This is a genomic window from Myroides sp. DF42-4-2, assembly GCF_030326445.1.
Taxonomy (GTDB): Bacteria; Bacteroidota; Bacteroidia; order Flavobacteriales; family Flavobacteriaceae; genus Flavobacterium.
This window is the reverse complement of record NZ_JACAKI010000002.1, coordinates 226874-270115: the sequence shown is the minus strand read 5'-3', so window position 1 is coordinate 270115 and position 43242 is coordinate 226874. Positions and strand designations below refer to the sequence as shown.

At 39.0% G+C, this 43242-nt stretch carries 33 protein-coding genes (1 of these 33 running past the window's edge); 19 read left to right on the top strand and 14 right to left on the bottom strand.

What is annotated here, in order from left to right; translation table 11 throughout:
- Positions 1-59: 59 nt before the first annotated feature.
- The 11 genes from HX062_RS03905 to HX062_RS03855 form a co-directional block, all read right to left on the bottom strand.
- The gene (locus HX062_RS03905) at positions 60-422 is read right to left on the bottom strand and encodes a hypothetical protein (protein ID WP_286466481.1); all 363 of its coding nucleotides are present in this window, start codon (positions 420-422) and stop codon (positions 60-62) included.
- 118 nt (positions 423-540) lie between these two features.
- Positions 541-1029 carry a hypothetical protein gene (locus HX062_RS03900; RefSeq protein ID WP_286466480.1) on the bottom strand — a complete coding sequence of 163 codons (489 nt, stop codon included), beginning with the start codon at positions 1027-1029 and terminating at the stop codon, positions 541-543.
- Entirely contained in the window at positions 1001-1786 is a 786-nt protein-coding gene (locus tag HX062_RS03895; RefSeq protein ID WP_430530289.1) for an RHS repeat-associated core domain-containing protein, read from the bottom strand. The genes HX062_RS03900 and HX062_RS03895 overlap by 29 nt, the downstream gene beginning before the upstream one ends.
- Positions 1787-2069: 283 nt before the next feature.
- On the bottom strand, positions 2070-2318 hold the full coding sequence (locus HX062_RS03890; protein ID WP_286466479.1) for a hypothetical protein: 249 nt from the start codon (positions 2316-2318) through the stop codon (positions 2070-2072).
- Between the two features lie 230 nt (positions 2319-2548).
- Positions 2549-2932: a hypothetical protein gene (locus HX062_RS03885; RefSeq protein WP_286466478.1), complete on the bottom strand. Its 384-nt coding sequence runs from the start codon at positions 2930-2932 to the stop codon at positions 2549-2551.
- Positions 2933-2943: 11 nt separating this feature from the next.
- Entirely contained in the window at positions 2944-3723 is a 780-nt protein-coding gene (locus tag HX062_RS03880) for an RHS repeat-associated core domain-containing protein (protein WP_286466477.1), read from the bottom strand.
- A 292-nt stretch (positions 3724-4015) separates the two neighbouring features.
- On the bottom strand, positions 4016-4561 hold the full coding sequence (locus tag HX062_RS03875) for a hypothetical protein (protein ID WP_286466476.1): 546 nt from the start codon (positions 4559-4561) through the stop codon (positions 4016-4018).
- 13 nt (positions 4562-4574) lie between these two features.
- Complete coding sequence (locus tag HX062_RS03870) at positions 4575-15473, bottom strand: RHS repeat-associated core domain-containing protein (RefSeq protein WP_286466475.1); 10899 nt, start codon at positions 15471-15473, stop codon at positions 4575-4577.
- A gap of 12 nt (positions 15474-15485) precedes the next feature.
- Positions 15486-17252 carry a DUF8202 domain-containing protein gene (locus HX062_RS03865; RefSeq protein WP_286466474.1) on the bottom strand — a complete coding sequence of 589 codons (1767 nt, stop codon included), beginning with the start codon at positions 17250-17252 and terminating at the stop codon, positions 15486-15488.
- 351 nt (positions 17253-17603) lie between these two features.
- Entirely contained in the window at positions 17604-18230 is a 627-nt protein-coding gene (locus HX062_RS03860) for a 2OG-Fe(II) oxygenase (protein ID WP_286466473.1), read from the bottom strand.
- A 193-nt stretch (positions 18231-18423) separates the two neighbouring features.
- Complete coding sequence (locus HX062_RS03855; protein WP_182626100.1) at positions 18424-19350, bottom strand: bestrophin family protein; 927 nt, start codon at positions 19348-19350, stop codon at positions 18424-18426.
- 264 nt (positions 19351-19614) lie between these two features.
- Between HX062_RS03855 and HX062_RS03850 the strand changes: the two genes are divergently transcribed.
- The 6 genes from HX062_RS03850 to HX062_RS03825 all read left to right on the top strand — a co-directional run bounded on the left by HX062_RS03850 (position 19615) and on the right by HX062_RS03825 (position 26892).
- Entirely contained in the window at positions 19615-20211 is a 597-nt protein-coding gene (locus HX062_RS03850; protein ID WP_220497648.1) for a superoxide dismutase, read from the top strand.
- Between the two features lies 1 nt (position 20212).
- A complete protein-coding gene (locus HX062_RS03845) occupies positions 20213-20659 on the top strand; it encodes a DUF2753 family protein (RefSeq protein ID WP_182626101.1) in 447 nt (148 codons plus the stop codon).
- Between the two features lie 15 nt (positions 20660-20674).
- Entirely contained in the window at positions 20675-21646 is a 972-nt protein-coding gene (locus HX062_RS03840) for a ribonucleotide-diphosphate reductase subunit beta (RefSeq protein WP_182626102.1), read from the top strand.
- Between the two features lie 27 nt (positions 21647-21673).
- Entirely contained in the window at positions 21674-24007 is a 2334-nt protein-coding gene (locus HX062_RS03835; protein WP_286466472.1) for a ribonucleoside-diphosphate reductase subunit alpha, read from the top strand.
- A gap of 395 nt (positions 24008-24402) precedes the next feature.
- Positions 24403-25848 carry a Na+/H+ antiporter NhaC gene (gene nhaC, locus HX062_RS03830; RefSeq protein ID WP_182626105.1) on the top strand — a complete coding sequence of 482 codons (1446 nt, stop codon included), beginning with the start codon at positions 24403-24405 and terminating at the stop codon, positions 25846-25848.
- Between the two features lie 138 nt (positions 25849-25986).
- Positions 25987-26892, top strand: coding sequence for a DUF4822 domain-containing protein (locus HX062_RS03825; RefSeq protein WP_286466471.1), 906 nt, complete (start codon positions 25987-25989; stop codon positions 26890-26892).
- A 53-nt stretch (positions 26893-26945) separates the two neighbouring features.
- On the opposite strand, the gene HX062_RS03820 is transcribed toward HX062_RS03825, so the two are convergent.
- Complete coding sequence (locus HX062_RS03820) at positions 26946-27845, bottom strand: helix-turn-helix domain-containing protein (protein ID WP_286466470.1); 900 nt, start codon at positions 27843-27845, stop codon at positions 26946-26948.
- A gap of 142 nt (positions 27846-27987) precedes the next feature.
- On the opposite strand from HX062_RS03820, the gene HX062_RS03815 reads away from it, so the two are divergent.
- The 8 genes from HX062_RS03815 (at position 27988) to HX062_RS03780 (ending at position 34796) form a co-directional block, all read left to right on the top strand.
- Complete coding sequence (locus HX062_RS03815; protein ID WP_182626108.1) at positions 27988-28611, top strand: urease subunit beta; 624 nt, start codon at positions 27988-27990, stop codon at positions 28609-28611.
- Positions 28612-28631: 20 nt separating this feature from the next.
- Entirely contained in the window at positions 28632-30338 is a 1707-nt protein-coding gene (ureC, locus tag HX062_RS03810; RefSeq protein ID WP_182626109.1) for an urease subunit alpha, read from the top strand.
- A gap of 804 nt (positions 30339-31142) precedes the next feature.
- Positions 31143-31781, top strand: coding sequence for a peroxiredoxin (locus HX062_RS03805; protein ID WP_002985718.1), 639 nt, complete (start codon positions 31143-31145; stop codon positions 31779-31781).
- Positions 31782-31809: 28 nt separating this feature from the next.
- On the top strand, positions 31810-32118 hold the full coding sequence (locus tag HX062_RS03800) for a thioredoxin family protein (protein WP_182626110.1): 309 nt from the start codon (positions 31810-31812) through the stop codon (positions 32116-32118).
- 18 nt (positions 32119-32136) lie between these two features.
- Positions 32137-32394, top strand: a complete 258-nt coding sequence (locus HX062_RS03795; RefSeq protein ID WP_158963096.1) for a DUF6952 family protein — start codon at positions 32137-32139, stop codon at positions 32392-32394.
- A 144-nt stretch (positions 32395-32538) separates the two neighbouring features.
- The gene (locus HX062_RS03790; RefSeq protein ID WP_182626111.1) at positions 32539-33072 is read left to right on the top strand and encodes an NADPH-dependent FMN reductase; all 534 of its coding nucleotides are present in this window, start codon (positions 32539-32541) and stop codon (positions 33070-33072) included.
- Between the two features lie 231 nt (positions 33073-33303).
- The gene (locus HX062_RS03785) at positions 33304-34413 is read left to right on the top strand and encodes an FUSC family protein (protein ID WP_182626112.1); all 1110 of its coding nucleotides are present in this window, start codon (positions 33304-33306) and stop codon (positions 34411-34413) included.
- A gap of 44 nt (positions 34414-34457) precedes the next feature.
- Entirely contained in the window at positions 34458-34796 is a 339-nt protein-coding gene (locus tag HX062_RS03780; protein WP_255492358.1) for a hypothetical protein, read from the top strand.
- A 19-nt stretch (positions 34797-34815) separates the two neighbouring features.
- Here HX062_RS03780 and HX062_RS03775 read toward each other — a convergent pair whose 3' ends face one another.
- The gene (locus tag HX062_RS03775; RefSeq protein WP_286466483.1) at positions 34816-36204 is read right to left on the bottom strand and encodes an aminopeptidase P family protein; all 1389 of its coding nucleotides are present in this window, start codon (positions 36202-36204) and stop codon (positions 34816-34818) included.
- Between the two features lie 55 nt (positions 36205-36259).
- Entirely contained in the window at positions 36260-36973 is a 714-nt protein-coding gene (locus tag HX062_RS03770) for an SDR family NAD(P)-dependent oxidoreductase (protein WP_286466467.1), read from the bottom strand.
- Positions 36974-37134: 161 nt separating this feature from the next.
- Between HX062_RS03770 and HX062_RS03765 the strand changes: the two genes are divergently transcribed.
- The 5 genes from HX062_RS03765 to HX062_RS03745 form a co-directional block, all read left to right on the top strand.
- Positions 37135-38469: a metal-dependent hydrolase family protein gene (locus HX062_RS03765; RefSeq protein ID WP_182626114.1), complete on the top strand. Its 1335-nt coding sequence runs from the start codon at positions 37135-37137 to the stop codon at positions 38467-38469.
- A 423-nt stretch (positions 38470-38892) separates the two neighbouring features.
- Entirely contained in the window at positions 38893-39708 is an 816-nt protein-coding gene (locus HX062_RS03760; protein ID WP_286466465.1) for a 2,3,4,5-tetrahydropyridine-2,6-dicarboxylate N-succinyltransferase, read from the top strand.
- Positions 39709-39787: 79 nt separating this feature from the next.
- The gene (locus HX062_RS03755) at positions 39788-41653 is read left to right on the top strand and encodes an LTA synthase family protein (protein WP_286466464.1); all 1866 of its coding nucleotides are present in this window, start codon (positions 39788-39790) and stop codon (positions 41651-41653) included.
- 74 nt (positions 41654-41727) lie between these two features.
- Positions 41728-42477 carry a glycosyltransferase family 2 protein gene (locus HX062_RS03750; protein ID WP_286466463.1) on the top strand — a complete coding sequence of 250 codons (750 nt, stop codon included), beginning with the start codon at positions 41728-41730 and terminating at the stop codon, positions 42475-42477.
- A gap of 40 nt (positions 42478-42517) precedes the next feature.
- On the top strand, positions 42518-43242 hold the 5' portion of the coding sequence (locus HX062_RS03745; RefSeq protein WP_286466462.1) for a glycosyltransferase family 2 protein. Its footprint extends 40 nt past the window's final position; only the first 725 of its 765 coding nucleotides appear in the window; it begins with the start codon at positions 42518-42520; its stop codon lies off the right edge, out of view.

Sequence of the window (43242 nt, the reverse complement as noted above, 5' to 3'; positions counted from 1 at the left end):
AATAGTAATAACCCGTTTACCTCACCTAGCTTATATTTTGTTTTGGTGTTCGATGAATCTCAGCTTCGCTTCGATTTCCCCTCACGAAGTGCACCGAATACCAAAGCAAATAGAATTATCAATGAGGTAAACGGTAAATACTCAATGTATTGAACCGGTTTTCCGAAGATATCTGTAATATAGGACGTGCTGCCTAGATGGTCACTATGATACCACCAAACCGGACCGTGTTCTTCCATTGGATTAGCTACAATAGGAACCTGTGTTGGTGGTTCATCTCTCCATTGGTCGTTTATGCCCGGGGGTAATACAATAGGCGGAAATTCTGGTTCTATCTCTTCTTCTGGTTCTTCTCGCGGTTTGGACGGTATCTCTAAATCACAAAATTGGATGTAAAACCCTCCTTCTATACATTGAAACAAATATTTTACCACACAATTAAAAATCCGCGCGATTGGGCTTAACAGTTAACGCACGGACTGCAACTCCGCGCGATCGGGGGTAGTTTATTGTAGTACAAAACTTCAATCTCCTATCACTTTAATATCCTTTTAATGTTTCTAATATATTAAATTTGTTAAATTCCACATCTGAATCTTCTATTAAGTAATGATAAGCTTCTATCTCCATCTTTTTTCCTACTAATTCCTGCTTCAAATTATATTTTTTTAGCAAAAGTGCTTTTTTTATTGTAAAATCTACATAGCACAAATAGTAAATTAACTCATTATTTGGGTTACCTCCATTAAGTTTTTTTATACTATCAATATACTTCATCAACTCGGAATTACTATCATCAGTAAGAATAATAGTCTTAATCTTTTGTATTTGCTCTATATTTTGATCAAATGATTTTGTCTTAGAATATTGATCCATCAAATAAATATTTATTTTTGAACCTCCTCCCTCACTATCATAAATTTGTACAAAAGCATAACCACAATATGATTCCTCATATTTATTACATCCAACTATTGTTAAAAACAATAAGAAAAAAACCTTAGTTCCTAGCCTGTTTAGAATGCTCATGATAAAAAGTTTCTTTATTTTTTCCATTTTTAAGTGTGCCAAAGTGAGTCCTATCAATATAATCATCATTAATATTAAAGTATTGAAACCCATTAGAATTTGATTTACCTGAACTACCTTTTTCGTTAGCAAAATTCAAAATATTCTCAAAATGAACATCCTGTAATATTAAACTAGCTGCATTCCCCATAATATCGTTACTAAACCCAGCATGAGGTTGTTTTTGTGGTCCAAGATTTAAATTAAATCCTTCAAAATCATCATATCTATCACTTAAACCTAAAAAATGTAAGGTTTCATGTATCCCTGCATTTACAACATTATCTTTATTAGCATTTAGCTCCCCATAATTAGCAATTATAGGGGTGTTTTCTTGCCTTGATCCTTTTACATGAGATGATGTATTACCCATGTCATTTCTAACATTCAAAATATTATTTCCTGCTCCTATGTTATCCGCATTTCTATTATTATCATAAACATAAGTAACATTAATGCTAACTTTTACACCATTTATCGTTCTGCTACCAATTCTATTTGCAAACTCTGTATTTAAAGTATTAGCTAATTCTTGTGATGCTCCATTTCCTTGTAAATAAACTGTTGTATGTAAAGAAACACTGATTATCTTTCCACTACTATTTCTCTGTGTTACCATTCTAAAATCTCTTCCATCGGGATCTATTGCATTAATAGGATTATTAGCCACATACACATAAGGGTTAATATTCGGATATTTCTCCGCCAACGGGTCCACACTCAAAAATATACTCGCTCCCGGATCGTAATAACGTGCTCCGTAATAGTAATAACCCGTTTACCTCACCTAGCTTATATTTTGTTTTGGTGCTCGATGAATCTCAGCTTCGCTTCGATTTGCGCATCCAACAGCACTACGTGCGGTTCGTTCGCCTAAAGTTCATCACTTTAGGCTCCGAAAGGCATTAAACTTATACACATTCTCCAATATGTTGTTGGTGCTCTGTTCCACCATGACCTATCTCACCTAGCTTATATTTTGTTTTGGTGTTCGATGAATCTCAGCTTCGCTTCGATTTCCCCTCACGAAGTGCACCGAATACCAAAGCAAATAGAATTATCAATGAGGTAAACGGTAAATACTCAATGTATTGAACCGGTTTTCCGAAGATATCTGTAATATAGGACGTGCTGCCTAGATGGTCACTATGATACCACCAAACCGGACCGTGTTCTTCTATTGGATTAGCTACAATAGGAACCTGTGTTGGTGGTTCATCTCTCCATTGGTCGTTTATGCCTGGGGGCAATACAATAGGCGGAAATTCTGGTTCTACTTCTTCTTCTGGTTCTTCTCGCGGTTTGGACGGTATCTCTAAATCACAAAATTGAATGGAATACTCTCCTTCTATAGTTCGAAACTAATATTTTACCACACAATTAAAAATCCGCGGGATTGGGCTTAACAGCTAACACCTGAACAGCTAACGCACGGACTGCAAATCCGCGCAATCGGGTTTTGTTAATTTTTTCTATGAAATCACTCTTTAGAGTAAAAAATAAGTGATAGTACAAATAAAACTGTTGAAAAAACATCATATAAATCATATACTAATCGCCTATATTGTGGTTTTCTATTTAATATATTTTCTTTTTTTTGAATACTAAATTTAATGTAAAATAAATAAGAATTAATTAAAATCAATACTACAATAGGCAAAAATAAAACTATAAAACTAAGTTCTACAGTAAAAAAAAGATGCAAAACAATAACCAACACTGTATTAAAATTAACTGCTTGTGTAAAAGATGTGTGCATTATTATACTTAAAGGAGTTTCATATTTTGCGTTTTTTATTAAACGTTGATAATTAGCAGCAAAAAAATCTAACCAAAAATTTTGGATATACTTTATTAACTTCATTTATTATTAGATTAAGGTTCAAATTTTGATTTTGTCCAATGATATCTTCGTGCATAGTATGTAGGCGAATTAGTACCAAAAACTACTCTATTATATAATTCACTTTTTGGAAGAGTATTTTCAAAAGTTGTATACGATGCACTATACAATAATCCGTACCCCCAACCAAACACAGTCCCTATTTTGATGCCTAAATAATTATTCCCAATGGAATGAGCTCCTGATACATAATCTCCTTGAGAAATTTTTAGTCCACCATCTATATAGCCTGCATAATTTAATACTTTTGAAGTTACATTTAATCCTGCATTCAGGTTTTTTATACTATTCATAGATTCTTTATACCCTTTAGAATAAGCATTAACACCTACATTACCGTCAATTCGGCCATAAAAATCAATAGAGTTCGAATAATGAGATGTTCCTATTAAATAAGAAGATTTATCCATAAATTTCTGGCTCATATCTCCCATTATTCCAGTGGCAGCACCTCCAAACATTTGTCCAGCGGATACAGCATCACTCAAATTAGAATTATTACCTGGAACCGTAAAGTTTATACCTTCAAGAAAATCATTGCCACCTCCCGAGTTATCATGCCATATTCCATTATTATAAGTCCAACTTCCATCATTATCTGTATGAACGTATCCATTTTCAAATTCCCCTTCTGTGGGTGGATCAGCTCGCATCCCCGTAGGATCAATCAGATTAATCGGATTATTGTGTACATAATGGTATGGATTCCATCCTGGGAACTGTTCCGCCAACGGGTCCACACTCATCCACATCTACTTCTTCTTTTTCTCGCGCGAACTCAACCTTTGTTTTCAAAGACCAACTGTCCATATAAAAATAAAGTTTATTTGATAGTAAAGACCTACTAAACAAAATTACGGATATTCAAAAACTACCAAACGATAAAGAACATGTAGTCATGGAACTGCTCGACTCCTTCCTTAAACAAACGAAACTGAAAAGTATTATGTAAATATAAAATCCGCTAATCAAGGACTAGCGGGTTTCATTTTTATTTATCCAAAATCTCTCGTCATCTAAAAAAATGAATAATAGATGCTTAATCTAATTTTTAATTTCTTGCTTAGCCCAATACTCTAATAATCCAAAGAGATATTTTCCCAATGCTCCTTTGGATTCTAAATCCATAATAACAGCAGGTACGGACAAGGCATTTTTAGAATATAGAATTATGATTTTTTTATTACTTAATTCACACATATCTAAATCAATATAATTAGCCCATTTATAAAGAATATTATTTGGTTCCAATTCAGAAGCTTTTTTCATCATACTATGGGCTTTTTCAATATCTATATCAAAATACCATTCAGACATACAAGCTATTTGTCCTATATAAAAAAGATATTCTGCTTCATCAAAAAATTTAGAATATGATTCAATAAAATATTTCTTCAACAACTCAGCATAATAATCATGTTCTTTTGAATCATATTGTTCTTCAACTAATAAATTCATCAATAAATAATTCATACTTAAATATGCTTCTATACTATTACTATCTTGTTTAATTGTTTCTTCCAATAAATTAATAGCCGTTTTCCAATCTTTACTTTGTTCAAGTCTTAACAACTGTGTTTTCCAATTCATATTTTTATATTATTTAAGGAATAAACATTGTTCCTATTTTTGGAACTCCATTAACAACATTACCTCTAAGTAAAACATTATAACCTCCAACATTTACGGAAAGATCTTTAAATACTCCACTTGTTGGAAATTTTCCATTTGCTGCATTTAAAACAGCTCTAAAAGTATTTTCGTATCCACCAAGTTTTGTTACTAATGGATCTAGATTATGAGCTGCCTTACCGAAAATATGAGGGACTTTATTTTTCATTGCGTAACTCACCGCATCATCAATAATACCACTTGAAAATTTATTTATTAATTTAGCCCCTCCTTTAGCAGTATTACCCAATAGTAATCCTTCAACAGGTATAACTGATGAAACAATACCTCCAATGTAATTCAACATTGTTTCCTTAGCTCTTGCAGTCTCTCCTGTTGGATTAACCCAACCATCATAAGCCATTCGGAAATTGCCCATGAAACTCTTATCATTTTTTCGCTGATAATTTACATTTGTTATTCCGGCTTTATTAAGATCTTTTATACTATTATATATATCAATAGATCCGTCATTATTATGGACGGAGAAAACATCAGTTGGGTCTCCTTCCCAATCAGTACTGGTTACTTCATAAGCATTATATCTCCCTTTTTTGTTATTATCTGGATAAACAGTCCATACTGTTATTCGACCTCCTTCACCTCCTGTTTCCTCTGCTCGCATCCCCGTAGGATCAATCAGATTAATCGGATTATTGTGTACATAATGGTATGGATTCCAGGCAGGAAATTGTTCCGCCAACGGGTCCACACTCAAAAATATACTCGTTCCCGGATCGTAATAACGCGCTCCATAATAGTAATAGCCCGTTTGTGCGTCTAATTCCTTACTATTGAATTTATACACATTCTCCAGAATGTTATTGGTGCTCTGTTCCACCATCACTTCCCCAAACGGTAGGTACTCAATGTATTGAACCGGTTTTCCGAAGATGTCTGTAATATAGGACGTGCTGCCTAGATGGTCACTATGATACCACCAAACCGGACCGTGTTCTTCCATTGGATTAGCTACAATAGGAACCTGTGTTGGTGGTTCATCTCTCCATTGGTCGTTTATGCCCGGGGGTAATACAATAGGCGGAAATTCTGGTTCTTCTTCTTCTTCTTCTTCTGGTTCTTCTCGCGGTTTGGACGGTATCTCTAAATCACAAAATTGAATGTAAAACCCTCCTTCTGTGCGGATCCAACTTATATCTTCTCCTCCATCTTCTCCCGCAAAAACAATACCTGGTAAATCATAACACTTTTTACAATCCGCATCTTTACAAATCAAACACAAATAGTACTTGAATAATAAATCGTATATCTCTGGTTTATCTTCGCGATCTTTATAGTATTCTATGAAATTAAGAAATTGATTGTAACAATCCAACTCGAGGCGATTAAAATCTACAACTGTTCCTAAATCAATTGGATCACGCGTGATGGGATCAAGTGGAATTCCGGTAATCGGATCATAGACATAGCCCGTTTCTGGGTCAATTACTAAACCATCTGCTGTTAGTTCTACGCAACCTTCAGCGTTGATTTGCTCTAGTGCCGCACAATAATCAGTTCTTCCCACTATAGTTTCATAACTCACGCAATTTCCTTGTGAATCCCATAAATTACACCTCTCTCGATACAGTATATGTTGTTCCAAAATAGCTAAAATCTGCTGTCTACAATACAATTTCTCTGGCGTATTATAAAGTGAATGCAATAAAAATTCAACTTGATTTTTACAGATAGCCTCCGAAATTTGGGTTGTATTAAAAATCTCATAATTTCTAACTCCTCTTGTTAGCTGTGCAGTTGCACTACGCATCTGCCCCCTCATAAACGTAGGAGGAGACACCTCTACAGTATTGTAATCTTCTCGGCTAAAATCTTCCACATCTTCCGCTTTTCCTATACGAGAAGCAATGCGCTTTGCATTGGCATAATAGTGTTTGGTGTAGGTCCCCTTAGTATACACTAAATAACCATTAGGATACAGCACTTCTCCTGCATTATAGGATCCATGTAAGTTCATTCGGCCATTGATATTCAAATTGGAAGATACTGTAATTCGCTTGCCTACACGTTCTCCTTTTCCATCATATAAGTAAATGCTCGATAGATTTCCATCATCTGTAATATCTGTTATATTATTATTGGCATCCCAGTTAAAACTGCGATTTTGATATGCTACAGCACTCGAAGTATTACCCGATGTTTCTATAACATCTATATTTCCAGTTGCTGTATAGCTAAAACGTTGTTCAAACCCATTACCATTATCACTCATACCCTCAATACGAGTAAGTTGAGGGGATCTTGAATCTTCATAGATATAATTCCTTTTTATCGAATTTTCTGTATAGGTTATTTGTCTCGTATTTTTATCTATTACAGCATGCAGCTGTGTTTTCTTACTGATCGCATGGTCTTTGGTGTAGTGCATGTCCAACATATAATTGTGTTCTTCTAACAAGCCATCCCATTTTCCTGCTGCCGTCTTCAGTCGATTAAATGCATCATACTCAAACTTTTTACGATACGTTCCTCCGATATTTAATCGCCGATGCTGGCTAAAATTATTGTAAATCCCTTTCACATTATTATTTCGGTCATATCGATAGACATTGCGTAAAAACACACTGAAACTGTTCGAATTATTTGCTTGTGGTGCAGCGAATTGAGCAGCACGCAAACGCTCCGTTAGATCAAATTCCTGCTTCATTTCCACCTTATTTCCATATTGAATATAGTAGGGTTGATCAAAGTAATTGTACTTCACTTGACTGAGGTATTCGACACCTTCATCATTGATCATACTCGTCAATTGTCCCACACTGTTGTAGTGGTAGTTGACCTTTTCTTTATCGGGATACACTAGCTCCAAGATTCTACCCCAAGAATCGTATTTATACTTGGTTTTAAAGTAATGTGGTCTGCCATGTTCATCAGAAATGAATTTGGTCTCTTCTACGACTTCCCCTAATTTTCCATACTTAAATTGATGAGTACCGCTTCGATCGGTCATTAATTTTAAGCGTCCTTGTGGTTCATAGACAAAATCGGCATCAATCTGATTCCCTACTATTTTTGTCAAACGATTAAAGTCATACGTATAGTTAATCGTTTGACCCGTTGCGTCTACTTTGGTCTTAATTTGTCCTAAATCATCATAGGTAAACGCAGTAATACCTGAGGCAGACGACCACTTTTCTATGACCCTGCCCAGCCAATCATAGTCGTATTTCGTAAAGTGATCCATGGCATTGGTCACTTGTCTAACTTGCCCCAACGCATCGTAAACAAATTCGGTAGAAAGTGTTTGTCTATCGCCCAATTGACTTTGTATGACCGTTTGCCCTAGTTTATCAAAATAGTTTATCGTCGTATTTCCTTCAGGTAAAATAACTTTTTGAAACATTAGATTCCCTTCAAATCCATAGCTGTATTTCGTAATCGCATCGATTCCATAGATCAGCTGATCCAAGACGCGATCTTGATCGTCATAGGTTGTCAAAATCTTGCGTTCATCTATATCCGTTGTGGGATAATACCTCGTTAAAAGTCTTTGAAAAACTTCCGCTTCAGCTAAGCCTTCCAAGCCCAATTCTTCTAGATCTAATGGCTCACAATACAGCTCTTCTTCGGATAAATAGTTTTCAACTGCACGTCCAAATTCGTCGTACTTTGTTTTACCTGATACGGCAAAGCGAAGTTTTGGTGTTCCTCCCTCACAACCGATATACTCCTCGTCATTGGCCAGTTGTTTTTTCACTTGAATGACACGTCCCAACCCATCGGTTAACATACTGGTATGCAAAATATGGCCATCACCCAAATTGTGTTGCGTCATCGATGTGCGATTAGTCCCATAGGTGTTGCGAATAGTCCATTCGGCTTCATACGGTCCTTTTACCTGTAATAACCGATTAAAAGGATCATAATCGCAATGTATTTCTTCTCCATATACATCCCTGACCAAAACCGGTTGTCCAAATACATTAACTAATTGTCTAGTCACATTGCCAAAAGGATCCGTAATTCGCGCTGGCACAACTTTAAAATAATCGCCATGATACTCTCGATTTCCCATTTGCGGACTAAACGGACCATAATCGTAAGTATAACTAAAGCCTCCTGGTAGCGTTCTTTTGCTAATATTACCTAAAATATCGTATTCATACTTTGTTATTGTGAAATCAGCATCTGTTACATAATGATTTACTTGAGCATACTTCATCGCATCGGGTGTAACAGTGGCAGTGGTTAATCTCAACTGTTGATTGTTTGTAGTTACACTCACTCGATGGCTAATCGGCAAGGTCTTTACGCCTAAATTATAAGCAATATCAACAGTTAACCCTCGATCAATATCCATATACCTCTTGACATTTCCCATTGTATCATACAACTGAAAGTCTTGTTGGGTTTGGTTAACCAAAGCATTGCTTCCCGTTTCGTCTTGATAGGTCCAATTTTTCGTTTGTATACTTGTAACTATAGGCAATACAGCTAATTTTTCTGTAAACACGCTTACTTCGGCACTGGAGGTTGTAGCCGTATGTATATCATCAACAAGCAAGCGACTATCGTAAAACTTATAGGTATACGTGGTTTCAGTCAACGGTCGTTTTCTCTTGTCTAAGGTATAGGTTCTCTTCGGCAATCCTTTTTTGTAGAGGTATTGTTTTAGGCTAGAACTAGTTCCGGGTTGATATAGCTCATTCTCTGTCATAGCATCCAATAGATACGCTGTTACTGTGGTACGGAACGGGATGCCTTCCCTATTTAACAAGTGGGCTTTTGTTTGACCAAACCCCAAGAAATTGCGCTCTTTTCTGTCTTTATAGCCATTAAAATATTCATAAGCATAGCGGGTGGTATTTTCTCCATCTCCTTCAAAGCCATCAAATACATTTACTTTAGTTAATGCCCATTTTTTATACGGCATCTTATAGGTTGATCCGATAACCGATTGGTCGATTGGATTGACTACATCATAATCTAAATCAATTTTTGCTCCTGTGCTTTGGGTCACTGTTTTCAGCAAATTCGTACGTCTAATACGCGATTTATAAACCGTTATGCTTTCATTGCGAGTAGAAGTGACATAATCGATAAATCCATCCCCGTCAAAATCCATATACCGGCTTTCTTCTGTAGAAATATTGCGCCCTGAAGCTGCTCCTACAGATACACAAAATTTAGGTCCTGTCAATATAATGGGAATGGGGAAATAAACACAGATCGTTAAATTTCCATTAAGTCCTGCATCTATAGATTTCTGTGTTTGACTCCCTGGTAGACTGCGTCCTGAAGACTCAAATCCCATTCCTGTATTGATGTAGTACTGTCCATCTACAATTTTTTCGGGTAATCCATCACCATTTAAATCAATATAGGTTACCGCATCCTTAGAAGTACTTGTTGAAATACTTAATCCCGCAGCTATATCTAGATTTGATTGGCTAGAAAAGCCTAGATTGAGAGATCCACTTCCACTACCTCCTATGGTTTCTGTTTTGCTTTTTTGCAAAGGTAGACCCTGCCAAATTGAACTCTGCTGAAATACTCCGCCATAGTTTAACAACACTTTTCCATCACTTTGCACGATATCAATCAATCCATCTCCATTGATATCTACATAAAAACGCGAGCTTGAATTATTCGTTGTGAATTTACTTCCATTGAGGGAGCCACTAGCTTGGTTTCCTATTTTTGTATTCAAACCGGCCATAAAATTAGCGGACCTAGTTGATCGATCTCCTAATTTTGGACTTCCCGTTATACCGGCATTCCCTCCTCCTGCAAGAGTTCCTGAACCAGCAATTGAAGTTCTAACCGTAAAATCCGCTTGAACAATGCGACTCGAAAGCCCGCCTCGCTTGGCGGTAACTTGAATACGTTCACCTATAATATCAGGAAATCCATCCCCATTGATATCCAGAAATTCATTTAACAATTCACTCGATCCTTTCGTATCTGCACGCCCTATACTAAATCCTAAAAACCCCAGGGATTTGTTCGTCGTATTATTTTTGAAATGCGAATATTTAGTAATTCCCGCAGCGCCATAGTTACCAACAGCTACAGCCGGTGGACGCAAATCGGGTATATCGTCTGTTAAGAATCGCGTATAAGGACTGATTGCTGTTGCCGATACATATAAATGTTCATGACTCTCCCAGCGGTTGCTCTCTTTATTGGGCAACAACATGGCAAAGTACTCCGACATATTACCAGCCGCATTTTGAATGTTATCCATATCCAACTCTACTTGATCCAACGTTAGGGTAGTATCCGTCAGCATATTATTTACCGTTGAATTAGATGCTACCGCTGAAGGTAGAACATGTCTCCCTATAATCGGTTGGTATGTGGCTTGGGGTTCTGCTCCTTTATAAGCAAATTGTCCCCAGTTTCTGTACATGGCTCCCCAAGCTTCTGTTGACTCCGAAGTATATACATTTGCTTTTACTTTTCCATTGGTATCCACTCCTGACATATAGGAGCTAGGATTTGCCCCACTTGCCGTCACTTTAATCAAAGGTTCATTATCGCCTGATTGATAAGCATCTACTAGTTCTCCTATTTTGTGTTCCGTGGTGTAGTACTCAAAATAGTATCTCGCTCCTACCCTTGGTGTTAAAGAAAACGAATCCGTATCTCCCAGATTTTCATATCGATTGTTTGACATCAAACGCTGTTTCTGAACGATAGTTCCACTGGCGTCAAATTTATAACGGAACTTTACATACCCCTTCGGGTCATTGGGGTTACGAGTACTTACTAAAGATATAATACTTCCATTTGGATTGCGAGCGACCAAATAGACATATCGATCCTGACAAGCCGCTTCCGTACATTCCGGCAAACGGAAATTATTTCTTATGGTCACGCTCACCCGTGGACCTTCAGCTGTATACTCCAACGGAATATTACTCGTATGTACTTTACTGTAATTAGAGTAATAGGGCGTGATATACAGGTCGGGATTTGCCGAATCTAGCGAGACTAATTTGGGCTTAAATTTAGTATCAATCGACTTCCAATCTATTTCAGAATCACTTAATACCTCAACTTTTATATAGTGAAAACTACTAGGTACCGAAGTGATCGTTTCCATATCTAAGAGTTGATTTGGAGAGGAAAATGTTGTAACCCCCTCAATATTACTCGTTTTTTCGTAAATCACTACATCATTTCCAAGAATGGCTACATTTCCGCCTACCGTTGTTCCCTTCTTAAAATAGGAAACGCGAAGGGTTACTCTATCATTCTCTTGAACAGTAAAGCTAGGCCATTCTAGACGGTATTTCCCAGCTTCTTTAAACATAAGTTCAAGCTTGCTTCCTACAATAAATCCATCGGCATACGATGAGGTATGTCGAGAAGAGTAGCTCATCGGATCTGGATTTACCCCTGTATATTCTACTTTTGGGTTCCAAGAAATTCCTAGCTCCGCTATGGGTACTTGGTTCGTATGTACACGAAAAAAAAGCAGTTCCCCTTTTTCAACCGTTAGGGTATGACTATGGGTTTCTATTGAGGAAAGCATCAAATTAGGACCTACAACAAAACTCGCAGCCTCCATATTTGTTTCGTGAAGTCTCTCAATGGAAAACTTAACTCCGCTCTCAAGGCCAATATGTTGTTTCTCTATGGTGCCTGTTACTCGTATTTGTCCTGGTTTTGGCGCGCGCCATACCATTACAACATCCATCGGACCATTGGTCATATCAACCTGTGGAATTGGATTTAATACCGGGGCAACCTCTTCTTCTTTTAGTATAATAACCGGACTAATCGAGCTGTCTAAACTATAGGAAGGCGCTTGGGTTTGGGGGTCTATAGATCCAAAATACACCCGTTCATTATCCACCACATCCAACAAACCATCTGCATTGACATCCGTCATATAGGTTGTTGTTTTGGATGAGCTCTTCGAATTGGTACGACTTATATTGCCAACAAATATGTTGACGCTAAGTCCTTTGTCACTATTTTCACTTCTACTATATCCTAAATTCGGTAAGTCTTTGATTGGATAGACGTCGGCTGAAAAATTATTGCCTAAATTCTTGCGGTAATAAAATTTGATCCCGTCTTTAAAAACCTTGTCAGGCAACCCATCGCCGTCAATATCCGTCATCATTACTTTGATTTCCGCATTGGAAGAGCCCCCACCAAACGTTCCCCCTATGGTGGCAGCGCGACTAAAAGGCAACCACGAATTAGGAAAAATAGGGGTCACAATTCCCGCTGAACCTCCACCATTAAAATTCGTCAATTTTCCTTCTGTTCCCCCCAAAGCAGATAGGTATACATTATACCTATCGTAATCCGTGGCATAATCTTTATAGGTATTGATCGTTTGTCCTGTACTTTCAAAAAGGGATCCCGTACCAATATCATCGTGATAATCGAAGGTGTATTCTTCTACTGTAGGAGGGGTATTGTCTGTAGTAGGTCCAAGAACATTTTTATTATTGCTATTTGTATTGATGATGCGATAAAGTAAACTCCTTCCAAACTGTCCTGCTTTGTAAAAAAATTGATATTCATTATACGCATATCCCAATGATTTTCTTCCTTCATCAGATTGCATCTGAGAGGCTTTAACTTCCATACTGATAAGAATGCGATCTATTAAATCCACACTCTTCGCCTCTACACCATAGCGATTATTTGTCTTTACATCTAAACGAGGTCCACTAGGAATATCTATTGTGTTTTTTCGTGTTATTAAAACAGTAAATTCATGTAAATTAGTCCCTGAAGTTGACAATATTGGATTCTTATTGTACACAATCTGTTGTAATTGATAATCGCCACTTGAATTTTGGCTATAATCATATTGCATATAATTATCAAAAGGATCCATGACTTTAGTCAGATGCCATTTACCTTTAGCGTATAGGTCAAAGTAGGAGGTCCATCCAGTAGATCGATCCTCTATTAGCCAGGTGTAATTATTCACAGTGCCTAAGCGCTTAATCACTTGATTAGGATTGTGTTGTGCTTTATGAAACATAGCATTGCTCACGCGGTTGATCAATGGATCTTTATGCGGGACATACATCGTGCGATCAGATTTAACCAATAACAATTCCTCTCCATTCAACAAGTAGGATTCTGTTTCTTTGGCCGTATCGTACAAAGGCACTCCCCAACGGGTATCAACCGAAATTGTAGGAACGGATAAACTCCACCCCAAACCAAAATCCCCTTCATCAGAACCACTGTTGTAGTTGACTGATAAATCAGGAGTCATCCCTTGTCTTCCTTGAGGTAAAATCAAGGGAAAAGTAAGTGCTGCATCACCGCGATCATTAATTTGAGGTATGCTGACCATCGGAATATTTTCCGTGGGGTTCACAGCTTGTATCCCACTCAGTGTTGTGGGGGCAAAAGCATCGCCATCGGGGCTCTCGGGCTCTAAAATCACCCCTGCTACATAGTCTGTAAAGTGAGTCGTTAAAGCGACCACTTGCTGACTCTCTTCCAACACATCAATCACCTGAACCTTGGTCCATTGTTTGATCGTGGTATCGAAGTAAAACACCTGAATATCCTTGGCGCTATACCCACGGGGCAAAGCGGTTGCGTCATAAGGCAAGCGCAGGGTAACTGCTTGATCAAATTGAATACCATCTGGCAAAAGGCGATAGGCACTCTTCTCAGGAGTAACGTTTACTAAAGCCATCCCTGTAGGCGCATAATCACGGGGTCTCAATTCTTGAATCGACAGGGTAAAATCTTCTTTAAAACTCGCCGATGGAAGTTCAATCTCCACTTGATCGTGTTGAAACACTTGGGATTCTCCTTGTTTTTGAACGGCAAATTCCCGGCGTTCAAAGGCCGTTGTCAACGGTTTTACCTCGGCAAGCACACAGGTAGTCAACCGGTGGATTTCTTGTGTTGCCACTATCCTCCCTTCTTTTTTTACTTCTGCCAATAAGGGTGTGGCTAAAGAATCTTCCGTTGTTTCTAGGTATTCAAACGTATCATGAATAATGGGAATGCGTTTTCCCGAAATATACAATTCAACCCCTTGTATGGCAGCAATCACTCCTGACACATATACTTGTCCCGTTATACTATCGCACAGGGTTGCATTGACCTGAAGTATTCCTTCTGTCTCTTGGGCTAGGCGTTTTTCAATTTGCAAATTGCGCACCAAATAAGGCGATTCAGGTTGTTCACCTGCGGTGAATAAGACCGTATTCACCCCCTGTTTTAAATTATACGGCGCTATATACTCTTCTACACGGGTCCACGCTTGATTTTTACTTTGTATATAACCTCCCGTACTCGTAGTGGTATTGATACTTTTAGCCACTGCTGTTGAACTCGAAGCGCCATATAACTCATAAGACAACACATAAGTCGCCTGAGCATCAATGGCTTCGGGTATGTTCACCTTAAACAGGTTATCTTCGGGATCATCATAAGGTAAATCAGCGGACTTCCCAATTACACCATAAGGCAGATCAGCGGCGTACAAAACAACCGATTCCCCAGCACGGTCAACGGTTGACCGAAAGACAGGAGTTTGGGCTTCTGCTCTTTTCTCTTTTCTTATTTCCTCCTCTACCAGTACTTCCTCTGTTTGATCGTCTATTTGCTCTTCTACTTCATCTGCCAATTGAACGGAAGATGATGCCACAATAGAAACTACATCATCTAGATTCACTGTATCGTTGGTTGCAGTATTTTTCGATAGCAAGCGCTCTTCCTCTACATCCATAGGCTCGTAAAAATAAGCCGTTGGTCTCAGCTGAATTGGGTTGGCATAGGCGGCAAACACGTCAAAAACAAAACTTTGCAGCAAGCCGATCAAAATAAAAGTTGAGATTTCTCTTTGGTAACGTTTAAAAAATTGCATACTCCTACGGTTTTATTTGACAATTAATTTCTGAATGGATGTTTTACTATTGATGATGGAAACCAGTAAATAGGTGGTCTTTCCTCCAAGTCTATAGGTGTACGCGCCCCCCTCAATAAGACCGAGTTGCTGGCGTTGCATAAACTTGCCTTCTACAGTATAGATGTAGAAATCCACCCGTTTGGGAGATTCAAAGAAATAGTGTACGTTAAATTCCTCACCTGCTTTCACTGGATTTGGGCTAACCAACCACTGCTCATCCAACGAAGTCGAGGTTTTAATCTTTCGGTTTACGCTAAAGTCAAAACGCTGGTGTTTTCCTCTAAGATCCGTGACTTCTAAGCTAAAGTCACTGGGGTAATTCACCCGTAAGACAGGAGCCGTTGAGATAATTCTATCACCGAGATACCAACGATACCTATAGGAGGAGTTCGGTTTCTTGAGTTGGGGCTGTATTGTCAGCAAGTCTCGACCATTTAGTGTCCATGTACTTGGCATGACAATCAAATTAGACGCGTCAAAATCTAAGGCAATTGAATCGAGGGTTGCTTGTTGTTCGTGACTATCGCGTACCGCAAAGGAATAGGTCGACTTCGGTAGCTCACTCAAGGCAAATGGCGTATGTTCTGTCACAAAGAAGTAGGCTTCATGGGTGTTTAAATCCGTCGCTTGAATTGCGTAAGGCGGCTCACTTGCTCCAGTAGTCAACAATTGATAGCTGTGATTAATACCCAAGGTATCTTGCTCTATATCAATAGAAAAAGGTTGTACTCGCCCAATCGACCAATAGGTATCCGTTTGCGTATTGACGGTGATATTTTTAAAGCTCAACTGTAAGGTATCGGTCTTATCCTGGGCGATCTCCCCTCCTGCAGCCGTATAGAGATAATAATCCATATCCTTTTCGGGAGCTACGGCAAGGGAAAAATCGACTGTTAGATTGTGATCCCCTTTATTTTGCACCAACCATTGCCGTTTGAATTTATTGCTTTGGGCATCGAATGCTTTTTCTTTGGCATTATCGCCGATCAACACAAAGCTCTGATTGGCGAGAATTTCCTCATTATCTGCTTTTTTCAATACAATTGCGGGTTCGTCGTTACTAGAGGTCGCTAGTTGTTCTAACCCAAAATAGCGATCCTTGCCAAGGCCAATAATATGGTTATTAAAGGCTGCATTGAGCTTTGCATCCCATAGCTGTACTCCATTACTGCTCCAATACTTCGTTTTATCCGCTAAGGTAATGCCGTATTTCAACGCCAAATACGTTTCTATTTTATTGCGGGTGATTGGATTTCCACAATCGTTACAAATTAAAACCTCGTACAGTGCGGTATTGGATTTGTCGTAGGTATTGTCCAAATAGAAAATTCGCTTTCCATTTTTATTGCGATAATTGGCATTGACAAAGTTAAAATTGACAATAGCGCCTTGAGCTAGATATGCTAAGTCGACCTTTACTTCCAGGTCTGATTTAATCACATCCGTATAGAACGTATGTAGCGCTCCATCATCATATATCGAAAAGAGCTTCTCATTTGCTTTGATGCTCTTGACAACATAATAGACGTATGTGTGTTGAGAAGTGGGCAATTTCTTATTTAGGATGGGAAACACACCTCCAAAGTGAATTCTTGTATTATAGTTAAATCCAGCTTTGGACATTCCTGTTGATAATCCCTTGACCCAGACCAACTGATGGGCGTCACTTATTTGTTGTTGCGAAAGGCAATTCAAAAAACAAAACAGGGAAATAAAAGAGAGTAAGGTTTTAAACATACGCTTAATTGTTTACGATTGGTTCGATAAGATGAAGTCGAATCCCTCAATAGAGAAACCCAATCCGTATTTGGATGATCAGGTAATAGGAAAAAATCTAGTGGTCAAAATCTTCTTTTGAAGATTGTTTAAGGGTACATAGCAGCATGTGAAGAGCTACTGAACAAAACATGTATTACTGTGAATTTATCCCAAAAAAAACACAAAAAAAAAGTCTTATTTGATATTTTAATCAAATAAGACTTAATTATTTTAAATTTTTAATAAATAAGAGACTTTATTCTTTAAAGACCCTTATATAGAAACAACTCCCCTATCCATACCATTTAGTTGATGACAAACCGATAACCGTTATCTTGTTTTCAGCCATCCTGTAATACTATAACGGGGTTTGTGCACGGTTCTCACCTCGTGTTCGATGGACTTACTGTCAAAAATTACCAAACGCCCAGGCAGTGCATAGACAATTTCTTCTCGTTCACCACCTGCATCATCGGGTAAAAACAACACCAATTCCCCTCCATTAGCAGGTGTCCAATCTTTTTCATTGAGGTACAAGACCACCGAAAGCGTTCGACGCGTATCTTTGTGAAACACATCCAGATGGCGCTGATAGCCTGTTCCTACAGGATAACTCGCATAGTGAAATTCCCCTTCTTGAATACCTAAGTAACAAGTGCGATTGACATAAGCGATAAACTCATTCATCCTTTGGAAGTACATTGCCTCCACCTCATCAGGCGTTTGCTCATTCAACCACAATATAAAATCCCCGCGCACTTCCTCAATCACCTGCTCCTCACTGGCCTGTCCAATTGCGGCTTTTTTAAATACTTGCAGCTCTTGTTTCATAAAAAAGTTAGCGCGCAACAAGTCAATTTCCCTCTCCGTGAAAAAACAATCAACCACGGCATATCCACGATTCACTAAATCGTGTATTATTAACTCATAAAATGAATTTACTTCAAAGTCACCCATATATCATTAGATAAAAACTAAGCAAAAATAATTTACAAGACAAAAAAAATAATGCGCAAGAAGCACTTTTTTTTAGGTTTAGCTATGTTAATTTTTTCCCAACAAGAATACAGTAGAACGAAAGAAGTAAAAACAACCTATAAAAAAAGCACGCCAATATGCGTGCTTCAGTATAATTCGTAAGGGAAACCCTTTATTTGACAATATAATCTTCATTTGGAAGGACCAAAGCCGGCAGTGGTAAATCCGAAATTTCGGAGAGTGAATAAGCAATAGTACTACACATTTGATCCAGGGCTAAATCGTTTTCCTCTTCGCCAAAAGGCTCGGCGATTTCAGCAACTACGGCATCCAATGCAATAAAAGTATAGGCGACAAACGCAACAAAAAACGGCATAGTCCACACAATGAGATCAATCAATCCAAAAGGAAGTAAAAAGCTATACACATAGACGGTACGATGCAAGATCACAAAGTAAACAAAGGGTATCTTCGTATGGACAATGCGCTCACAAGCCCCTAAAACAATAGACAATTGCTCTATATTTTGGTCAATTCTCGCCTGTGTAATCGAATCTATTCGCCCCCCTCTGTGCTGTTGGTTGACCCATTTTGTCAGTTCACTCAACAAAAAAGCAGGTTTAAAGCGCTTGGTCAACATTTCTTGATACAGTTCTTCTGTTACATACGAACGAACAATAGACCAATCTGTTTTATTTCTCAATTGTTTATTCAACGCATAACAAAAGGCAATAATCAGCCGAATGGCTTTTTGCTTTTCTTCCTTTGTACAGGTTTCATCTTCTTCAATATAATGCAACAACTGAAAGGCCAAGGAACGACTGTGAATGACCAAACTCCCCCACTGTTTACGCCCTTCCCAAAAGCGATCGTAGGCCGCATTGTTGCAAAATCCCAAGAAAATAGCCAACGAAATCCCCACTAAGGCAAAGGCTCCTACATTAAGGGGTATTATGATATCTGGAAAAAAATAATGACTCCAATACACCAACCACGAAAATAAAAAAATGGCTAATAACGTAGGGGCGATCTTTTTGAGCACCGATCCCTTCCAAATAAAAAGCATCTGTACAATGTGCTTTTTCTCTCTAACTATCATATGCTTAAGAATTAAAACCCTACAAAATTACAAGATAACAAACAAATAAAAGGAGATTCAAGCATTTAATTCTCCTTTCCTTCTTATCCTACTGCTGAGCAGTTGGTTCTATTTCACAAAACAAAAGCAAACTAAATATAATTTTAGACAACTCTAAAATTATATTTTTATAATACTAAATAACTTATACCTTTGCAGAGAGGTTGACGGTTGACAGTTGACAGTTGACGGTCAACAATAAATAATAAACTAATATAATATAACATGAAAATTAACTTACAACTACCAGAGTTACCCTATGCAAAAGATGCATTAACTCCTCTAATCACAGAAGAGACCTTCGATTATCACTATGGCAAGCACCACGCGTCTTATGTCAACAATCTCAAGGATATTGTTCAAGACACCGCTCTTGTGGAACAAACGGTGGAAGAGTTGATCCTAACGGGGCATCAAAATCAAAACCAAGGATTGTTTAACAATGCTGCACAGCACTGGAATCACACTTTCTTTTGGCATTGTTTATCGCCCGATGGAGGTAAGGTTCCCACGGGAAAAATAGCAGCGCTAATCCAACGTGATTTTGGAAGTTTTGAGCAATTCAAAGCGGAATTTTCAACAACAGCAGCTAAATTATTCGGCTGTGGGTGGGCATGGTTGGCACAAAACGACCAAGGTATTTTGGAAATTATCCCCCTAAAAGAAGCAAATACGCCGATAACATTCAACAAAACGCCCATTTTGACACTTGATGTTTGGGAACACGCCTATTATATCGACTACAGAAACGCTAGACCTAAGTTTATTGAGAACTTTTGGGATATCGTCAATTGGGAATTTGCTAATCAAAATCTAAAATAAAATGAGTGATACCTGTATGAATCACCTGGAGCGTTATTGGAAAACCTTAACTGTATCCAGCAATGAAAATTTTAATCAAAAGAACTATCTCGAAGCTTTAAAAGGCTACAAAGAAGCGATGTATCGAGCTGAAGTATTGAACAATCATTGGGAATTGTGTGTGCAATTAAAAATTCCAGTCATACAGGTATTCCTTATTTCTTGTAACAATTTGGCCTATACCTATGAAGAATTACATCAGTTGGACCTTGCGCAAAAGTTCTTGAAACGAGCTATTTATTTCTTGATTCACGTCATGGAGCACAACGATATTGCTGCTAGTGATGTTCAGGCTGATCTTAAACAAGCCTTATTAACCTATGCTGATTTTACCCAACGACACCAACGCAACAAGGCAACAGACAGCACTTGGGATGCCTTGATGCAAACCCTAACAAAAAACCAATAAACAAATTAAAATGCTATGATAGAACCTATTTTACAAGAAAATAACGACCGTTTTGTTATTTTTCCCATTGAACATGATGACATTTGGGATTTTTACAAAAAGGCAGAAGCTAGTTTTTGGACAGCTGAAGAAGTAGATCTCTCTTCGGATCTTTCCGATTGGCAACATCAATTAAACGAAGATGAGCGCTTTTTTATCTCTCGCGTATTGGCGTTCTTCGCGGCTAGTGATGGCATTGTCAACGAGAATTTAGCGATTAACTTCATTCAGGAAGTACAATATGCTGAAGCGCGTTGTTTTTATGGTTTCCAGATTATGATTGAGAATATTCACTCCGAAATGTATTCTCTACTCCTAGACACTTACATCAAAGATCCCAAGGAGAAAGACTATTTATTACACGCCATCGACACCATTGACTGCGTACAAAAAAAAGCCCATTGGGCACTCCAATGGATCGAGAGCGACAACTTTGCCGAGCGGTTAATCGCCTTTGCTGCCGTAGAGGGAATTTTCTTTTCGGGTAGTTTTTGTTCCATTTTTTGGTTAAAGAAACGAGGATTAATGCCTGGGCTTACTTTTTCCAATGAGCTCATCAGTCGTGATGAAGGCCTGCATTGTGATTTTGCTTGTTTACTTTACCTCAACCACATCCAAAACAAACTGTCAGAAGACACTATACACACCATCATCCAAGATGCGGTGGCCATTGAAAAGGAATTCGTCACCGAAGCACTCCCGGTTCGCCTAATTGGCATGAACGCTGACCTAATGTGTCAATACATTGAGTTTGTTGCTGATCGCCTACTCCTTACTTTGGGCTGTAGTAAAATTTGGCATGCGACCAATCCCTTTGATTTTATGGAACTCATTTCTCTACAAGGCAAAACGAATTTCTTTGAGCGCCGCGTTGGAGAATATCAAAAAACAGGAGTCCTGCAACAAGATGCTACGGCCGTTGCTTTTTCATTGAACGAAGACTTTTAAAATTAACCACTTATAAAACACACACTTATGCATGTAATAAAGAGAAATGGAAAAATGGAAGCCGTACATTTTGACAAAATTACCGCTCGCTTACACAAATTAGTTTATGGACTTGAAATTACAGAAAATGAGATTATTGAAATAAGCAAAAAGGTCATTCAAGGGATATACGACAAAGTAACAACCACTACTTTAGATACACTTGCGGCGGAAACTGTGGCAGCCTATACCACGACACATCCTGATTTTGCCATTTTGGCTGCGCGTATTGCGGTGAGTAATTTGCATAAAAACACCTTAAAATCATTTGCTGAAACAGCCGAAAAGTTATACCACTATATCGATCCGATCACCCAAACCCACGCCCCTCTCTTGGCTGAGGAAACCTATGAGATCATTCAACAAAACGCTGATCGACTGAATAGTAGCATTATATACGAACGCGACTATTCCTTCGACTACTTTGGTTTTAAAACCCTAGAGAAATCCTATTTACTTCGCACAAATAACGAGGTTGCGGAACGCCCTCAACACATGTTTATGCGGGTGGCTATTGGCATTCACAAAAATGATATCGATGCGGCAATTGAAACCTATAACCTAATGAGTAACAAGTGGTTTATTCACGCCACTCCTACGCTTTTTAATGCAGGGACTCCCAAACCTCAATTGTCTTCTTGTTTTTTACTGAGCATGAAAGAAGACAGTATACAAGGGATATACGATACGCTAAAGAATTGTGCCTTAATCTCCCAATCGGCAGGGGGGATTGGGCTGAGCATCCACAATGTTCGCGCTACGGGGAGTTATATCAAAGGCACAGGGGGCGTTTCCAATGGAATACTACCCATGCTGAAGGTTTTTAACGAAACGGCGCGATACGTCGATCAAGGTGGGGGAAAGAGAAAAGGCGCAATTGCTGTGTATCTCGAGCCTTGGCATGCAGATATCCTTGATTTTTTAGACATTCGCAAAAACCACGGCAAGGAGGAAATGCGCGCACGCGACTTATTTCCTGCGCTGTGGATTCCCGATCTCTTTATGCAACGCGTTGAGGAGGATGCTTCTTGGTCGTTATTTGATCCTAATGAAGTTCAAGACCTTTGCGATTTATATGGCGACGCTTTTAACACCCAATACCAAGCCTATGAACGAGCCGATAAAGCCCGTCAAACCCTGCCCGCTAGAGCCTTGTGGCAGGCCATTGTAGAGACGCAAATTGAAACTGGTACGCCTTTTATGTGCTATAAGGATGCGGCCAATGAAAAATCCAACCAGAAGAACTTAGGCACTATTCGCAGTTCCAACTTGTGTACGGAAATTATGGAATACACCAATTCCCAAGAAATAGCCGTCTGTAATCTCGCCTCTATTGCCCTTCCCCGCTATGTTGAACACGGAAACTTCGACTTTCAAAAACTGTATGAAGTCACGCAAATCATCACGAGAAACCTCAACAAAATTATTGATCACAACTATTATCCCCTTGAGGAGACGGCGTATTCGAATAAGCGTCATCGCCCCATTGGTATTGGGGTACAAGGTTTGGCCGACGTATTTATGATGTTGCGTTTACCTTTCGAAAGTGAGGAAGCACAAGCGCTAAATCGCGACATCTTTGAAACGATTTACTATGCCGCTTTAGAGGCTTCCATGAACTTAGCTAAAGAAAGCGGAAGCTATGAAACCTTCGCTGGTTCACCTCTTTCTCAAGGGTTATTTCAGTTCGATTTATGGAAGACTTCTCCATCAGATCGATGGGATTGGTCGAGCTTACGAGAAGAAATTATCCGCCATGGCGTGCGCAATTCCCTTCTTCTTGCTCCTATGCCAACAGCTTCCACCTCGCAAATTTTAGGCAATAACGAGTGCTTTGAACCTTATACCAGCAATATTTACAACCGCCGGGTGCGCTCTGGGGAATTTGTCGTGGTGAACAAACACCTGCTTCAAGATTTAATTCAACTGAATTTGTGGAATGCTACTGTGAAGAATCAACTTATTGCAGCAAATGGCTCCATTCAATCCCTGCCCAACATTCCGGATGACATCAAAGCGCTGTACAAAACTGCATGGGAAATCAAGCAAAAATCCCTGATTGATATGGCGGCAGATCGAGGAGCATTTATCTGCCAATCCCAATCACTCAACCTATTTTTAGCAGAACCTACAGCTAGTAAACTGACTTCTATGCACTTTTATGCCTGGAAAAAAGGGCTGAAAACTGGCATGTACTACTTGCGAACAAGACCAGCCGTAGACGCCATCAAATTTACCGTTGATACGGCTCTACTTCAACAACCTACTTCAACAACAAGCTGCGCGCTAGACGATCCGGAATGCCTGTCTTGCGGAAGTTGATTTTATTTGTGAGATTTGTTCGGTTTGCGCGGTTTGCGCGCTTTGCGCAAACCGTGCAAACCGTGCAAACCGTGCAAACCGCGCAAACCGCGCAAAAAACAAATCGAAGATTCATCGAACACCAAAACAAAATATAAACCAGGTGAGATACACCGCGCAAACCGCGCAAACCGCGCAAACCGCGCAAACCGCGCAAACCGTGCAAACCGTGCAAACCGTGCAAACCGTGCAAACCGCGCAAACCGCGCAAACCGTGCAAACCGCGCAAAAAACAAATATAAACTCAGTGAGGTAAACCGCACATTTTTGGTACAGTTTATGTGCATAAAAAGACCTGTACTCATCTAAATTGAGTATTTTTACTTTTTTATTCACCCTTTTTAATCCGGATCAACATGCAACAAAAACAAGAAAAGCCTATTTCATTAACACAATCACTAATCCCCGTCGTATTACTTGTTGTTTTATTGGCTATTAATGTTTTTGTATTCCGGGATGAGGCTTTATCAGGCACGAATCAATTTATTTTACTCCTCGGTGGAGCGATTGCCATTCTAGTAGGCACGTACAATCGCGTTTCTTATGACAAAATACTAACTCAGATTATCAATAACGTTCGAGACACCTCGAATGCGATTTATATCCTATTACTCGTAGGAGCCTTATCTGGGACCTGGTTGTTGAGCGGTATTATCCCCACGATGATCTACTATGGATTGGAAATATTACACCCTTCGATCTACCTCCCGGCCTGTGTGATTATTACCTCTATTATTTCAATTGCAACAGGAAGCTCATGGACCACTTCAGCAACCGTTGGTATAGCCTTGGTAGGCATTGGCAATGCCTTAGGTATGCCGTTAGGGGTGATTGGTGGTGCAGTGATTTCAGGTGCCTATTTTGGGGATAAATTATCTCCCCTATCAGACACGACAAACTTAGCTCCTGTTATGGCAGGAACGGATTTGTTTACCCACATCCGCTATATGCTCTACACTACAGTGCCTACGTATGTGGTCACCCTCATCCTATTCGTGATCTTGGGTTTTCTTTACAGCGCTAATGGTGAAGTAAATACGCAAGAAACCCTTGATGCAATACGCAGTACCTTTCACATTACTCCCATTCTGTTTATTGTTCCCATTTGTGTAATCGCCTTAATTGTCAAAAAAGTACAACCAATTGCAGCCTTGTTAATTGGAACTTTACTAGGGGCTGTCTTTGCTCTTATATTCCAACCCGACATCGTTGTTCACGTTGCTGGTGGTGAGGTCTTTAATTTCTATAATGCATACAAAGGCGTAATGCTTGCCTTGACGACAGACATCCGCATTCTATCGCCTTTAGAAAGCCTCAATGGCTTATTTGAAGCAGGCGGTATGGCTAGCATGCTCAACACGGTTTGGCTAATTTTATGTGCGATGTTTTTCGGGGGAACCATGGAAGCAATCGGGGCACTCCAAAAAATCTCCCATGCGCTATTGCGCGTGGCCACAAGTTTATTTGGATTGTTCGCAAGTACAGTGGCGAGCTGTTTAGCCGTTAATATCACAACTTCGGATCAATATTTATCAATTGTCGTGCCTGGTAAAATGTTTGCTGAGGCATACAAACAAAAAGGATTGGCGCCTGAAAACTTGAGTCGAACCTTAGAAGATTCGGGTACAGTAACCTCAGTATTAATTCCGTGGAATACCTGTGGAGCCTATCATGCAGGAGTGTTGGGCATTCCGACGTTGACGTATTTACCCTATGCCTTTTTCAACTACCTAAGCCCTTTTGTAACCTTGTTATACGCGGCTTTAGACATTAAAATTAGGCGAATTGTCAAGAAGGACTAAGCCATAACAATCAAATCCCTCCTTTTGCGCCCTATACTGTAAGAAGTCATAAAAATGCAACGACAGAATGAAGAATATACCTTTTTCTTCTATTGCTTTATTTTTTACTCTTTCATTTGTTCTCGTAAATAAAAAAATATGAGACTAAAATTTTTAACAGCACTAGCAGTACTACTAGCTAGCAGTTTCTTCTTGCAATCGTGCTCGAAGGAGGACAACAATCGACCGCAATCCATCCAAGACAGCAAAACAACCCTACTGGCCACACATGTCTGGAAAACCACTGCCATTCGAGATCACCAAGGAAAGAAGCTCGATCTTGCTTCAGGTCCCGTTCAGACCTATACGGGTTATGCCTATTATCGTCGAGACGGAACATTTCGCTTTGTAGATTTCAATGACAAACCCAAACTATTTGGTACTTGGAAGCTAACAGATGGAGCAAGTAAACGCCATTTAACGGTGTACAACAACGAAAATTCTACCGCCTATACCCGGACCGTAGATCTCCTGGCGGTAAACAACAGTTTATTTTCCTATAGAATTGTGCCTGATCCTAGCAAACCCAACACATTCTATGAGGTAGATCACCAACCTGTGACCAATCATCCAGAACCCCTAACGCCAGCTCAGCTTTTGGCGGCCGTTCCTTGGAAAACAGTTGCTGTATTGGATATCACCGCAGGGGTTCAACAGGCTAAAAAACTGAACATGAATACAGCTCCTGCAGCCGATTATGTAGGAAATACCTACTATACTAATGTTCATGGCAATGCCTATTTCCCCAAAAATAAAGAAGGAAAATACGCCAATGGCACATTTGCTTTTACAGCGCTTAACGATAAGAAAAACGTGCGTTCAAAAGGAGATTGGTATGTTTCTGTCGATGGAACACAACGCACACTCATTGGTCGAAATCCCAATCAATCTATCGCTTGGGAACAAAAAGTTTATATTGTAGAACTAACTACAGCTAAGTTTACCTATGACATTCAAGTAGGTAAAAAGATGCTTCGCGTCTTTCATCAACCCTTAACAAATTAAATTCAGACTTGAACTAATCCAAGGCTTTTTCTCTTTAGAAAAAGCCTTGGATGTTATTCCCAACGATGTATAATATTCGCTCGTTCTATCCTTCTGTATTCATTGGGTGATACCCCCATTTCCTTTCTGAAAAACTTAGAAAAATAACTAGGCGATGGATAGCCCAATTCAAACGCTATAGCGGCGATATCTCGCGTGGTATTAATGAGGAGTAATTTAGCATAAGCCACATTAACCTCGTTAATCAATTGCTTTGCAGAACGTCCAAGTACGGTTTTAATACATCGATTCAAATAATTTTCTGACAAACACAAGGAATCCGCATAATAGCTGACAGATTTTTCCCGAATATGAGAGTCAATCACCAATTCTTTAAATCGATAGGCAATTTCTAAATCCCTCGAACTGAAGGTATAATTAACCGTATAGCAGTTTAATCGCGATAAAATGGAATAAAAAATAGGAACATACACACTAGGTCTAATCACGTGCAATCCCAATTCTCCATAAAGCAATAACATACTTGCGGTCAATGCCTGCGTATCGTAATAATCTAACTTGTAGTAAGGCATATACTTGATTTCCTCCTTTTTGTCGTGCATCAGTAAATACTGTGTAAAAATATCAGATTCATAGAAAATGATAAAACCCTTAACATCGTCAGAAAGGTATTGCGTAGCAGTCCAAAGCCCTTGTTTTACATGTAAACACTCACCTGGAGCAATGCGATAATGCTGAAAACTAATCAGCTGTTCAAATTCGCCTTGGGTAATAAAGATGATAAAACTAAAGGCCGTTCTATACGGGCTTACAGGCTTTACAATACCCGTTAAATATTCCTCTATTTTATAAATTTGAAGGGAGTTCGTATTGCTGAGTATCGCCAAATCGAGATAAGGCAAATATCTTTTTTTATAATCATAACTAGATAAAATCGAAGCAACTTCTTTCATATAAAAATACAGTAAAAAACACCTCTAAAGGTAAGTATAAAATCGATACGCTTCCATGGCATGAAAAGGGATAGTATTGGCATGATATGGCTATTTACTTGAGGTCAACAAGTTTTTACTTTTGTACAAAACTTTAAGAACTATGTATTTAACTCATCAAGAAAAGGAAAAAATGCTTCTTTTATTTGCGGCAATTGTGGCCAAGAGCAGAAAAGAAAAAGGATTAAAACTGAGCTATCCAGAAGCTGTAGCCTACTTATCTGGACATATAATAGAGGGAGCAAGAGAGGGAAAAACGGTACAGCAATTGATTGGTGAATGCAACCAATTATTAACCTGTGACGATGTTATGCAAGGGGTTCCCGAATTAATTGAGCAATTACAAGTAGAGGCGATGTTTGTCGATGGAACAAAGCTCGTTTCACTCAATTCCCCAATACCATCTAATCCGACTACAACGCTAGCTGCAGGGGCATATTCCTTTGCTTCTGACGACATTGAACTTTCAGCGGGCAGAAAACGCCTTCAAGTTTCAGTTGTCAATACAGCGGATCGTCCTGTACAAGTCGGATCTCACTTCCATTTTTACGAAGTAAATCCAGCCTTACATTTTGATCGCGAAAAAACCAAGGGCTATCACTTAGACATTGCTTCGGGCTTATCGATTCGATTTATGCCAGGGGTTACAGAAACAGTAGATCTTGTAGCATACGCAGGAGAAAAAATCATCCACGGATTTACAGGAAAAATAAATGGTTCGATTTAATTTAAAAGCAAGAAAGTAAGATGAAAAAAATATCACGTAAAGAATATGCCAGCTATTTTGGACCAACAACAGGGGACAAAATACGCTTAGCGGATACCGATCTTTGGATCCAAATTGAAAAAGACTATACCACCTATGGGGATGAGTTAATTTTTGGTGGCGGAAAAGTAGTACGCGACGGAATGGGGCAACATCCTTTAGCCACAAAAGAACAAGTGTTAGACACTGTAATTTCCAATGTGATTATTATAGATCATTGGGGAATTGTAAAAGCAGACATCGGCATTAAAAACGGCCTTATTGTAGGCATTGGAAAAGCGGGTAATCCTTTGATTATGGATGGGGTATCGCCCAATATGATTGTGGGAGTGGGTACGGAATACATCGCGGGTGAAAACCTAATTGTTACAGCGGGCACCATAGATACCCATGTGCATTATATTTGTCCACAGCAATTTGATGTTGCCCTGCAATCGGGAACGACAACTGTTGTAGGTGGAGGAACAGGTCCTGCGGCGGGCACCCTTGCTACAAACTGTACTTCAGGAGCTTGGCATTTGCAACGCATGGCTTTAGCAACAGACAAAATACCAGTAAATTTCATCTTTTTAGCCAAAGGAAACAGTTCGAGTGCAACGGCATTACACGAAATTGTAACTGCAGGTGCTGGCGGAATGAAAATTCACGAAGATTGGGGCAGTACGCCTTACGTATTAAACAAGTGTTTGGAAGTGGCTGATCAAGCCGATATTCAAGTGTGTATTCACACCGATACCCTAAACGAAGCTGGTTTTGTAGAAGATTCACTCAACGCCTTCAACGGAAGGTCTATTCACACCTATCACACGGAAGGTGCCGGCGGTGGACATGCACCTGATTTATTAAAAGTGGTTGAATACGATAATATTTTGCCTTCTTCCACTACACCGACCAATCCTTTTACCATCAATACTATTGATGAACATTTAGACATGATGATGATTTGTCATCACCTAGACAAAAATATACCAGAGGATATTGCTTTTGCTAAATCGAGAATTCGAGAACAAACCATTGCTGCTGAAGGTGTTTTACACGATATGGGAGCGATTTCCATGATGAGTTCCGATTCACAAGCCATGGGGCGTATTGGCGAAGTAGTGACCCGTACTTGGCAAATTGCCGATAAAATGAAGAAAGATTTTGGCCCCTTACACCCTGATACAAACAATGATAACTTCAGAGCCAAACGCTATATAGCCAAATATACGATCAACCCTGCAATAACACATGGTATAGCAGATTATGTAGGATCAATAGAAGTAGGCAAAATGGCCGATTTGGTTTTCTATCGACCGTGTGCTTTTGGGATAAAACCCGAAATGGTAGTCAAAGGAGGCGTAATTGCCTATGCAGGAATGGGCGATCCCAACGCGTCTATCTCTACTCCTCAACCGTATATGTACCGCCCAATGTGGGGCACTTTTGGCAAAGTCGTAGGAGAAATCTCAGCCTTGTTTGTAGCCCAACAAGCTATTGATCACGGTGGACTTCAAGAACTAGGGGTTGAAAAGGCACTTAAAGCAGTCAAGAATACCCGTCAGGTGAAAAAATCAGATTTAATTCACAATGCAAGTCAACCTCATATCCATATGAATCATCAAACCTATGAGATTCAGATCGACAATCAACCTGTTTCCATTCAACCATCCCAATCATTGCCTTTAAGTCAATTGTATCATATATAGACTTTTGGAAATAGAGAATAAAAAGGAGTAAAGTTTTCACAACAAGGTAGTAGAGCCCCCTACTACCTTCTTTTTACAGCTATTGACCCAAAGCGGTTAAGAAGGAAACACTAGATGTACCTTAGGCAGTAATTTTATTTCCTACAGTTGCACGCTTCTAGTACGAAAGCTGTTGACCCGTCCTAAAAAAACTGTACAGTAATAAAAGGATGAATAAAAATCTGTACAGTATGAAGTAGGATTATTAACTATAGCTGTACAGTTATAGTAGGACGAGACAAGTACGAAAGCTGTCATGTTGGAGATGAGTCCATAATGAGTCCATAGTGAGTCCATAGTGAGTCTATAAAAAACACGCTTTTTACTAGACTCACTATGGACTCACTTTGCTGTAACTACGTACTTATATAGAAGGAAACCAAAGCATACCCTTTAGAAGATAAGAAGAAGAGGCAGGGCTTTAATTTCTCACCACCGCATATTTCCCATTATATCTCATCTCGTTTACCTTTGTTATGCCTTCGATAAATCTAGGCGTGGTTTTGTTTTTTCCTCTTCCACTGGGCATTTTATAACAAATCCTTCACACATAGTGTCATTTTTTATTCGTATATTTAGGCTTCTCGAAATAAGTTTTACTGGCTTCCGTAAAATTACAAGAGTAGACGGCAATCACTATAAATAAAACTTATAGTAAAATAAAGAACAATAATCAAATATAATGGTTTATACCAATTCGATACGCTACTTTTGTAAGAGAAATAAGAAAGGAAAAACAAATATTAACTTTAAAAAATAAATAATATGTCTTTAGTAGGTAAAAAGTTTCCAAACATTACAGTAGATGCAATTTCAGAAATGGGTGATAATTTAAGAATCAACATTTTCGAAGAAGCGACAAAAAACAACAAAAAAGTATTGTTATTCTGGTATCCAAAAGACTTTACTTTTGTATGTCCTACAGAATTACACGCTTTCCAAGAGGCTCTTCCTGAATTTGAAAAAAGAAATACAATGGTAATTGGAGCGTCTTGCGATACAAACGAAGTTCACTTTGCTTGGTTAAACACAGCAAAAGACAACGGAGGAATCGAAGGAGTTACTTACCCTATTATTGCTGATACACAAAGAAATTTATCTTCAGTATTAGGAATTTTAGACGTTGAAAGTGAAGTGTATAACGAAGAGTTGGATTCAGTACAAATCGAAGGATCAAACGTTACATACAGAGCGACTTATTTGATTGACGAAACAGGAAAAATCTTCCATGAGTCAGTAAACGATATGCCATTAGGAAGAAACGTTAATGAGTACGTGAGATTAATCGACGCTTACACACACGTTCAAACACATGGTGAAGTATGTCCTGCAAACTGGGAAGAAGGAAAAGACGCAATGAATGCAGACAGAAAAGGTGTTGCTGATTACTTAAGCAAACACTAATTAGGTATTAACGCAAAAAAACAAAAAAATGCTTTTAGAATTAGAACAAGATAACTTACAAGAAATTGTAGGTCAAAACGAAAAAGTAGTTGTACAATTTTCAGCTACATGGTGTGGTAATTGTAGAATTATGAAACCGAAGTTTAAAAAGCTTTCAACAGAAAAAGAGAATATCACTTTTGTTATTGCAGATGCTGAAAAATTCCCTGAATCGAGAAAACTAGCTGACGTGAGTAATTTACCTACATTCGCTACTTTTGTTAACGGAAAACTAGTGAACCAAACCCAAACAAATAAAACGGAAGTTTTACACGAGTTGGTTGGAGAAATCGGTTAATTCTAAAAAACAAATAGCATGAAATTACCTGTAATCAAGCATTTGACTCAATTTATTGAGGACAATGATCAAGACTATATCATAGAAACTTTAGAAGTATTGGAAAACCTAACGGAAGTTCCCTCTTTAAAAGACGAAGAATTAGACGTTATTGGTGAATTAATTTCCAATATGTACGGAGCACTAGAAGTTCAGAAATTAATGAAAGAAGGTGCTACACAAAAAGAAGCATTAAATAGCTTCATGCAAAGAGTACTAGGGTCTATCGACAAATAATCTTTATATTTTACATAAAAAGCTACGAGGTTTCACTTCGTAGCTTTTTTTTCTTCTCCCTCGATTGACTTTCTTGTTGTAGATTAAGCGATCTTCCCACCTATGCCACCTACCTTTGTATGGTAAATAAAAGATCACTCTACCATGAAAATAACAGCTTTTGCTGCTAGTAATAGCAGACAATCCATCAACTTAGAACTGGTAAAACACGCCCTTGCCGATTTTGGTGAACACGAGATTCAGCTATTGGATTTAAACGACTATGAAATGCCGATTTATTCTCCTGAGCGAAACCAAGAAGGTGTTCCAACACAGGCGTTAGCCTTTAATCAAATCCTAAAAAATAGCGATGCTTTAATTATTGGCTTAGCAGAACACAACGGAACATTTAGTACTGCGTTTAAAAATATTTTTGACTGGGGATCACGTGTTGACAAAACGCTTTTCCAACAAAAACCTATGTTTTTACTCTCTACCTCTCCAGGGCCTAGAGGCGGACAATTCGTAATGGAATCAGCTAAAAATATTTTCCCCTTCTTTGGTGGAAATATTAAGTCTCACTTTTCACTTCCTAGTTTTCAAGACAACTTTAAGGATGGAACTATTGTCGATGACAACCTAAAAATAGAATTTCAAGCGCGATTAGGCGATTTTAAATCAACATTACAACAACACTAAACACTGCTTTTTCAACAAAAGAGGTTATCCTTTAGGGGATAGCCTTTTTTTATTGCCATTCCTTCTTTTGTCCTCTATTTAAGTTCTTTCTCCTTTTTTTAAACTGCAAATTGATTCGTACCTTTGCACAACTTAAAAACGAGTAGCGGTTAGAAGCAATCCTATGTGCAAAACACTACTGCTCACCAGTAAACAGTTCATTTATGGTGAACTGAAAAAGCAGTGTAAACCATGACAACGAACTTCATTGTACAATTCCTTAAACAAGAAAGCCAGCACTTATTTCGAATGAAACACAGTGATCGCCTGTGGCATGTTCCCTTTATGGCGATGTTTGCCATTGGAGTTCCCCTGCTTACGGGATGGTATTTTGACAATCTACAGGCGGGTTTATTGGCGTGTTTAGCAGGATTAGTCATCCTCTATGTGCCTTCTAACTTACCTACTCCCCAGCGAATGTTTATTATGCTGGTGTGTTCTTTTGGATTTATGTTTTCCTATGTTGTTGGGGTTATTTTTAGCTTTAACTACCTCGTTTCTGCGGTTGTATTTGGATTATTTGCCACGGCTGTGCATTGGATTTCGCTTTACTTTTCCATGCCTCCTCCGGGTAGTTTCTTCTTTATTATGATTGCTTCTATGGCGAGCAATACACCTTTTGACTTTACTACCATTGCCACGCGTATTGGATATTTTGTACTGGGTACCATGTTTGCCTGTACGTTGGCATTGATCTATAGCTTTATCGTCGGACGTCGATACCTTCCCCAAACTCCGGTGCGCATTATACAACCCGTTCCTATCAAAACGCAAGTAGACTACCTAATTCGCGCGTTGATTGTTGGTCTATTTATGTTTATCTCTTTGTTACTAGGCAATTTACTGCATTTCAACAATCCATATTGGATTCCGATTTCGTGTTTGGCCATTATGCAGGGAATTTCTGTATATCACGTTTGGCAACGCGCCTTACACCGCATTGCAGGAACATTTATTGGCATTGGTTTGTGTTGGGTCTTGATCTCCATTTCACAACAACCCCTCTACTTGTGTATCTGTATTATGCTCTTGCAATTTATTATTGAGATTTTTATTTCGCGCAATTACACCCTTGCTGTGGTTTTCATAACGGCTCTAACCGTATTGTTAGCCGAAGCGGGAAGCTCGTTAATACACTCCCCTAACACCTTAATTCAAAGCCGATTAATCGACATCATTATCGGTAGCTTACTCGGGGGAATTGGCGGTTGGCTCTTACACCATGAATACATAAGAGAGCATACGGTTGACCGAATTAGAAGCACGCGAATTGTGTTGAAAAGAAGACGAAAAAAAAACTAATTTACTCGTATATTTCGTCTGACTTAGTTGAAATCTCTAGGCGTATGAACAAGCACCAAAAACGAATGATTGTCTGTAAGTGGCTACCAAAAAACATAGCTGCCTTAACGCTGTATCCCTTTGTGATCTACAAAAAAGCCGCTTATGCCGAAGATCCTGTACTAGTCAACCACGAACGCATCCACCTCAAACAACAAATCGAACTGCTCATTATCCCTTTCTATCTCTGGTATGCAATCGAATTCATCCTGCGTTTTCTCTACTGTAGAAATTCGCGCAAAGCGTATCGAGCCATTTCCTTTGAACGAGAAGCATATGAGCACGAAGCCGACTTCTCCTATCTCGAGAAACGAAAGTGCTATAACTTTTTGAGAAAGAGATAGGAGAAACAGGCGGGTAGGACTACTGCAATTTTACATTTTCAATTTCTTCAACGGTTCGAATCAGTTCAGGTCCCAGGTGTTGGAATCCATGGTCTTCGATGCGGAAATTATCTTCAATTCGAATACCGCCAAAAGATTTGTAGGCGTTTAATTTGTCGTACTGTATAAAATCGCTGTGTTTTTTTTCGGCTTGCCAGCGTTCGATCAATTCAGGGATGAAGTAAATCCCTGGTTCAATGGTTAGTACATGTCCAGTTTTCAACGCCTTACCCAAACGCAGTGATTTTAACCCAAATAGCTGTGTTTCTTTAGGTTGTTGAGGGGTATAGCCTACGTATTGCTCCCCTAAATCCTCCATATCGTGTACGTCTAATCCCATGAGGTGTCCCAGGCCACATTGAAAAAACAAGGTATGAGCATGCGCTTGTACTGCGTCTTCTGCTCTACCCTTCATCAGTCCAAAATCAATTAGTCCTTGAGATAAAATCAAAGCAGCGTGTAGATGCACATCTTTAAACGCAACGCCTGCTTTCAGCTTGCTTTTTGCGCCTTCAAAAGCGGCGAGAACCACTTGATAGAGCTCGCGTTGTTCTGGGGTAAATTTGGCATCAACGGGAAAGGTACGCGTTAAATCAGAAGCATATCCACTTGGAGTTTCACATCCAGAATCATTCAACAACAATTGTCCCGATTGTAGCGTATTGCCCAAGTAGTGGTTGTGGAGGATTCCTCCATTCACAGTAACAATCGACGGATAAGCTAATCTGCAATTTTCCTGAGCGGCAACCTGTTGAATGGCAGCAGCTATTTCGTACTCTTTTACACCTGGTTTTGCAAGGCGCATGGCCGTTAAATGCATGGCATTGGTAATCGTCAGTGCTTTCTCTATTTCGCTGATCTCTTGATCTTCCTTAATCTCCCTTTGGGCAACCACAGCTTGAATAAAAGGTATAGAAGGCTGGAAATCAGCAATTGATAGTTGAAGTAATTCCCCTAACAAAATCTTATTCGCCGGTTGATAAGGTGGCAAATAATGTATGTTGCGTTGGGTCGTCATGGCTGTTGCCACATAATGAGCTAATTCAGCATACGAACGCATTTCAGTTACCCCTGCTCGCTCACATTTAGCCTGTAACGTTTCTTGTCTACCCATCCATACTAAAGCATCCATAGTCATTTCATCGCCGAAAATAACCGTGCGGTTTTCATCTAAATCAACAATAGCAGCGATATGAGGCTGTTGTATTCCAAAATAGTACAAGAATGTACTGTCTTGGCGAAAAGGATACGTATTGTCCTCAAAATTAATGGGATATTCCCCGTTGCTTAAAAACAACAGAAGTCCTTGACGCCCCATTGTCTTCATCAGTACTTCTCTTCTATTTATATAGGTTTGACTGCTAAACATCATCTTTCTTATTAGATTTTATACAATTCATTTTTATTTGCTACACCCACCCCACTCAGACGTTAAAATCTTTCATTGCAGGCATATTGATTTCTTTTACACAAGTGGCCCTACTCGTTTGCAGGACAAAGCGAATGGCTGCTAACACATCCTCTAGGGGAATAAGCGCACCATCCGTTTGAGCTATTACATCCTCTACCGCAACACGGTGATCGTATTCCGTTGCTAGATAGCCTAAATTTAAAACACTTATTCCGATGCTGTGCTCGCGTAAGCTTTCTCGTAAAGCGTGTACCATGCCGCGCAAAGCAAATTTAGAAGCCGAAAAAGCCACTTCTCTCCCCTTGTGGTTTTCCAATCCCCAAGTAGACCCTATAAGAATAATCTTGGCATTAGGGCTTTGTTTCAAATGGGGAATAAAAGCTTGTAAAGACAATAGACAAGCGGTTACATTCGTCTGAATAATTTGAATAATCTCCGTTTCAGAAGATTGTTCAAAGTCATACGTATCCTCAAAAGCCTCTTGCTCCCAAATACCAACATTGTAAATCAAATAATCCAATGGTTGATCTGCGATCACTTTACGAACTGCTGCTACCGCTTGTGTGGGTTGGGATAAATCCGCTTGTATCCAAGTTGTATTGGGTGCTAGGTCAACTGGTTTGGATCGAGAAACACCATAAACAACATCGGTTTCCTGAGGAATCCCTTGGGCGATGGCTCTGCCTAACCCTTTACTGATCCCGTATAGTAAATATTTCTTACTCATTGTTCAACATTTATACACAAAGCTAAGGTAGAATAATCTATGCTACACATTATTATACAAAATTTAAAATAATCTCAACAAACACCCAAAAAAATATATTTCTTACCATAAAATACAAAAAACACAATTTAATTACTGTATATTTACGCTAAAAAATAAATATGATACATAATTTTTTAAAAATTAGTCTTCTTTTTGGTATTTTTTGTTTGACTACAACAACTATTGCCCAGTCTAAAATAGTACTTAAAAACGTAGAGATTTTTAATGGGAAGGACAGTAAAACAACGCGCGGTTCTATCGTCATAGAAAAGAATAAGATTTCAAAAATTTTAACAGGTGAGGTAGCAGCGGCAGATCTTGATCAAGCGCAAGTAATTGACGGTCAAGGCAAGTTTGTAATGCCGGGGATGATTGATGCGCACTGGCATTCTTTTTTAGCGGCCAATTCCAATCAAGCGATAATGTTGGGAGATGAGAGTTTTTTGTTCATCAATGCGGCGAAGGAATCAGAGAACACCCTACAACGCGGGTTCACTACAGTACGAGATTTAGGTGGCCATGTGATGGGAATCAAACAAGCCAACGACTACGGCATTAATAAAGGGCCGCGTATTTACCCTAGTGAGGCGATGATTTCACAAACGGGAGGACATGGAGACGCTAGTTTTCCTTGGACAGAGCCCCGTATGATTGACCATACACCTCCGAGATTTCAAGTGCTTGGCGGAAGTATTATTGCTGATGGAGAACAAGAAGTAACGGTAGCGGCGAGAGAGCAACTTCGAAAAGGAGCTTCTCAGTTGAAGGTGATGGCTGGTGGAGGTGTTGCAACGATCTACGATCCCTTAGACGCAACCCAATACACAACCAAAGAAATTAAAGCGGCCGTAGACGCGGCAGAGAACTGGGGCACTTATGTCACTGTACACGCTTATACCCCACGCGCAGTAAGACAAGCAATCGATGCTGGGGTAAAATGTATTGATCACGGGCATTTACTCGATGAAGAAACGGTTAAGTTACTTGCGCAAAAAGACATTTGGCTGAGCATGCAACCCTTTGATTTAGATGCAAGTGCTTATAGCAATCCCGAGCAAGCAGCCAATAAAAAACTAGTGGGAACAGGCACAGAAAACGTCTATACATGGGCGAAACGCCACAAAGTAAAATTGGCTTTTGGAACAGATTTAGTCGCACCACCAAAAAATCCACTTAGACAAAATGAATTAGTTGTCAACCTCAAACAGTGGTTTAGCAACTTTGAAATACTGAAGATGATTACCTATGACAATGCACAATTGTTGAAAATGAGCGGACCTAGAAATCCTTATCCTGCTGATTTGGGTACACTCGCTGCAGGTGCTTATGCCGACATTCTTTTGTTTGACAAGAGTCCTTTGGAAAACATAGAGGTGATTGGCGATCCAAAAAACAATTTACTGTTAATCATTAAAGATGGCAAAGTAGTAAAAGATCAGATAACCCAGAAGTAATTGTTCTTCTCCCTTATATAAAAAGGCTTTTATCCAGGTGATAAAAGCCTTTTTTCTATTGGACACACCCTAGTTTTTCACCAGGTTCACTTCACAATTTTTAAACATTTATACTTATATTTGCTTCCACTTAAATTTAAAAATCAAATCGTGCGATTTACTAGATTAATTCATGTAAAACATCGGATAATTAGATTTAAGCAATAGAGATAGTGCTCTGGATGCGAATCCAGTACAGCTGTTCTATTCTGTATTTGTCGTTGACGTTGATGCGCAAAGATTCCGTCTTGTTCAACAAGAAGGATGGAATACCAACTTCGCGCAAACTATCGCAACAACCTGTAAAGATTCAGTTCGGCTAAGCGGGTGAAAGGGCTGAATTAAAGGCCATTGAAACAAAAAGTAACTTTCAAAAAAACAAAGATGAATCATCTCCAACACATTATTGAACAGGCCTGGGCAGATCGTAGTTTGCTTCAGGATCAAGATACACAAGACGCTATTCGCGAGGTCATTGAAGCGATTGACCAGGGCAAATTGCGCGTGGCAGAGCCCGTTGATACAGGATGGCAAGTGAATGAATGGGTAAAAAAGGCGGTTGTTTTATACTTTCCCATTCAAAAGATGGAAACCTTTGAGGTGGGTATTTTCGAGTACCACGACAAAATGCCTTTAAAGCGCAATTATGCGGCAAAGGGCATTCGCGTTGTTCCTCATGCCGTGGCAAGACATGGGGCCTATATTTCTTCTGGTGTCATTTTAATGCCTTCTTACGTCAATATTGGAGCATATGTAGATGAAGGAACTATGGTTGATACATGGGCTACTGTGGGTTCATGTGCGCAAATTGGCAAGCACGTACACCTGTCTGGTGGGGTAGGCATTGGTGGGGTATTAGAACCCCTACAAGCAGCTCCTGTCATCATTGAGGATCATGCGTTTATTGGTTCACGTTGTATCGTTGTTGAAGGCGTTCGCGTGGGTAAAGAAGCGGTTTTAGGAGCGAATGTCGTGTTAACGGCATCGACAAAAATCATTGATGTAACCGGAGATCAGCCTGTGGAAATGAAAGGATACGTACCTGAACGAGCGGTAGTCATTCCGGGGTCTTATACCAAAAAATTTCCCGCTGGAGAATATCAAGTGCCTTGTGCTTTGATCATTGGACAACGCAAACCATCGACTGATTTAAAAACATCGTTAAACGATGCATTGAGAGAATACAACCTTGCGGTTTAACACAACCACAACCCCTTAATACAATTACCACAGTATGCATCTACTGTGGTAATTTACGTTTAAATGACAAGTTAATTTTATGACTACGCTATTTTCCAAAAACATCAAAGTATTCACTTTGAGATTCTTACTTATTTTCGCCTTTTACCAACTCGTGCGCTTTGGTTTTTATTGGTACAATAAACATCTCTTAGATCCCATTGACTTAAAAGTAATCACAGGGGGTATTCGCTTTGATTTGGCAGCGCTTGGCTTTATAAACCTTGCCTTTGCTCTACTGCATCTATGGCCAGGGAAATTTCAGACGAAAAAAGGCTATCAAACGTTTGTGTTTTACAGCTTTTACTTGGTCAATATTCTTATCCTTTGTTTAAATTTCGTTGATTTCGAATACTTTAGATTTATTGGCCGACGCAGTTCTTACTCCTTCATTACAGCTTCAGGGATGGAAAATGAATTGCCGAGGTTATTGAGAAATTTTATTGTAGATTACTGGTGGATTCCGTTGTTCATGCTGGGATCCTTCCTTTTCTTTTGGTTTATTTACCGCAGGATAAACTACAAAATATACGACGCTCGTTTTAATTTTCCACAAGCCATTCTCGCCCTTGTTGTGACGGGTATATTGCTAATTTTTGGACGTGGCGGGTTCCAACCCAAACCCATCCGATTGGTTGACGCAGCAGGATATGGCGGTTTAAAAAACACCGCCTTGGTTTTAAATACTCCCTTTACAGTATTGAAAACAATGGGAAAAAAAGAATCCCTACCCGATTATAATTTCTATAGTGAAGAAGAATTGTTGAGCATTTTTAACCCCGTTCAGACCTTTCACTACGACTCGGTCAACAAAAAAAATGTTGTTTTGTTGATTGTTGAGAGTTTTGGCCGTGAGAATATGCATATTGGATTAACGCCTTTCATGGATTCACTAGCGGCAAACAGCTACTTTTTTGAGCATGGTTTTGCCAATGGCAAGGTTTCTATTGATGCTGTTCCCTCTACTATTTCGAGTATTCCCAGCCTAATGGATCGCACGTTTATTACCTCGAGTTATGCGTTAAACGACGTGTATCCGCTACCAAAAATACTCAACGATCAAGGGTATCACACTGCTTTTTTTCACGGTGCATTTAACGGAAGTCAGAATTTTGACCAATACGCTAATGTTGCTGGATTCAAAGAGTATTACGGCAAAAATGAATACGAAGGTCCAGAAGCTTTTGATGGAACTTGGGGTATTTTCGACGAAGAGTTTTTGCAGTTCTTCGCCAACAAATTAGATCAGTTCGACACGCCTTTCTTTTCGACTTTATTCACTATTTCTTCACATAATCCCTATACGATCCCAGAAAAGTACAAGGGGAAATTTCCAAAGGGAACAGGAGCAATACACGAATCCATTGCCTATGCAGATTATGCCTTGCGTCAATTTTTTAAAACAGCACAAACAAAATCGTGGTACAACAACACGCTTTTTATTGTCGTTGCTGACCACACCTCTTCTGATGGACAACAAGAAAAATGGAAAAACAATGTAGGAAAATTTAGAATTCCCATCTTGTTTTTTGCTCCTGATGATCCTTCGCTTCCTGTTGCCAAAGTTGAGCGCAACTTTCAACAAATTGACTTATTACCTAGTTTGATGGATTATTTGCAACTCAATACACAAATTGTGTCCTTTGGTAAGTCATACCGATCCGAACAAGATTTTGCGGTTAGTTACTTGAACAACCTCTACAACTACGAAGAGGGAGACTATTACTTGGCCTTTGACGGCACGCGCAGTTTAGGACTGTATAATTGGAAAGTAGACCCGGAGTTAAAAGACAATCTTTTACAGAAAGAAAAGGCAAAAGTGCAAGAAATGGAGCGTTTTCTTAAAGCTTACATCCAAACATTTAACGCTCGTGTAAAAAACAATCAGTTAATAATTAAAGAATAATTGATTGTTTTTTAGCATCTTTACGACAAAATAACAATGGTATAATCTGATACGTTACAAAAACAACATACACAATGGCTATAAGTGGATTAGTAATAACATTTAATGAAGAAAAAAATATAGGGAAATGCATTGATGCTTTATTTCAATATTGTGATGAAGTGATCATTATTGATTCCAACAGCAAAGACAACACAGTTGAGATCGCCAAGAGCAAGGGCGCACAAGTTTACCTACAGGCGTTTTTAGGAGATGGACCTCAACGTTCTCATGGCTTGCAATACTGTAAAAACGATTGGATTATGAATTTGGATGCGGATGAATTTTTAGATGATGATGCATTAGCCTTTATACGGTCCAAATCTTATGAAAACAGTCCTTATGATGGCTTCAAATTTCGGGTTAAAAATTTCTTAGGCGATAAATTAATCAATTTTTCGGGTTGGTACCCTGATTCCAAGGTTCGTTTTTTTAACAAAAAAACAGCGCATCCATCGGCTGATATCACCCACCAATACATTGTAACCACCCAGGAGAAAAGTGTGAATGTTCACATTTTGCACTATGGTTGGCAGAATTACAAACAAGTGATTGACAAAAAAAATCAATATTCTACGTGGGCATCCCAACAAATGTTTGAAAAAGGAAAAAAAGTTTCTGCGTTCAAACCTGTATTAAATGGTACGGTTGCCTTTATTAGATGTTATTTTTTCAAAAAAGGGTTCCTCAACGGGATTGATGGCTTGGCTTTTGCAATAATACAGTCTTTCTTCTCGTTTATGAAGTATGTAAAACTTATCCGATTGCATAAATCGAATCAATAGTTTGGATAAAAAAACACATTAAATTGCTTGAATCATATTTATGAAAAAAAAGATAACTCTTTTAATTCCCACCAAGAATGAGGAGTCTAACATAAGGGACTGCATTTTATCTGCTAAAAACATAGTAGACGATATCTATATTGTCGATTCTTATAGCACAGATAAAACGGTAGACCTAGCCCGTGAGCTTGGAGCTCATATTCTTTCTCGACAATTTGACAACTATTCAGATCAAAAGAATTGGGCAATCGCTCAAGTTCCTAACGAATGGATACTCTTACTGGATGCAGATGAAAAGATCACACCTGAATTAGAAAAGGAAATTATCGCTTTAGTAGAACAAGACACTATAGATCAATACGATGCCTATTGGGTATATCGCAAGAATTTCTTTTTTAATCGCGAAATAAAGTATTCAGGTTACCAAAAGGACAAGGTTATTCGCTTGTTCAAGAAAGCGAGTTCTCATTATACGAATCGCGTACACGAGTGTTTACACATTGAAGGGCATGTGGGTTTTTTGAAAGAGAAACTCTACCACAATACCTATCGTGGCTTTGATTTTCACTTGGCTAAACTGAGTCGATATGCCAGTTTACAAGCGGAGGATTACGACAAGAAGACTGGGAAATTAACGGGTTATCACTTCATTTTGAAACCGGGGATGCGTTTTTTCAAGCACTATATTATAAAACAAGGATTTAGAGATGGAATTGCGGGATTAATTCTCTCTTCCCTTAACGCTTATGCCACCTTTTTACGCTA

Coding starts and splice junctions, on each gene's coding strand:
- HX062_RS03900 (WP_286466480.1), bottom strand. CDS start 1,029: ATGAGCATTCTAAACAGGCTAGGAACTAAGGTTTTTTTCTTATTGTTT.
- HX062_RS03855 (WP_182626100.1), bottom strand. CDS start 19,350: ATGATAGTTAGAGAGAAAAAGCACATTGTACAGATGCTTTTTATTTGG.
- HX062_RS03845 (WP_182626101.1), top strand. CDS start 20,213: ATGAGTGATACCTGTATGAATCACCTGGAGCGTTATTGGAAAACCTTA.
- HX062_RS03850 (WP_220497648.1), top strand. CDS start 19,615: ATGAAAATTAACTTACAACTACCAGAGTTACCCTATGCAAAAGATGCA.
- HX062_RS03780 (WP_255492358.1), top strand. CDS start 34,458: ATGAACAAGCACCAAAAACGAATGATTGTCTGTAAGTGGCTACCAAAA.
- HX062_RS03820 (WP_286466470.1), bottom strand. CDS start 27,845: ATGAAAGAAGTTGCTTCGATTTTATCTAGTTATGATTATAAAAAAAGA.
- HX062_RS03755 (WP_286466464.1), top strand. CDS start 39,788: ATGACTACGCTATTTTCCAAAAACATCAAAGTATTCACTTTGAGATTC.
- HX062_RS03770 (WP_286466467.1), bottom strand. CDS start 36,973: ATGAGTAAGAAATATTTACTATACGGGATCAGTAAAGGGTTAGGCAGA.
- HX062_RS03835 (WP_286466472.1), top strand. CDS start 21,674: ATGCATGTAATAAAGAGAAATGGAAAAATGGAAGCCGTACATTTTGAC.
- HX062_RS03815 (WP_182626108.1), top strand. CDS start 27,988: ATGTATTTAACTCATCAAGAAAAGGAAAAAATGCTTCTTTTATTTGCG.
- HX062_RS03880 (WP_286466477.1), bottom strand. CDS start 3,723: ATGTGGATGAGTGTGGACCCGTTGGCGGAACAGTTCCCAGGATGGAAT.
- HX062_RS03765 (WP_182626114.1), top strand. CDS start 37,135: ATGATACATAATTTTTTAAAAATTAGTCTTCTTTTTGGTATTTTTTGT.
- HX062_RS03875 (WP_286466476.1), bottom strand. CDS start 4,561: ATGAATTGGAAAACACAGTTGTTAAGACTTGAACAAAGTAAAGATTGG.
- HX062_RS03760 (WP_286466465.1), top strand. CDS start 38,893: ATGAATCATCTCCAACACATTATTGAACAGGCCTGGGCAGATCGTAGT.
- HX062_RS03865 (WP_286466474.1), bottom strand. CDS start 17,252: ATGTTTAAAACCTTACTCTCTTTTATTTCCCTGTTTTGTTTTTTGAAT.
- HX062_RS03885 (WP_286466478.1), bottom strand. CDS start 2,932: ATGAAGTTAATAAAGTATATCCAAAATTTTTGGTTAGATTTTTTTGCT.
- HX062_RS03775 (WP_286466483.1), bottom strand. CDS start 36,204: ATGTTTAGCAGTCAAACCTATATAAATAGAAGAGAAGTACTGATGAAG.
- HX062_RS03860 (WP_286466473.1), bottom strand. CDS start 18,230: ATGGGTGACTTTGAAGTAAATTCATTTTATGAGTTAATAATACACGAT.
- nhaC (WP_182626105.1), top strand. CDS start 24,403: ATGCAACAAAAACAAGAAAAGCCTATTTCATTAACACAATCACTAATC.
- HX062_RS03840 (WP_182626102.1), top strand. CDS start 20,675: ATGATAGAACCTATTTTACAAGAAAATAACGACCGTTTTGTTATTTTT.
- HX062_RS03790 (WP_182626111.1), top strand. CDS start 32,539: ATGAAAATAACAGCTTTTGCTGCTAGTAATAGCAGACAATCCATCAAC.
- HX062_RS03825 (WP_286466471.1), top strand. CDS start 25,987: ATGAGACTAAAATTTTTAACAGCACTAGCAGTACTACTAGCTAGCAGT.
- HX062_RS03870 (WP_286466475.1), bottom strand. CDS start 15,473: ATGCAATTTTTTAAACGTTACCAAAGAGAAATCTCAACTTTTATTTTG.
- HX062_RS03800 (WP_182626110.1), top strand. CDS start 31,810: ATGCTTTTAGAATTAGAACAAGATAACTTACAAGAAATTGTAGGTCAA.
- HX062_RS03805 (WP_002985718.1), top strand. CDS start 31,143: ATGTCTTTAGTAGGTAAAAAGTTTCCAAACATTACAGTAGATGCAATT.
- HX062_RS03750 (WP_286466463.1), top strand. CDS start 41,728: ATGGCTATAAGTGGATTAGTAATAACATTTAATGAAGAAAAAAATATA.
- HX062_RS03785 (WP_182626112.1), top strand. CDS start 33,304: ATGACAACGAACTTCATTGTACAATTCCTTAAACAAGAAAGCCAGCAC.
- HX062_RS03795 (WP_158963096.1), top strand. CDS start 32,137: ATGAAATTACCTGTAATCAAGCATTTGACTCAATTTATTGAGGACAAT.
- ureC (WP_182626109.1), top strand. CDS start 28,632: ATGAAAAAAATATCACGTAAAGAATATGCCAGCTATTTTGGACCAACA.